This is a genomic window from Trueperella sp. (genome assembly GCF_043424875.1).
GTDB lineage: Bacteria > Actinomycetota > Actinomycetes > Actinomycetales > Actinomycetaceae > Trueperella.
This window is the reverse complement of record NZ_JBHWPL010000041.1, coordinates 1-57,671: the sequence shown is the minus strand read 5'-3', so window position 1 is coordinate 57,671 and position 57,671 is coordinate 1. Positions and strand designations below refer to the sequence as shown.

Annotated in this window: 51 protein-coding genes, 1 tRNA gene and 1 pseudogene (1 of these 53 running past the window's edge); 42 read left to right on the top strand and 11 right to left on the bottom strand. The window is 62.3% G+C overall.

The features are described from left to right. Both ACHFFR_RS03795 and ACHFFR_RS03790 read left to right on the top strand, forming a co-directional pair. Window positions 1–441, top strand: the final stretch of a protein-coding gene (locus ACHFFR_RS03795) for a hypothetical protein (protein ID WP_394262944.1). It extends 804 nt beyond the left edge of the window; 441 of the gene's 1,245 nt are visible here — the last part of the coding sequence; its start codon lies off the left edge, out of view; its stop codon occupies window positions 439–441. A gap of 9 nt (window positions 442–450) precedes the next feature. Beyond that, complete coding sequence (locus ACHFFR_RS03790; protein WP_394262943.1) at window positions 451–1,122, top strand: HAD family hydrolase; 672 nt, start codon at window positions 451–453, stop codon at window positions 1,120–1,122. Here the strand turns inward: ACHFFR_RS03790 and ACHFFR_RS03785 are convergent. Beyond that, entirely contained in the window at window positions 1,094–1,927 is an 834-nt protein-coding gene (locus tag ACHFFR_RS03785; RefSeq protein WP_394262942.1) for a RecB family exonuclease, read from the bottom strand. The genes ACHFFR_RS03790 and ACHFFR_RS03785 overlap by 29 nt on opposite strands. A gap of 50 nt (window positions 1,928–1,977) precedes the next feature. On the opposite strand from ACHFFR_RS03785, the gene ACHFFR_RS03780 reads away from it, so the two are divergent. From ACHFFR_RS03780 to ACHFFR_RS03755, 6 genes are all read left to right on the top strand, one after another. Beyond that, window positions 1,978–3,135 (top strand): tRNA (adenine-N1)-methyltransferase, encoded by a 1,158-nt coding sequence (locus ACHFFR_RS03780; RefSeq protein WP_394262941.1) that lies wholly within the window; start codon window positions 1,978–1,980, stop codon window positions 3,133–3,135. After that, window positions 3,132–4,913: a proteasome ATPase gene (arc, locus tag ACHFFR_RS03775; RefSeq protein WP_394262940.1), complete on the top strand. Its 1,782-nt coding sequence runs from the start codon at window positions 3,132–3,134 to the stop codon at window positions 4,911–4,913. The genes ACHFFR_RS03780 and arc overlap by 4 nt, the downstream gene beginning before the upstream one ends. Further along, window positions 4,914–6,503 carry a depupylase/deamidase Dop gene (dop, locus tag ACHFFR_RS03770; RefSeq protein WP_394262939.1) on the top strand — a complete coding sequence of 530 codons (1,590 nt, stop codon included), beginning with the start codon at window positions 4,914–4,916 and terminating at the stop codon, window positions 6,501–6,503. A gap of 85 nt (window positions 6,504–6,588) precedes the next feature. Beyond that, on the top strand, window positions 6,589–6,771 hold the full coding sequence (locus tag ACHFFR_RS03765) for a ubiquitin-like protein Pup (protein ID WP_394262938.1): 183 nt from the start codon (window positions 6,589–6,591) through the stop codon (window positions 6,769–6,771). Continuing rightward, window positions 6,768–8,150, top strand: coding sequence for a Pup--protein ligase (gene pafA, locus ACHFFR_RS03760; protein WP_394262937.1), 1,383 nt, complete (start codon window positions 6,768–6,770; stop codon window positions 8,148–8,150). Before ACHFFR_RS03765 ends, pafA begins: the two co-directional genes overlap by 4 nt. Further along, on the top strand, window positions 8,143–9,015 hold the full coding sequence (locus tag ACHFFR_RS03755; RefSeq protein WP_394262936.1) for an FKBP-type peptidyl-prolyl cis-trans isomerase: 873 nt from the start codon (window positions 8,143–8,145) through the stop codon (window positions 9,013–9,015). Before pafA ends, ACHFFR_RS03755 begins: the two co-directional genes overlap by 8 nt. Here the strand turns inward: ACHFFR_RS03755 and ACHFFR_RS03750 are convergent. After that, window positions 8,981–9,571 (bottom strand): hypothetical protein, encoded by a 591-nt coding sequence (locus ACHFFR_RS03750; RefSeq protein WP_394262935.1) that lies wholly within the window; start codon window positions 9,569–9,571, stop codon window positions 8,981–8,983. The two genes, ACHFFR_RS03755 and ACHFFR_RS03750, sit on opposite strands and share 35 nt — an antisense overlap. 53 nt (window positions 9,572–9,624) lie before the next feature. Between ACHFFR_RS03750 and hisF the strand changes: the two genes are divergently transcribed. The 10 genes from hisF to ACHFFR_RS03700 all read left to right on the top strand — a co-directional run bounded on the left by hisF (window position 9,625) and on the right by ACHFFR_RS03700 (window position 18,656). Further along, window positions 9,625–10,389 carry an imidazole glycerol phosphate synthase subunit HisF gene (gene hisF, locus ACHFFR_RS03745; protein WP_394262969.1) on the top strand — a complete coding sequence of 255 codons (765 nt, stop codon included), beginning with the start codon at window positions 9,625–9,627 and terminating at the stop codon, window positions 10,387–10,389. Continuing rightward, window positions 10,386–10,769, top strand: a complete 384-nt coding sequence (gene hisI, locus ACHFFR_RS03740) for a phosphoribosyl-AMP cyclohydrolase (protein ID WP_394262934.1) — start codon at window positions 10,386–10,388, stop codon at window positions 10,767–10,769. Before hisF ends, hisI begins: the two co-directional genes overlap by 4 nt. Before the next feature lie 3 nt (window positions 10,770–10,772). Further along, a complete protein-coding gene (locus ACHFFR_RS03735) occupies window positions 10,773–12,320 on the top strand; it encodes a chorismate-binding protein (protein WP_394262933.1) in 1,548 nt (515 codons plus the stop codon). 33 nt (window positions 12,321–12,353) lie between these two features. Next, complete coding sequence (gene trpC / locus ACHFFR_RS03730) at window positions 12,354–13,169, top strand: indole-3-glycerol phosphate synthase TrpC (RefSeq protein WP_394262932.1); 816 nt, start codon at window positions 12,354–12,356, stop codon at window positions 13,167–13,169. 10 nt (window positions 13,170–13,179) lie between these two features. Next, a complete protein-coding gene (trpB, locus tag ACHFFR_RS03725) occupies window positions 13,180–14,406 on the top strand; it encodes a tryptophan synthase subunit beta (RefSeq protein WP_394262931.1) in 1,227 nt (408 codons plus the stop codon). After that, window positions 14,403–15,215 (top strand): tryptophan synthase subunit alpha, encoded by an 813-nt coding sequence (trpA, locus tag ACHFFR_RS03720; RefSeq protein WP_394262930.1) that lies wholly within the window; start codon window positions 14,403–14,405, stop codon window positions 15,213–15,215. Before trpB ends, trpA begins: the two co-directional genes overlap by 4 nt. 2 nt (window positions 15,216–15,217) lie before the next feature. Continuing rightward, window positions 15,218–16,237 carry a prolipoprotein diacylglyceryl transferase gene (gene lgt / locus ACHFFR_RS03715; protein WP_394262929.1) on the top strand — a complete coding sequence of 340 codons (1,020 nt, stop codon included), beginning with the start codon at window positions 15,218–15,220 and terminating at the stop codon, window positions 16,235–16,237. Window positions 16,238–16,286: 49 nt separating this feature from the next. Further along, window positions 16,287–17,714, top strand: a complete 1,428-nt coding sequence (gene pyk / locus ACHFFR_RS03710) for a pyruvate kinase (protein ID WP_394262928.1) — start codon at window positions 16,287–16,289, stop codon at window positions 17,712–17,714. Window positions 17,715–17,805: 91 nt separating this feature from the next. After that, a tRNA-Leu gene (locus ACHFFR_RS03705) sits at window positions 17,806–17,887 on the top strand. Window positions 17,888–18,059: 172 nt separating this feature from the next. After that, on the top strand, window positions 18,060–18,656 hold the full coding sequence (locus tag ACHFFR_RS03700; protein WP_394262968.1) for an ANTAR domain-containing response regulator: 597 nt from the start codon (window positions 18,060–18,062) through the stop codon (window positions 18,654–18,656). 37 nt (window positions 18,657–18,693) lie between these two features. On the opposite strand, the gene ACHFFR_RS03695 is transcribed toward ACHFFR_RS03700, so the two are convergent. Beyond that, window positions 18,694–19,071 carry a PaaI family thioesterase gene (locus ACHFFR_RS03695; RefSeq protein WP_394262927.1) on the bottom strand — a complete coding sequence of 126 codons (378 nt, stop codon included), beginning with the start codon at window positions 19,069–19,071 and terminating at the stop codon, window positions 18,694–18,696. 62 nt (window positions 19,072–19,133) lie between these two features. On the opposite strand from ACHFFR_RS03695, the gene polA reads away from it, so the two are divergent. Next, the gene (gene polA, locus ACHFFR_RS03690) at window positions 19,134–21,842 is read left to right on the top strand and encodes a DNA polymerase I (protein ID WP_394262926.1); all 2,709 of its coding nucleotides are present in this window, start codon (window positions 19,134–19,136) and stop codon (window positions 21,840–21,842) included. 150 nt (window positions 21,843–21,992) lie between these two features. Here the strand turns inward: polA and ACHFFR_RS03685 are convergent, their stop codons facing one another. Next, window positions 21,993–22,787 (bottom strand): methyltransferase domain-containing protein, encoded by a 795-nt coding sequence (locus tag ACHFFR_RS03685; protein WP_394262925.1) that lies wholly within the window; start codon window positions 22,785–22,787, stop codon window positions 21,993–21,995. A 155-nt stretch (window positions 22,788–22,942) separates the two neighbouring features. Between ACHFFR_RS03685 and rpsA the strand changes: the two genes are divergently transcribed. The 5 genes and pseudogenes from rpsA to ACHFFR_RS03660 all read left to right on the top strand — a co-directional run. Continuing rightward, window positions 22,943–24,409: a 30S ribosomal protein S1 gene (rpsA, locus tag ACHFFR_RS03680; RefSeq protein WP_394262924.1), complete on the top strand. Its 1,467-nt coding sequence runs from the start codon at window positions 22,943–22,945 to the stop codon at window positions 24,407–24,409. A 135-nt stretch (window positions 24,410–24,544) separates the two neighbouring features. Then, window positions 24,545–25,087 carry a hypothetical protein gene (locus ACHFFR_RS03675; RefSeq protein ID WP_394262923.1) on the top strand — a complete coding sequence of 181 codons (543 nt, stop codon included), beginning with the start codon at window positions 24,545–24,547 and terminating at the stop codon, window positions 25,085–25,087. Further along, on the top strand, window positions 25,087–25,935 hold the full coding sequence (coaE, locus tag ACHFFR_RS03670; protein WP_394262922.1) for a dephospho-CoA kinase: 849 nt from the start codon (window positions 25,087–25,089) through the stop codon (window positions 25,933–25,935). Before ACHFFR_RS03675 ends, coaE begins: the two co-directional genes overlap by 1 nt. A gap of 58 nt (window positions 25,936–25,993) precedes the next feature. Beyond that, window positions 25,994–28,042, top strand: a complete 2,049-nt coding sequence (uvrB, locus tag ACHFFR_RS03665; RefSeq protein WP_394262921.1) for an excinuclease ABC subunit UvrB — start codon at window positions 25,994–25,996, stop codon at window positions 28,040–28,042. A gap of 238 nt (window positions 28,043–28,280) precedes the next feature. Beyond that, window positions 28,281–29,240 (top strand): annotated as a pseudogene (locus tag ACHFFR_RS03660) (TerC/Alx family metal homeostasis membrane protein); the annotation flags it as partial. Between the two features lie 246 nt (window positions 29,241–29,486). Here ACHFFR_RS03660 and ACHFFR_RS03655 read toward each other — a convergent pair. Then, window positions 29,487–30,476 (bottom strand): bile acid:sodium symporter family protein, encoded by a 990-nt coding sequence (locus tag ACHFFR_RS03655; RefSeq protein WP_394262920.1) that lies wholly within the window; start codon window positions 30,474–30,476, stop codon window positions 29,487–29,489. Continuing rightward, window positions 30,477–30,752 (bottom strand): YciI family protein, encoded by a 276-nt coding sequence (locus tag ACHFFR_RS03650; protein ID WP_394262919.1) that lies wholly within the window; start codon window positions 30,750–30,752, stop codon window positions 30,477–30,479. A gap of 134 nt (window positions 30,753–30,886) precedes the next feature. Between ACHFFR_RS03650 and uvrA the strand changes: the two genes are divergently transcribed. The 9 genes from uvrA to secG all read left to right on the top strand — a co-directional run bounded on the left by uvrA (window position 30,887) and on the right by secG (window position 42,341). Next, window positions 30,887–33,754, top strand: coding sequence for an excinuclease ABC subunit UvrA (uvrA, locus tag ACHFFR_RS03645; RefSeq protein WP_394262918.1), 2,868 nt, complete (start codon window positions 30,887–30,889; stop codon window positions 33,752–33,754). After that, a complete protein-coding gene (gene uvrC, locus ACHFFR_RS03640; protein ID WP_394262917.1) occupies window positions 33,755–35,743 on the top strand; it encodes an excinuclease ABC subunit UvrC in 1,989 nt (662 codons plus the stop codon). Between the two features lie 4 nt (window positions 35,744–35,747). Beyond that, window positions 35,748–36,704 (top strand): RNase adapter RapZ, encoded by a 957-nt coding sequence (gene rapZ / locus ACHFFR_RS03635; RefSeq protein WP_394262916.1) that lies wholly within the window; start codon window positions 35,748–35,750, stop codon window positions 36,702–36,704. After that, on the top strand, window positions 36,704–37,675 hold the full coding sequence (gene yvcK / locus ACHFFR_RS03630) for a uridine diphosphate-N-acetylglucosamine-binding protein YvcK (RefSeq protein WP_394262915.1): 972 nt from the start codon (window positions 36,704–36,706) through the stop codon (window positions 37,673–37,675). The genes rapZ and yvcK overlap by 1 nt, the downstream gene beginning before the upstream one ends. Before the next feature lie 47 nt (window positions 37,676–37,722). Further along, the gene (whiA, locus tag ACHFFR_RS03625; RefSeq protein WP_394262914.1) at window positions 37,723–38,703 is read left to right on the top strand and encodes a DNA-binding protein WhiA; all 981 of its coding nucleotides are present in this window, start codon (window positions 37,723–37,725) and stop codon (window positions 38,701–38,703) included. Window positions 38,704–38,913: 210 nt separating this feature from the next. Further along, a complete protein-coding gene (gap, locus tag ACHFFR_RS03620) occupies window positions 38,914–39,918 on the top strand; it encodes a type I glyceraldehyde-3-phosphate dehydrogenase (RefSeq protein WP_394262913.1) in 1,005 nt (334 codons plus the stop codon). 94 nt (window positions 39,919–40,012) lie between these two features. Beyond that, window positions 40,013–41,206 carry a phosphoglycerate kinase gene (locus ACHFFR_RS03615; protein WP_394262912.1) on the top strand — a complete coding sequence of 398 codons (1,194 nt, stop codon included), beginning with the start codon at window positions 40,013–40,015 and terminating at the stop codon, window positions 41,204–41,206. After that, window positions 41,206–41,982: a triose-phosphate isomerase gene (tpiA, locus tag ACHFFR_RS03610; protein ID WP_394262911.1), complete on the top strand. Its 777-nt coding sequence runs from the start codon at window positions 41,206–41,208 to the stop codon at window positions 41,980–41,982. Before ACHFFR_RS03615 ends, tpiA begins: the two co-directional genes overlap by 1 nt. Window positions 41,983–42,095: 113 nt before the next feature. Next, window positions 42,096–42,341 carry a preprotein translocase subunit SecG gene (secG, locus tag ACHFFR_RS03605; protein ID WP_394262910.1) on the top strand — a complete coding sequence of 82 codons (246 nt, stop codon included), beginning with the start codon at window positions 42,096–42,098 and terminating at the stop codon, window positions 42,339–42,341. A gap of 106 nt (window positions 42,342–42,447) precedes the next feature. On the opposite strand, the gene ACHFFR_RS03600 is transcribed toward secG, so the two are convergent. From ACHFFR_RS03600 to tkt, 4 genes are all read right to left on the bottom strand, one after another. After that, window positions 42,448–43,374: a glucose-6-phosphate dehydrogenase assembly protein OpcA gene (locus ACHFFR_RS03600; protein WP_394262909.1), complete on the bottom strand. Its 927-nt coding sequence runs from the start codon at window positions 43,372–43,374 to the stop codon at window positions 42,448–42,450. A gap of 8 nt (window positions 43,375–43,382) precedes the next feature. Then, window positions 43,383–44,915 carry a glucose-6-phosphate dehydrogenase gene (zwf, locus tag ACHFFR_RS03595; RefSeq protein WP_394262908.1) on the bottom strand — a complete coding sequence of 511 codons (1,533 nt, stop codon included), beginning with the start codon at window positions 44,913–44,915 and terminating at the stop codon, window positions 43,383–43,385. Window positions 44,916–44,996: 81 nt separating this feature from the next. Then, window positions 44,997–46,100, bottom strand: a complete 1,104-nt coding sequence (gene tal, locus ACHFFR_RS03590; RefSeq protein ID WP_394262907.1) for a transaldolase — start codon at window positions 46,098–46,100, stop codon at window positions 44,997–44,999. A 9-nt stretch (window positions 46,101–46,109) separates the two neighbouring features. Continuing rightward, entirely contained in the window at window positions 46,110–48,206 is a 2,097-nt protein-coding gene (gene tkt / locus ACHFFR_RS03585; RefSeq protein ID WP_394262906.1) for a transketolase, read from the bottom strand. Window positions 48,207–48,305: 99 nt separating this feature from the next. Here tkt and xerD point away from each other — a divergent pair, with 99 nt between their 5' ends. The 9 genes from xerD (at window position 48,306) to ACHFFR_RS03540 (ending at window position 57,120) form a co-directional block, all read left to right on the top strand. Beyond that, window positions 48,306–49,256 carry a site-specific tyrosine recombinase XerD gene (gene xerD / locus ACHFFR_RS03580; RefSeq protein ID WP_394262905.1) on the top strand — a complete coding sequence of 317 codons (951 nt, stop codon included), beginning with the start codon at window positions 48,306–48,308 and terminating at the stop codon, window positions 49,254–49,256. Between the two features lie 30 nt (window positions 49,257–49,286). Then, complete coding sequence (locus ACHFFR_RS03575; protein WP_394262904.1) at window positions 49,287–50,144, top strand: ParA family protein; 858 nt, start codon at window positions 49,287–49,289, stop codon at window positions 50,142–50,144. Continuing rightward, complete coding sequence (locus tag ACHFFR_RS03570) at window positions 50,144–50,959, top strand: segregation and condensation protein A (RefSeq protein ID WP_394262903.1); 816 nt, start codon at window positions 50,144–50,146, stop codon at window positions 50,957–50,959. Before ACHFFR_RS03575 ends, ACHFFR_RS03570 begins: the two co-directional genes overlap by 1 nt. Continuing rightward, complete coding sequence (scpB, locus tag ACHFFR_RS03565) at window positions 50,952–51,506, top strand: SMC-Scp complex subunit ScpB (RefSeq protein ID WP_394262902.1); 555 nt, start codon at window positions 50,952–50,954, stop codon at window positions 51,504–51,506. The genes ACHFFR_RS03570 and scpB overlap by 8 nt, the downstream gene beginning before the upstream one ends. After that, window positions 51,503–52,258: a pseudouridine synthase gene (locus tag ACHFFR_RS03560; protein WP_394262901.1), complete on the top strand. Its 756-nt coding sequence runs from the start codon at window positions 51,503–51,505 to the stop codon at window positions 52,256–52,258. The genes scpB and ACHFFR_RS03560 overlap by 4 nt, the downstream gene beginning before the upstream one ends. Next, window positions 52,255–54,039, top strand: coding sequence for a prephenate dehydrogenase (locus tag ACHFFR_RS03555; protein ID WP_394262900.1), 1,785 nt, complete (start codon window positions 52,255–52,257; stop codon window positions 54,037–54,039). The genes ACHFFR_RS03560 and ACHFFR_RS03555 overlap by 4 nt, the downstream gene beginning before the upstream one ends. Window positions 54,040–54,118: 79 nt before the next feature. Continuing rightward, complete coding sequence (gene der / locus ACHFFR_RS03550) at window positions 54,119–55,531, top strand: ribosome biogenesis GTPase Der (RefSeq protein ID WP_394262967.1); 1,413 nt, start codon at window positions 54,119–54,121, stop codon at window positions 55,529–55,531. Between the two features lie 42 nt (window positions 55,532–55,573). Then, entirely contained in the window at window positions 55,574–56,698 is a 1,125-nt protein-coding gene (locus ACHFFR_RS03545; RefSeq protein WP_394262899.1) for a 6-phosphofructokinase, read from the top strand. Further along, window positions 56,698–57,120 (top strand): NUDIX domain-containing protein, encoded by a 423-nt coding sequence (locus ACHFFR_RS03540; RefSeq protein WP_394262898.1) that lies wholly within the window; start codon window positions 56,698–56,700, stop codon window positions 57,118–57,120. The genes ACHFFR_RS03545 and ACHFFR_RS03540 overlap by 1 nt, the downstream gene beginning before the upstream one ends. On the opposite strand, the gene ACHFFR_RS03535 is transcribed toward ACHFFR_RS03540, so the two are convergent. Continuing rightward, on the bottom strand, window positions 57,078–57,392 hold the full coding sequence (locus tag ACHFFR_RS03535) for a hypothetical protein (RefSeq protein ID WP_394262966.1): 315 nt from the start codon (window positions 57,390–57,392) through the stop codon (window positions 57,078–57,080). The two genes, ACHFFR_RS03540 and ACHFFR_RS03535, sit on opposite strands and share 43 nt — an antisense overlap. Between the last annotated feature and the right edge of the window lie 279 nt (window positions 57,393–57,671).

Here is a 57,671-nt window from a genome sequence, read left to right as displayed (position 1 = left end):
AATGGCGATGCGGACGTGGACATCCACGCCCACGCCGCGATGGTCTCCTACGAGGGCGAAAAGATGAGCAAGTCGCTTGGCAACCTCGTCTTCGTCTCGGCCCTGCGCAAGGACGGCATAGATCCGCGCGTCATTCGTCTGGCCATTCTCGGCCACCACTACCGCGTGGACTGGGAGTACGACGACGATGCACTGGTCGCGGAGGCCGAGCGGCTCGCACGCTGGAAGGACGGCATGGACGCTCCCGTCGGCGCAGGTCAGAACGCAGACAGCCACGAGTTCCTTGCGCGGTTACGAGCCGTGCTAGCCGACGATCTGAATACGCCCGCTGCCCGCGATATCGTGGATGACTATCTGGTTGGTCGGGTTGCGTGGCCGACCGACGATGACAAGGCCATCGCGAGGAACGCTATCGACGCGCTCCTTGGCATCGATCTGTGAGGAGGCCATGTGTTGCCGCAGGCGGTCCTGTTGGACATGGACGGTACGCTGACCGACACCGAAAAGCTCTGGTTTCAGGCTGAGATTGAGGTGATCGGTGAGCTTGGCGGTGACTGGAAAGCCGGCGACGAGCTCAACCTCATCGGGTTAAACCTCCACGATTCCTCCAGGCTTCTTGTGGACACGCTCGAGCTCGACATTTCCCCGGACGATCTGGGCCGCGTACTCACCGATCGGGTGGCAGAACTGGGCCGCCGCCACGGGATGCCGTGGCGCCCCGGCGCACTCGAACTGCTGTATCGGTTGCGCGACCTCGAGATCCCATCCGTTCTGGTGACGGCGTCGATGCGCCGATTCGCGCAATTGACGTTGGACCAAGCCCCGGAGGGCACGCTCGAGTTCTCCGTGACGGGGGAGGACGTGACGCGCGGCAAGCCGGATCCTGAAGCGTACGTGCACGCGGCCGAAGGCGTTGGCGCCGCGCCCGAACTGTGCGTGGCATTCGAGGATTCCGTTCCCGGACTACACTCGGCGCTCGGCGCGGGTGCCATCACGTATGGGGTGCCGCTCAAAGTGGACCTCAGCGGTGTGCACGGAGCACAGCTCATCGACTCACTCGAGCAGGTGGACGAAGAGTTCTTGCGCTCCGCGATTAGCTCGCGTTACCAACGTCCGCTGTAAGGAGCTGCTTCGCCCCGTCGTCGTTCATCTGAGGTGGCACGCCGCCAAATGCCGGGCAAATGTCTTGGAAATGGCACCAGTTACACAGCGGGCCCTTCTTCGGCTCGAAATCCCTCGAGTCAATTCGCCCACGAATGCCCGACCACACCGCATCGACCTCCATGCTCAGCGAGTCGATGTCCTGAGGGTGGGGATCGTAGGTGAGGACCCGGCCATCCTTGAGATAGATGAGCTGCGTGCGCGCGGGGAGTGCGCCTTCTGCGTAGTAGAGCGCGGTGGCGTAAAAGCGCATTTGGAAAATGGCCTCGTCTTGGAAGCGCGGCGAGGGTGACTTGCCCGTCTTATAGTCGACGACGCGGACCTGGCCGTTTGGCGCGCGGTCAATCCGATCGATGATGCCTCGAATGGCGAGCCCGGAGGGAAGAACGGCGTTGACGAAGCTCTCGCGCGCATCGGGCTCAAGAAACGACGGGTTCTCCAACTTGAAGTAGTTGGCGATCAACGGCCGCGCAGAGGCCAGCCACTCGTCCATGGCGCGCGCTGATTCAAATAGCTCCTGCGACTCGGGAGCCTTCGCCAGATGTGCCTGCCACGCGGGTTCAAGCAATGCCTGTGCGCGATCGGGAGTGCGATCCATGGCGGGATCGTCAAAGAGGTTCTCCAGCACCGAGTGAACGATCGTTCCGCGGAGTGCCTCAACCGAGGGCGGCTCGGGAAGGCGATCGATCACCCTGAACCGGAACTTGAGCGGGCAATTCTTGAAGTCGTTAGTTCGCGAGGGCGACAGAGCAGCGTGACGTTTCATGCAATCCACCGTAGCGACTTGCTCCGACATTTTTCCGTAAGATGGCACGGATGACTAATTATCCACACCCCATCGGCTCCGATCGGCGCCGCGGCCCGTTCCGTGCCGGCGAACGCGTTCAGCTCACCGATTCCAAGGGGCGCAAGTACACGACGATGCTCACCGACGACGGCTACTTCCAGTCGACGCGCGGCAACTTCCGCCATAAGGTCCTTATCGGCGCGCCCGAGGGCACCGTGTTCGAAACGGAAACCGGGCACATGCTTCAGGCGCTTCGTCCGCTCATCGCCGACTATCTGCTCTCGATGCCCCGCGGCGCTACCCCGATCTATCCGAAGGACTCCGCTCAAATCGTCCAGCACGGTGACGTGTTTCCCGGCGCGAGGGTCTTCGAGGCGGGCGTGGGCTCCGGTGGCTTGACGCTGTCGCTGCTTGCGGCCATCGGCCCCGAGGGGCACCTGACGTCGGTTGAACGCCGCGGCGAGTTCGCGGAGATTGCGCAGGCGAATGTTGAATCGTGGTACGGACCGGCCGTCCCGCCGTGGGATCTTTTCGTCGGTGACGCAAACGACGCGCTCGATGAGATGGCGGAGGAAAGTCTCGACCACGTCATTCTCGACATGCTCGCGCCGTGGGAATCGATCGTGCACGCTGCACGCGCCCTTCGCTCCGGTGGCGTCATCGTTGGGTATGTGACGACGACGACCCAGCTTTCGCGTTTCGTAGAGAAACTGCGGGACTCGGAATTTTTCACCGAGCCCGATGCGTTTGAGACGGTGATGAGATCCTGGCATCTTGATGGGCTTGCCGTGCGCCCGAACCATTCGATGGTGGGGCACACCGGCTTCCTCGTCATCGCACGCAGAATCGCGCGCAATTCGATGCCGCTCATCCCGAAGCGTCGCCCGGCGCCGGCCGCGCACTCGGAACCACCCGAATGGGAAACGTGGAGCGCGCAGGATTTACCCGAACGTGAGATTTCAGAGAAGAAGCTGCGCAAGGTCCGCCGCGATGTGGCACATCGCGCCGACGTGGAGCTTTCGGGAACGTCCGCGCTGGGAGACAATAGTGATCGGATCAGGCGCACACTGGACGAGGAGACTCGCCGGCGTAATGAGCGCCGCTATGGACAACGGCGCGAGGAGCGCGAGAACGCTGACCCCGGCAGCGATCGCGAGATGGCAGAGCGCCACGAGGGAGAACTGTGAACGAGCAAGGTGAAATCTTCGGGCTCCAAGAGGCGCTCGCCTCACTCGAAGAGAAGAACGACAGGCTAGCGGAGGCGCTGCAAAAGTCTCGCCGGCGCATCCAGGACCTGTCACAGCAGGTCGAGAAGCTCTCCGAGCCCCCGGGCTCCACGGCGACCTTCATTTCGGCCAATCACAACCGCCACGAGGTGACGGCACTGGTGAACGGCCGCAAGATGATTCTTTCGGCGTCTACCCTCATTGAACTCGGCAACATTCGCCCCGGTCAGGAACTCCTGCTTAACGAGGCGCTCGTCGTCGTCGGTGTGGAATCCTACGAGCGCACGGGAGAAATCGTCACCGTCAAGCTCGTCATCGATTCGGAGCGCGCGCTGGTTCAGGTTCACGCGGACGATGAACGCATCATGCGAATCTCCGGGCGCCTGCAAGAACAGCAGGTTCGCGTGGGAGACACGGTGCTTGCCGACACGAAGGCGGGCTTCATCCTCGAGCACGTGGAGCGCCCCGACGTCGAGCACCTCCTGCTGGAAGAGATCCCGGACGTGTCATACGAGGACATCGGCGGCCTCGACGCTCAGATTGAGCAGATCAAGGACACCGTGGAGCTTCCGTTCGAGCAGCCCGATCTCTACCGCGAGCACGGGCTGAAGCCACCCAAGGGTGTGCTGCTCTACGGCCCTCCGGGCACCGGAAAGACGCTCATCGCGCGCGCCGTTGCCACCTCGCTTGCTGAAAAGATTTCCTTGCGCGATGGGCACGAGAAGTCGCGCTCCTACTTCCTCAATATCAAAGGCCCGCAGCTGCTCGACAAGTACGTGGGCGAGACCGAGCGTCAGATTCGTGAGATCTTCTCCCGCGCACGAGATCGCGCGGCGTCCGGCATCCCCGTCGTCATCTTCTTTGACGAGATGGAAGCCCTGTTCCGCACCCGCGGCTCAGGCATTTCCTCCGACGTCGAGACGACGGTTGTGCCGCAGCTCCTGGCGGAAATCGACGGTGTGGAACAGCTGGATAACGTCATCGTCATCGGCGCATCGAACCGAGAAGACATGATCGACCCGGCGATTTTACGGCCTGGTCGCCTCGACGTGAAGATCCGAATCGAGCGGCCAACGCGCGCCGGTTCCGTCGACATCCTCCTGAAGTACCTCACCCCGGATCTGCCGATTCACGACGACGAGCTCACCGCCCACGGCAGCGCCGACGCGGCCGTTGTGGCGATGGCGAAGGCGACTGTCGACGAGCTGTTCACCCACACCGAGGACAACGAGTTCATCGAGGTCACGTACGCCGACGGTTCGAAGGAAGTGCTCTACATTTCGGACTTCGTCTCCGGTGCCATGCTTGCGGCGATCGTTGACCGTGCGAAGAAGCGGGCCATCAAGGATCTGCTCGCGACCGGCGAGCGCGGTATCCGCGAGCGCCACCTGCTCGACGCCCTGTCGGAAGAGGCGCGCGAGAACGAGGATCTAACGCAGATGACGAACCCCGACGAGTGGGCGCGCGTCCACGGCCGCGGTTCGGGCAAGCGGGTCACCTACGTCAAGCCACTCGTGAAGCAGAAGGTGTTCGACGACGGCGTTCAGGCGGCAGGCACCGGGTCGGCGGCAGGCACCGCGACGGCGCAGTCTGGCACCGCATCGGCACAGCACACGTCATCAGTTGGCGCCGAGCCTGCCACGAGCGAAGTGGATCCGGCGGCCACCGACGAGTCCGCGGAGCGGGAGAAGCGACCAGTCAACGAATGGGACAACGTTGTGCGAAAGGGACTGATCTAGATGAGCGCGCGCCGAGGAATTGGGCTGGAAACGGAATTCGGCATCATTGACGCCGACGATCCGCAGGCGAATCCAATCGTGCTCTCGACGGAGGTGGTCGATGCCTATGGCGGGCGCGGAAGCGCAGCCGGGGGAGCGGGTGCCATTCGCTGGGATTACCACGGTGAAGATCCGCTCAACGACGCCAGGGGATACCGCCTTGATCGCGCGTCAGCACACCCGTCTCAGCTGACCGACGATCCTGATAACCCGGCTCCGCCAGCGGATGGCACGCAGCTCCAATCCGTTCGCCGGCCATCGAATGAGGAACTGGCACTGCCGCGAGCCTCGAATGCTGTGTTGACCAACGGCGCCCGGCTCTACGTCGATCACGCCCACCCGGAATACTCCTCGCCGGAGGTCTCGAACCCGCGCGAGGCGATCCTGTGGGATCGCGCTGGAGACATGATCGCGGCAGAGGCGATGGACCTCGTCAACGAGACGGGGCGAAATCTCGTCATCTACAAGAACAACGTGGATGGCAAGGGCGCGGCCTACGGCTCGCACGAGAACTACCTCATGGACCGCAACGTCGATTTTTCCGACGTCATCCGCTACCTCACGCCGTTCTTCGTAACGCGCCCGATCCTGTGCGGAACGGGCCGGCTCGGCTTGGGGCAGCAGTCGCAACAACCGGGCTTCCAGATCTCTCAGCGCGCCGATTACGTGGAAAACGACGTCGGCCTCGAAACAACGTTCAATCGTCCAATCATCAACACGCGCGACGAGCCGCACTCGGAGGCCGATCTCTATCGGCGCCTGCACGTCATCGGCGGGGATGCGAACCAGTTCGACGTGTCAAATCTGCTTAAGGTGGGCACCACCTCGCTCGTGCTGTGGCTACTTGAGTCCGGCCGGCTCCCGCTCAGCATGGATTCGGTCATGCTCTTCGAGCCCGTTCGCGCCACGTGGGAGGTCTCCCACGATCCGACCCTGACACGCACGATCGACATGCAGGACGGCTCGCAGCGCACGGCCATCGACATCCAACAGATGTACCTCGATTCCGTCCTTGAAGCACTCGGCGACGACGAGGTGGACTTCGATACCCGCGAAATCCTCGACACGTGGCAGGAAACGCTCGATCTGCTCCGCACCGATCTGTTTGCGGCTGCGGGCAAGGTGGAGTGGGTGGCCAAGTACCAGATGCTCGACTCGCTGCGCCAGCGCACGGGAGGTTCATGGGATAACGATCGGCTCCGCGCCTTCGATCTCCAGTGGCACGATCTGCGTCCGGAGCGCTCGATCGTCAATCGCCTCGATCAGGCTGGCCGGGTGGAGCGGCTGTTCCACCCCGAGCAGGTCGTGTGGGCGACGCGCCACGCGCCAGAATCCACCCGCGCCTATCTGCGTGGCGGCCTCATCCGACGCTTCGCAAAGAACGTCATGGCGGCCGGCTGGGATGGCATCACGCTCGACGTGCCGGGCTATGACAGCCTCGTGCGTATCCCGCTTATGCACCCCGAGCGCGCAACCCGCGATTTGGTGGGCCAGATGCTTGAGCAGGCCGAATCGGTGGAGGACTTCCTCGTTCGCCTCACCAGCGCCTAGGCGACGTAACTCACGGCCGAACGTGCCGTGGCTAATATCGCGGGCAGGACCGCGCGACTACCATGACCACAGACGAAAGGAAGCCATGTCTGAACAGGAATTTCTCCAGCCTCGCCGGCGTACCGAAGAGCAGAGTCAGGAGCTCCCGCAAGCCGCCGCGAGCAACCAGGATTTCAACGTCGATGATCTGCTTGACGATATCGACTCGATCCTCGAGGAAAACGCAACCTCCTTCGTGCAGGGCTTCGTGCAAAAGGGTGGCCAGTGATTCCACGGCGCATCATGGGCGTGGAGACCGAATACGGTCTCTTGTGTGCGTCCACGAAAGGCGGGAATCCGCCAATCGACGCCGAAGAGGCAGCACACAAACTGTTCGACCCGCTCTTGAAGAAGACGCGGTCGACCAACGCGTTCCTGCCAAACGGCGGGCGGCTCTACCTCGACGTCGGCGCACACCCCGAATACGCCACCGCCGAGTGCGATGACCTCGGAGATCTCATCGCGAACGATCGCGCGGGCGACGCTATCTACGTCGACATGGCTAGCCAGACGAACGAGGAGCTGGCCGGGCTCGACGCTCGGTTGCACCTGTTCAAGAACAACCTTGACAGCTACGGCAATTCCTACGGCTGCCACGAAAACTACCTCGTTCGGCGTCGTCGCGACTTCCGTGCGCGCATAGACTCGCTCATCCCATTCTTCGTAACGCGCCAGATCATGGTGGGCGCCGGCTACCTGCAGGTCACCGAGCAGGGGGCACGCTACAAGATTTCCCAGCGCGCCGACATCATGAACGACGCCGTCTCGGCGGCAACCACCCGATCGCGGCCGATGATTAACACGCGCGACGAACCGCACGGCGATGCCGAGCTCTACCGCCGGCTCCACGTGATCGTGGGCGATTCGACGATGTCGGAATCAACCACGGCGCTCAAGATTGGTGTGACGGAAGCACTGCTCCACGTCATTGAGGACGGCAAGCGGCTGCCTCAGCGCGAGCTTGAGGATCCGGTCAAGGCCATTCGCGACGTGTCTGCGGATACCACCGGCCGCGCCCTTGTGACGCTCAAGGACGGCTCGACAATCACCGCTCTCGAGCTCCAACGCGAGATCCACGACCACGTGCACAATCACTTCGTGGCCAACGGCTGGCTCGATCAGCTCGATCCTATCCGCGCCTACGTCTTTGACCTGTGGGGACGAACACTCGACGCGCTCGAACACGACGAGCACGAGAAGCTGACTACGGAGATCGACTGGATCGCCAAGCACCACCTGCTGCAGCGTTACGCTGATCGCCTCGGCGTCGGGCTTGCGGATCCGCGCATCCAGCGGCTGGACCTCGCGTGGCACGACATCACCGGCGCCGGCCTGCGCACCTCTCTCGAAAATAGCGGCGGTCTCAGGACCCTCGTGACACCGGAGCGCATCGACGTCGCGAAGGCTATTCCACCCCAGACCACGCGCGCCAAGCTGCGCGGCGATTTCGTCGCGCTAGCGATGGAGAATCGCCGCGATTACATGGTCGATTGGATGAACATTCGCCTGCTCGAAGACGACGGCGCGCGCCAGATCCTCCTCAAGGATCCGTTCTCAGCCGTTGACGAGCACGTCGATGCGCTGATGGAGCACATGGACAGTGAGTAAGGCGAAGGTTAGCCTCCTCTCCGTCGCCGCCCTGATCATCGGGCTGGTGATGGGCTTCGCCATATCCTCCGTGCAATATCGCATCAACGCGATGGACGTACCAATAACCCTGGAGGTCGAGGGCACCTTCGGCTCGACCGTCGTCGCCACCGCCTCCGGACGCGTCGATTTTCGCAGCGGTGACGGCCTGGTTGAGCCAAGCGTGAGCTGTGATCAGACGGGAAGCGGACGGACGGTCGAGCAGGGCGGTCAGGTGATCGCGCAGGTCACCACATTCCATCTTGACGCCACGGGCCGCGCCACCTCGACGGGGGAGTCCTACATCGTCGGGTCCGCTACAGATGACGTGCTCGGCGCCAACACGCCATACGTCGTCGGCGAGACGGAGGGCAGCCGGATCGTCGTGCTCGAACCAGAATCGGCGCGCGCGGCAATGATTCGCGTCATCGACATCCTGCCGACAGTTCTGCCCGGCGAGCACGGCACCACCGAGGGGGCGAACGGGCTACCGTCGATCGCGATCGGCGACGACGGCGTGCCGACCGTCGTGGACGGGGGCGGGCCCGTCGAGACTCTCGTGCAGTCGGAGATCATTGCGGGCAGCGGAGAGCAAATCGGTGTTGGCGATACCGCAGTCATCAACTACATGCTTATCTCGCCAGACGGCGAGGTTCTCGAAAGCACGTGGACTAACGCAGAGCCCACCGTGCTCGCCGTCGACGACGTGTTCCCCGGCCTAAACACCGGGTTGATCGATTCGCGCATCGGATCGCGCCTCGTGCTCGCCGTGCCGGCAAGTCAAGCCCAAGGGGACTCTGACGTGGCGCTGGTTATTGACGTGCTGGGGCGGTATCCGGCCGAATAATGACGTCCGCCAGCTCGTTTGAGGGACACTCCGCGAGCAGCGCGTCTTCCTGCGCCGCCCATACGTCCCAGAACTCGCTCCAGTCATAGGGATCGCGCGCCTCCACTCGTTGCCTGCGCACCTCATCCTCGACCTCGATCCACACCGTGACGTCCAGATGCGGGCGCACACTGCGCGATGTGGATCCACATCCCACGACGAGCACGACGTCGGCGCGGCCAGACACGTCAATGGGCACGGCCCACTTACCGTTCACCCAATCCCACGGCGTGGCCGTGGCGTGACCGTCTCGCTGAATGCCCTCGGCGATGGCGCCGACCTTGGCGATGTCCCTCGTGAGCGCATGCCATCCGCCGATGAAATCCTCGACCTCAAAACTCGTCACCGTGAGCGGGTGAAGCTCGCGCGCTAGCCACGCCGCGAACGTCGTCTTGCCCGAACCGGACCGGCCGTCGATCCCGACGAGCACCGGACGATCGGCGTCATGGATCAACGCAGCGATGCTCGAGAGACGTGCGCGGTAGGTTTCGCTGTTCACTTCGTGGGCGCTCGTCATGGGCAATACCCTAATTGGTTGTACGATATTGCGGTACTGAGTGAAGGAGCATGATGGGCGTTGCAATCCGAGTAATCCCGTGTCTGGACGTCTCGCACGGCCGTGTGGTCAAGGGCGTGAACTTCGAGAATTTGAGGGACGCCGGCGACCCGGTCGAACTCGCCGCCAAGTACGGCGAGATGGGCGGCGACGAGATCACGCTCCTCGACGTGTCCGCCTCCGTGGAAGATCGCGGCACGCTCCTGGACGTCGTTCGCAATACCGCCGAGGAAGTCTTCGTGCCACTCACGGTGGGAGGCGGTGTGCGCAGCGTCGACGACGTCCGCACGCTCTTGGAGGCGGGCGCCGACAAGGTCGGAATCAACACCGCGGCACTTGCCCGGCCGGAACTCCTCGAGGAGGTCGCGGGCCAGTTCGGTAATCAGGTCATCACGCTTTCGGTGGATGCGCGCCGAGAAGAGGGCATGCCCTCCGGATTCGGTGTGACGACCCACGGCGGGACGAAGTCCGCCGGTGTAGATGCAATCGAATGGGCCGTGCGCGCGGCGGAGCTTGGTGCGGGCGAGATCCTGCTGAACTCGATGGACGCCGATGGCACCACGGATGGCTTCGACATCGAGTTGATCGAGAAGGCGCGCAGCGCGGTCAGCGTGCCGATCATCGCGTCGGGCGGCGCTGGCACGGCGCAGCATTTTGTGGAGGCGGCCAAGGCGGGCGCCGACGCCGTCCTCGCGGCCTCCGTATTCCACTTCGGCACGCTGACGGTGGCCGAGGTCAAGCAAGCTCTGGCGAATGCGGGCTTCGAGGTCCGTCTGTGAGCGACCTTCCTCCCGAGATCCGCGATCGCGTCACGTTCGACGCCAACGGCCTCGTGCCGGCAATCATCCAGGACCGCGACACGCGAGACGTGCTCATGCTCGGCTACATGAACGATGTGGCATTGCACCGCACTCTTACGAGCGGGCGCGTCTGGTTTTGGTCGCGCTCACGTCAAGAGTATTGGCGAAAGGGCGATACCTCCGGTGCGATCCAGCTCGTGCACGGGGTGGAGGTGGACTGCGATGGGGATGCGATCCTCGTGAGCGTCACCCAGAAGATCGCCGCGTGCCACACGGGTAAGTGGCGCTGCTTCGACGAGGGCGGTGCGCTGCCCGTCGTCGCTGACGAATTCGAGAAGAACACAACCGACGAGGGTTAAGTCATGAAGAATTTCGAATGGGGTCAGGTATGGCCCGAGCTTGACGAGTTTGCGGACCTGGGTCGCAACCGCCGGGTGGTTCCCGTGGTGACCAAGATCCTCGTGGACGACGCGGCGCCCGTGTCCCTGTACCGCGCGCTAGCCGATTCGAACGTGGGCACGTTCTTGCTGGAAAGCGCCGAAGCGGACGGCACGTGGTCGCGCTGGTCGTTCATCGGAGTGTCCTCGCGGGCGTGGATGACGAGCGTCGACGGCACGGCGACCTGGCACGGCGACGTTCCCGAGGGTCTGCAGCGCGAGGGAAGCACGATGGACGTGCTGAACTCGGCTCTGGCCGAGCTGACAAGCGAGCCAATTGACGGACTTCCGCCGCTGACCGGCGGGCTCGTTGGAACCCTTGGCTGGGACACTCTCTACGACTGGTGGCCACATCTTCGCACCGACGCCCCCGCAGAAGTTCCGACGCCGGATGCCTCGCTGTGCTTGGCCGACGACCTCGTGGCGGTTGATCATCGCGAGAACTGCGTCTGGATCATCGCCAACGCGATCAACCGCAACAACACGCCCGATGGCATCGAGCGCGCGTGGCAGGACGCGGTGGAGCGCGTCGGTTCCATCCGCGAGCGCCTGAACCGGCCGATCTCGGCGCGTGCGTCGGCGATCGGGGACGCCGAGGTTCCCCAGCCCCAGTGGCGGGTGACCAAAGACGAGTTCGAGGCGGCGATTCAGACAACGATCGATCACATTATCGCCGGCGAGGCTGGCCAGGTGGTCGTGTCGCAACGCGCCGATATCGATTCTCCGGCCGATCCGCTGGACGTCTACCGCGTCCTGCGCTCGATCAACCCGAGCCCCTACATGCTGTATCTGCGCCTGCCCGATGGCACGGAGTCTGGCTTCACTATCGTCGGCTCATCTCCGGAAACGCTCATGCGCGTGAGCGACGGGCAGGTCATGACCTTCCCGATTGGTGGCACGCGCCCGCGGCCGGCTGACCCTCTCGAAGACGCGCGCGTCATCGAAGAGCTCAAGGCCGACCCGAAGGAGGTTGACGAGCATATGATGCTCGTTGGCCTGTCCACGAAGGATCTGGAGAAGGTGTGCGAGCCCGGGTCCGTCGACGTCGTCGACCTCATGGCAATCAAGACGTTCTCGCACGTCATCCACATCACTTCGACCGTGATCGGGCAACTGCGCGAGGACGTCACGAGCGCCGATTGCCTGGCAGCGACGTTCCCTGCAGGCACCCTCGCGGGCGACCCGCGCGAGCGAGCGGTCGAGATTATTAGCGAGCTCGAGCCGGCTCGCCGCGGGATCTTCGGGGGAGTCACGGGCTACTTCGACTTCTCCGGGAATGCGGACCTAGCGATCACCATCCGAACCGCCGTCATCAAGGACGGGAAGGCATCGGTGCAAGCTGGCGCCGGCGTCGTCGCCGAATCCGACCCCGCCTACGAATACGAGGAAACCCAGAACAAGGCGGGCGCCGTGCTCAAGGCAATCCAGATTGCGTCCCAGCTAGCGGAACGTGGTTTTTCGCCCACGCCGTGACCGTGGGTAAGGTGGCGTGAGGGAAGGAATTTTATGACTGTTCTAGACGACATCATTGCCGGCGTCCGAGAGGATCTTGCGCGGCGCGAAGCTGAGGTGAGCCTTGATGAGCTCAAGGAGCGAGCATCGAAGGTCCGCGGCCCACTCAACGCGATCGAGAGGCTCAAACCTGCAGATGCCCATCGATCCGTTCAGGTGATTGCCGAGGTCAAGCGCAAGAGTCCCTCCAAGGGCGCGCTTGCCGACATCCCAGACCCAGCCGACCTCGCTGGCATCTACGAGGAGGGCGGCGCGGCTGCGATCTCCGTGCTGACGGAAGAGCGGCGCTTTGGCGGCACACTCGCCGATCTCGACGCCGTCCGTGCGCGCGTGGACATTCCCGTGCTGCGCAAGGATTTCGTGGTCACGCCCTACCAGATCTGGGAAGCCCGGGCACACGGTGCGGACATCGTGCTCATCATCGTGGCGGCCCTCGAACAGACGGTGTTGACCTCGCTCATTGAGCGTGTTCACTCGCTGGGCATGACGGCCCTCGTTGAGGCGCACAACCGAGAAGAAGCGCTACGCGGACTCGACGCGGGAGCACAGGTCCTCGGCATCAACGCCCGCAACCTCAAGACGCTCGAGGTGGATATGGCGACCTTCGATCAGGTGGTCGATGTCGTGCCAGATTCCGTGGTGCGCGTGGCTGAATCCGGCGTCGCCTCAACGAACGACATGCTCAACTACGCCCGCTCGGGTGCCGACGCGGTGCTCATGGGCGAAGTGCTCGTGACGGACGGCAATCCGCTTCAGGCCGTACGCGACATGGTTGCGGCAGGACAGCACCCCTCACTCACCTCAAATTAAAGAAGGAACCATGCGACTTTCGCAAGCAACCGGCCCATACTTTGACGACTTCGGCGGGCGATTCATCCCCGAAGCCCTCATGCGTGCACTTGGCGATCTCGAGCAGGGCTGGCTCAAACTCAAGGACGATCCGGAGTTCATCGCCGAGCTCGATCACTTGAACCGCACCTATTCCGGCCGGCCCTCGATCATCACCGAAGCACCGCGCTTCGGCGAGCGTTACTGCGGGGGATCGCGCATCATCTTAAAGCGCGAGGACCTCAACCACACGGGCTCGCACAAGATCAACAACGTGCTCGGGCAGGCGCTGCTGACCCGCTCGATTGGCAAGCACCGCGTGATCGCCGAGACCGGCGCCGGCCAGCACGGCGTGGCAACAGCGACGGCGGCCGCACTCCTGGGCCTCGAATGCGTGGTCTACATGGGCGCCAAGGACGTCAAGAGGCAGGCGCTGAACGTCGCCCGCATGGAACTCCTGGGCGCCAAGGTGATCTCGGTGAAGACCGGCTCGAAGACGCTCAAGGACGCGATTAACGAGGCGTTCCGCGACTGGGTGACGAACGTCGAGACCACGAACTACATCTTCGGAACCGCTGCTGGCCCGCATCCCTTCCCGAGCCTCGTCCGCGACCTGCAGCGCATCATTGGCGATGAGGCACGTGCCCAGATTCTCGATCTGACCGGGGAGCTGCCCGACGTCGTCACGGCATGCGTGGGCGGCGGATCCAACGCAATCGGAATGTTCTCCGCGTTCCTCGACGATCCGACCGTGCGCATTGTGGGCGCCGAAGCGGCGGGCGACGGTTTTGAAACCGGCCGCCACGCCGCATCGATCACGCAGGGTGACGTCGGCGTGCTGCACGGCGCGAAGACGTACGTTCTTCAGGACGACGACGGCCAGACGGTCGAGTCCGTCTCGATTTCCGCCGGTCTCGACTACCCGGGCGTTGGCCCCCAGCACGCGGCGCTGGCCAAGTCCGGCCGTGCCGAGTACTGGCCCATCACCGACGCCGAGGCGATGGACGCTTTCGCGAAGCTCTCGCGATCCGAAGGCATTATTCCCGCCATCGAGTCGGCGCACGCGCTCGCCGTCGCCATCAAGCTTGGCGAAGAGGCCGCGAAGAAGGGCGAGACGATCACGATTGCCGTCTCGCTGTCTGGCCGCGGTGACAAGGACATGGAAACGGCCATGGAGTACTTCGACCTGGGCCAAGGCACGCAGGAGGACAATCTGTGACCGTACACGTTTCTGATCAGATCGATAAGGCGCGCGCACACAACCACGCCGCCTTCGTTGCGTACCTGTCCGGCGGGTTCCCCGACGTGCAGGGCTCGATTGATGCCGCGAAGACCGTGGTCGACGCCGGCGCTGACATCGTCGAAATCGGATTCCCGTACTCGGATCCGACGATGGACGGCGTCATCATTCAAGAATCTGGCCAAAAGGCACTCGAGCGCGGCCTCAAGCGCGGCGACATGTTCCGCATCGTCGAGGAGGTCGCCAAGACCGGCGCGGCGGTGGTCATCATGACCTACTACAACCCGATCTTCGTTTACGGCGTGGAGAACTTCGCCCGCGATCTTGCGAACGCCGGGGGAGCGGGCCTCATCACTCCCGATCTCATTCCCGAGGAAGCCGGCGAGTGGATCGACGCCTCCACGGCCTACGACCTCGATCGCATCTTCCTCGTGGCGCCCACGTCCACGGACGAACGCATTAAGAAGACCGTGGATGCGACCCGCGGATTTGTCTATGCCGCGTCGCGCATGGGCGTGACGGGCCTGCAGACCTCGGTCGAGTCCTCGGCCGAAGACCTCGTGCGCCGCACGCGCGAGGCCGGCGCACCCAACGTGTGCGTGGGCATCGGCGTGTCCAACCGCGAACAGGCACAGGAAGTGGGCCGATACGCAGACGGCGTCATCGTCGGCTCCGCTCTCGTCCAGACTCTCGTCAAGAACGACGGCGATACCGCGGCCGGCCTGCGCGAACTGCGTCAGGTCGCTGAAGATATCGCCACAGGAGCCCACACAACCCGCGAAGGCTAACTATGATCACTGCCATTCCGTCTCCGCCGATTTCGTCACTCGAGCTCGGCCCGCTCGACATCCGTTTCTACGCTCTGGCGATCGTGACGGGCATCATCGTTGCTTGGTGGATTGGCGATCGCCGATACACCAAGTGGGGTGGCCCCAAGGACGTCTCGATTGACGTCGCCGTGTGGATGGTGCTGTTCGGCATCGTCGGTGCTCGGATCTACCACGTCATCACGACGCCCGACCCGTACTTCGGCCCGAACGGGGACATGCTCAAGGCCTTGCGCATTTGGGAAGGCGGGCTCGGTATCTGGGGTGGCATCGCTCTGGGCGCCGTGGGCGGATTCATTGCGTTGCGCAGGCAGGGCCTGCGGTTTGCTCCGTTCGCCGACGCCGTGGCGCCCGGCGTTCTCGTAGCGCAGGCGATCGGCCGGCTGGGGAACTACTTCAATCAGGAACTTTTCGGCGGACCAACTGACCTACCGTGGGCGCTTGAAGTCGATGACGCCTACATCCCGGCCGGATACGAGGCGGGCACGACCTTCCATCCGACGTTCCTTTACGAGGCGCTGTGGGTGCTCGCCATGGCGGCGCTGCTCGTGTGGCTGGAAAAGCGCTTCCGGTTCCGTGGCGGCCAGACCGCCATCATGTACGTCATCCTCTACACCGCCGGCCGCGTGTGGATTGAGTCCCTGCGCATCGACGATGCCCAGATCTTCGCCGGCCTTCGCCTGAACGTGTGGACGTCGATCATCGTCTTCCTCATCGCGGCGGTCGTGTTTGTGCTCTTGACCAGGTACCTCAAGACGAACCCTGAGCTGGGTGACATCTATCTCGACGGGCGCGACCCGCACGCCCAAAGCCCCGAGGACGGCGCTTCGGACGACGACGCCGCAGAAGACGCAGACGGCGTCGCAGATGACGCAACTGACGAGCCAGCCACGGCGAAGGATAGCGAAACCGCCGATTCCGGCGTCGTCGATGACAACGACGACCTGCCGGGCGGAGAAACAGAAAGTGAACAGCGTAAATAATCGGGGCTGAGCTTCATCAGGCGTCCCGTTCATCAGGTATGGTGGAATCATGCGTAGAGCCAAGATCGTTTGTACCCTAGGTCCAGCAACAGACACCAAAGAGCGAATTGTCGAACTCGTGGAAGCGGGCATGAATGTTGCCCGTATCAATGCCTCCCACGGCACTCACGAGGAGCATGAGAAGCGCGTCGATTGGGTTCGTGAGGCAGCGGAGGAGACCGGCCAAGCAGTTGCCGTCCTCGTTGATCTCCAGGGGCCCAAGATTCGTCTTGGCACCTTTGAATCTGGTCCGGTTCTGCTCGAGCAGGGCGATATCTTCACGATCACTACGGAGGATGTGCCCGGCGATAAGGAACTCGTCTCCACGACATTTAAGGGACTTCCGGGCGACTGCAACCCCGGCGATCTCATTTTGATCGACGACGGCAAGGTTCAGGTCCGAGTCAAGGAAGTTAATGGGCCGGAGGTCGTCACCGAGGTTCTCATTGGTGGAACGGTCTCGAACAACAAGGGCGTGAACCTGCCGGGCGTGGCCGTGTCGGTTCCGGCGCTGTCGGAGAAGGACAAGGAAGACCTCGAGTGGGCGCTCAACTACGGCGCCGACATCTGCGCGCTCTCGTTCGTGCGATCCGCGGATGACGTCAAGGACGTGCACGAGGTCATGGACATGGTTGGCCACCGCATCCCGGTGATCGCCAAGATTGAGAAGCCGCAGGGTGTCACGGTACTCGACGAGATCGTGCGTGCGTTCGACGGCATCATGGTTGCTCGCGGCGATCTGGGCGTTGAGCTTCCGCTCCAGCAGGTGCCGATCGTGCAAAAGCGTGCGATCAACATTGCGCGCCGCAACGCCAAGCCTGTCATCGTGGCAACGCAGGTGCTCGAGTCGATGATTACGTCACCGACCCCGACCCGCGCCGAGACCTCGGACTGTGCGAATGCGATCCTCGACGGCGCGGACGCCGTCATGCTGTCGGGCGAAACCTCGATCGGAAAGTACCCGGTCATCTGTGTTCAGACGATGGCCTCGATCATCCAGTTCACCGAGGAGCACGGCCTCGAGACCATTCCGAAGATTGGCAACCTGCACCGCACCCGTAACGGCGTGATTACCCGCTCGGCGGTGGACATCGGAGAGGCTCTCGGCGTCAAGTACCTGGCGGTCTTTACGTCGTCGGGTCAGACGGCTCGCCGAATGGCACGCCTGCGTGCGCGTATCCCGCTGCTCGTGTTTACGCCGTCCACGGAGGTGCGCCAGCGGCTGGAGCTCACGTGGGGCGTTCAGTCGATCAACACGCCCGAGGTGGCCAACACCGATGAGATGGTCGAGCAGGTCGATGTGATCCTGCGCGAGCGCGGTCTGGCTGAAGAAGGCGATCGAGTCGTCATCGTCTCCGGTATGCCTCCGGGCAAGGTGGGCTCCACGAACACGATCCGTATTCACAAGATGGGTGAGACCTTCAAGTCCGTGGACTAATCCCGCCCGAGCTGTGCCAACGTGTGAGGAATCTCCGCCTTCGGGCGGAGTGTTTCTTGCCCGGATCCCAGTAAGATCGGTACAGTTCCTCGCTCCGGTGGTGGAATTGGCAGACACACTGCACTCAAAATGCAGCGCTGAAAAGCATGCGGGTTCGAGTCCCGCCCGGAGCACTCACAAGTGCAATACGTGCGAAACGCGCCAACGTCCGAGCACGAATTTGTAGTATTGATGAGAACGTGTCTATGCGGCCGTGCCCATGCGGCGTGGTACCGAGGCACGAAGCAAACAGTGCGATCGGAGGAACGCGTGAAAGACGCAGTGGCGGGTGCCAAGGTTGAACGAATCGAAGACGATACGGACCCCGCAACCGTACGTGTGCTCGTCGTCGAGGATGAGACGCTCATCCGTCTCGACATCGTTGAAACCCTTCAGGACGCCGGCTATACCGTCGTCGCCGAGGGATCGACGGGTGACGAGGCCATTGCCTTGGCCGAGGAGCACGAGCCAGACCTCATCGTCATGGACGTGAAGATGCCCGGCATGGATGGCATCAGCGCAGCCGAGCGCATTCTCGCGGATCACCAGATCGCGATTGTCATGCTCACGGCCTTCTCGCAAAAGGAGCTCGTGGAGCGTGCTCGCGACGCCGGCGCCATGGCCTACGTCGTCAAGCCGTTTACGCCCGAGCATCTGATTCCGGCCGTGGAGATCGCGCTGTCACGCTCGCGCGAGATTGCCTCGCTCGAGAAGGAAGTTGCCTCGCTTGCCGAGAACTTCGAGACGCGCAAGCGCGTGGATCAGGCCAAAGGCCTCCTGCAGGAGAAGATGGGCCTGACCGAGCCGGAGGCGTTCCGCTGGATTCAAAAGACCTCGATGGATCGTCGCCTGACGATGCGCGAGGTTGCCGACGCCGTCGTCGAGCAGGTTGGCGGCAAGTAAAAATTTTCCCGTTCTCGGGCGAATCTGTACGCCCGCTCTAGGGCGCGATAAAAACGCAGGTCAAGCGGCCGGAAGCTGTGAGGTTTCCGGCCGCGTCTGTGACTTCTACCAGCGCGGTCAGCGAGGACCGGCCAGCTTTGAGTACCGTGGCGCGGGCGCGCACGAGCTCGGACGTGTTGGGGGCGAGGTTCGATACGGACAATTCAGTGCCCACTCCGATTCGGCCGTCGGGAGCGTTCGAACGCGCAAGGATCGAGCCGGCATGTTCGACGACGACGCCGTTAATGCCACCGTGCAAGACTCCGTATGGCTGGCGCACATCCCGGGTGGGCATCTCGATGACGCACTCGTCGGCCGTCGTCGTCACAATCTCAATGCCAAGCGTGTCGGCAAGCTGCGTCCAGTTTTCGCTCATGGGTCACAAGTATAGGAGCTAGGCGCTGAAACGTGTCGGCCCCGCGCGATAGGCTAGGGCTCGTGAAAGACAATACTCTTCTTGTGCTCGATGGACACTCGCTCGCGTTCCGGTCATTCTTCGCGCTGCCCGCGGACAATTTCGTGACCGATCAGGGTCAGTACACAAACGCGATCCACGGTTTCCTCTCCACGCTCCTCAAGCTCGTGGCCGATCATTCGCCCACCCATATCGCGGTGGCTTTCGATCTTCCTGGCGGCACGTTCCGTACTCGCGAATACGCGGAGTACAAAGGTGGCCGCGCTGCCACGCCCGAGGAGTTCAAGGGGCAGATCTCGGTGATCCAGGAGGTGCTGGACGTCATTGGCGTTCAGTGGCTGACCTACGAGGACTACGAGGCTGACGACATCGTGGCCACGCTCGCCACTCGCGGCGAGCAGGAGGGCATGAAGGTCTTGATCTCCTCCGGCGATAAGGACACGTATCAGCTGGTTGATGACTCGATCACGCTGCTGTACCCGATGCCGCGTTCGCAGATGGCCGTCTACACGCCCGAGGCCGTGAAGGCGAAGACGGGCGTGGTGCCCGCGCTATATTCCGACGTTGCAGCGCTGGTTGGTGAGAACGCGGACAACATTCCGGGCGTACCACTGTGGGGCGAAAAGACGGCCGCGAAGTGGCTCAATCACTACGGGTCGCTGGAAGCGCTTCTCGAGCATGCCGACGAGATCGGCGGAAAGACCGGCCAGAACCTGCGCGACAACCTCGACATGGTTCGCCGCAACCGCAAGCTCAACGACCTCGTGCGCACCCTCCCAATCGTCGAGGACATGGATGAGCTCAAGCCGCTTGGTGTGGAGCGCGAGAAGATGCACGAGCTCTTTGACACCCTGAACTTCACCACCCTTCGCGAACGGGTGCTCAAGGAGCTCCCGATGCGCGACGGCGAGCCGGGCACAGAGGACGATCACGCCGAAGCCATTGAGGCCACGCTCATTCCTGCTGGATCCATTCCGCTCAGCGAGTTCCTAGAGCAGCACGAGGGTCCGTGGGCACTCGACCTCGAGGGGGATCGGCGCCCGTTGAGAGGCGATGTCGAACGCTTCGCCATCGCCGCCTCGGATCGCGCGGTGTACTACGGCGATAAGCCGGGGCTCGACGTCGTCGACGAGGAAACTCTTGTAGCTTTTCTCGAGGACGCAAGCCAAGAGAAGATCGGCCACGGCACGAAGGGAATTGCCCACGCGTGGGCCGGCGCAGGCATCACGTTGCGCGGCGTTGTGGCGGACACCGAGATCGACGCCTACTTGCTCCATCCCGACCAACGCAAATACGACATCGAGGATCTGGCGCAGCGTTACTTGAACTACGATCTGGCGGCGGCTACGAGTGCCGGAGACACGCTTGGCATTGGCGCCGACGGCACGCTTGTCGAGAGCCCGCTCGCTCCGCGGGCAGCCGCGCTGCATGACCTTCGGGCGGCCTTCGATACTGCACTCGACGCTGCGGATCCGACCGGCGCACTCATTGACCTCGAACTCGCCGTGTCGCAACTGCTCTTTGACATGGAGACCTCGGGCATCGGAGTGGATCAGGAGCGGTTGGCCGCGCTGTACCACGACTTCAACACGCGCGTTGAGGATGCTCAGGATCGCTCCTATGCGGCGATTGGCGACGAGTCCGTGAACTTGTCGAGCCCGAAGCAACTTCAGGAAGTGCTATTCGAGCGGCTCAATCTTCCGAAGACGAAGAAAACGAAGTCGGGATACACCACGAATGCGGATGCGCTTGCCGATCTGCTCGTGAAGATCGCGCTGCGAGAGGACGAGGACGCGCGGGCAGGGCAGGAGTTCCTGTCCGGGCTCATGGATCATCGCGAGGCGATCAAGCTTCGTCAGTCGGTGGAGGGACTCCAGCGGTCGGTTTTGGAAGATGGTCGCATTCACACCACCTTCCAGCAGACGGTGGCGGCCACAGGCCGGCTTTCGTCGACCGACCCAAATCTGCAGAACATCCACACGCGCACTGAAGAGGGGCGGCAGATCCGCGAGATTTTCGTGCCGGGTGAGGGCTACGACTACCTGATGACCGCCGATTACTCGCAGATTGAAATGCGGCTGATGGCACACCTGTCCGAGGACGCCTCGCTCATTCAGGCGTTCAATGACGGCGCCGACCTCCACAACTACGTGGCGGGCCGCGTGTTTGGCATCGACGAGGATGCGGTGACGGGGGAGCAGCGCTCCAAGATCAAGGCGATGAGCTATGGCCTTGCCTACGGCCTATCTGCCTACGGGCTATCTCAGCAGTTGCGCATTTCCGTGGGCGAGGCCGATCGCCTCATGAACGACTACTTCGAGCGCTTCGGCGCAGTTCGCGATTATCTCGATGAGGTGGTGGCGCAGGCGCGCAAGGATGGCTTCACGTCCACGATCATGGGTCGGCGCCGGTACCTGCCCGGGCTGACGAGCCAGAATCGCCAGATGCGCGAGGCTGCCGAGCGGATGGCGTTGAACGCTCCCATTCAGGGGTCGGCGGCCGACATCATCAAGATCGCGATGGTGCTCGTCCAAGATGGCATCGACAAGGCCGGCCTTTCCTCGCGAATGCTGCTTCAGGTCCATGACGAACTGGTCTTCGAGGTCAAGGCAGATGAGGCCGAGAAGCTCGAGCAGATCGTGCGCGAGCAGATGGGCCAGGCCTCCGAGCTCAGCGTGCCGCTGTCCGTTGGCATTGGCGTGGGCCGTAACTGGCGCGACGCCGCCCACTGACCCCAGTGCCCACACGCGCACATTTCCCGCAAACGGTGCAGGTCCTTACCAAATGGGGCAGGAACTTCCTGCCCCGTTTAGATGGAAGTTGCCCCGAATGCAGAGTAGTGGCTGTGGTGAGGTGCGGAGTAGGGGCGCGGCGGAGTGTGGCTAGGCCGCGCGGGCGGAAATGATGATCGTGCCTGGCACGCGCGCTGATCGGGTCGGCCCCCACGCGCCCCACACGACCTCGCGGCCAGCGGGCCACTCCGGCTCCACGCATTCCTCGATCACGAATCCACACTCGCTGAGCGAATTGATGTGATCGGCGAGGGTATGGTGGAAGTTGGCATACTCGAGTTCGCCGTCCTCGAACCGCTCGATGTAGGGCGTGCGATCGAAATAGGAATGCTCGACTCGGAAGGACTCCGGATCGTCGGCAAAGATCCACTTCACCGGATGCGAGCAGGAGAACACCCATCGTCCGCCGAGCCGCACCACCCGCCGGACTTCGCGATGGAGGTCTGCGAGGTCGTCGATGAAGTCGATTGCGCCGAAGCTGGTAAATACGACGTCGAACGCGCCGGTCTCGTAGGGGAGTGCACGAGCATCGGCCACGTCGATCGGGAAGCCTACGCTGTGCTTCGCATTGAGAACCCTCGCCGCTTCAACCATGCCCGGCGCGAGGTCGCACGCCGTGACGTTGAGCCCCTGCGTGGCGAGGTAGCGCGAGCATTGAGCAGCTCCGCACCCGATTTCGAGGATGGACGCACCCCGCAGCGACGAGGGAGAGCCGAGCAGTTCGACGTCGCGCTCTCGCAGACCCTCTGGACCCCAGATGAAATCGGCCTCGCCAAGGACGCCTCCGTACTCGGTCAGGTAATCGTCAGCGTTTTCTGACCACCAGCGGCTGTTTGCTTGCCCGGAGTCGTCGGCTGGGTTAACGGGAATGAAACCGGCACTCAACGGATCCTCCAAGTGTGGTCAAGTCGGCATTCGCGGCGTGCTTCGCGCTTGAATACGGGCGCGTAATAACCGTAAACTAGTCCGTTGGTGCCAGTTTGAAGCTGGAGCCACGAACAATTGTCCATACTAGTAAATTATCCGGAGTCACCAACTCTATGACCACAAACAATCAGACCTCCACGGAGGTCGCCATCAACGACATCGGCACCGAAGAAGAACTCATCGCCGCCGTTGACGAAACAATCAAGTACTTTAACGATGGCGACATCGTTGAAGGCACCGTAGTCAAGGTCGATCGGGACGAAGTCCTCCTCGACATCGGCTACAAGACCGAGGGTGTCATTCCCTCCAAGGAACTTTCCATCAAGCACGACATCGATCCTGATGATGTTGTTGAAGTTGGTGACCAGATCGAGGCTCTCGTTCTCCAGAAGGAGGACAAGGAAGGCCGACTGCTGCTGTCGAAGAAGCGTGCACAGTACGAGCGAGCCTGGGACAAGATCGAAGAAGTCAAGGAAGCGGACGGCGTTGTTACCGGTACCGTCATCGAGGTCGTCAAGGGCGGCCTGATCCTCGACATTGGTCTGCGTGGCTTCCTTCCGGCATCGCTCGTTGAAATGCGTCGCGTCCGCGACCTCCAGCCCTACATCGCCCGTGAGCTTCAGGCCAAGATCATTGAACTGGACAAGAACCGTAACAACGTTGTTCTTTCGCGTCGCGCATGGCTCGAGCAGTCGCAGTCCGAAATCCGCGCTCACTTCCTTGACACCCTCCAGAAGGGTCAGGTTCGTGAGGGCGTCGTCTCCTCGATCGTTAACTTCGGTGCGTTCGTTGACCTCGGCGGGGTCGACGGCCTGGTGCACGTCTCGGAGCTGTCCTGGAAGCACATCGACCACCCCAGCGAGGTCGTCGAGGTCGGCCAGGAAGTCACCGTCGAGGTGCTCGACGTCGACATGGACCGCGAGCGAGTCTCGCTCTCGCTCAAGGCCACGCAGGAAGATCCGTGGCAGACCTTCGCACGTACCCACCGCATTGGTCAGGTCGTGCCGGGCAAGGTCACGAAGCTCGTTCCGTTCGGTGCGTTTGTGCGTGTCGAGGACGGCATCGAGGGCCTCGTCCACATCTCCGAGCTCGCTCAACGCCACATCGACCTGCCGGAGCAGGTTGCCAAGGTTGGCGACGAGGTGTTCGTGAAGGTCATCGACATCGATCTTGATCGTCGCCGCATCTCCCTCTCGCTCAAGCAGGCGAACGAGGGCGTGGACCCGACGTCGGAGGATTTCGATCCGTCGCTCTACGGCATGACCGCCGAGTACGACGACGAGGGCAACTACAAGTACCCGGAGGGCTTCGACCCCGAGGCGAACGAGTGGCTCGAGGGCTACGAGGAGAACCAGGCTGCTTGGGAGGCCGAGTACGCCGAGGCAGAAGCTCGTTGGACCGCCCACAAGGCTCAGGTTGCAGCTCACCAGGAGGCCGACGCTGAGGCGATGGCTTCGGGCGAGTCGGCAGCTCCGGCAGAAGAGGCACCCGCCTCCTACTCGTCGGGCAACGACGCGTCCGGCACGCTCGCCTCTGATGAGGCGCTTGCCGCACTGCGCGAGAAGCTGACCGGCAACTAATCGCCACTGGCTTATGAGGAAAGGGGCACCGCAAGGTGCCCCTTTTCGCGGCCCCTTTTTGTTGCCCGCGTGGTCATTCCAGCTTCGGCACAGCTCGCGCACTCGCAGCCGGCGGATTCACCGTATGCTGAGCTCATGAGAGTTCTGCTAACCGCTTTTGGCCCCTTCGGCTCAAACACGGACAATCCGAGCGAACATATCGTCCGGCGAGTTGCCGAGCGCAGCGACGTCGACGTGCGCATTCTCCCCGTCGAGTTCGAGGCAGCGCGCGAGCAGGTGCGCGATCTGGGTTTCTACGACGTCCACCTGGCCTGCGGCCTTGCCTCCGACCGCACGGTCCCCACGCTCGAGCGGTTCGCCATGAACCGTCAGGACTCCCAGTACGCGGACAACGCCGGCCACCTCGCCGCAGGGGAGGAGATTGACGAATCCGGGCCGCTCGCCGTCGAAACTACGCTGCCATTCAAAGACGTCGTCGATCATGTCCGCGCCCAGGGGATCGCCCTCGACGAGTCGCTCAGCGCCGGCCTATACGTCTGCAACACGGTTATGTACACCGCCATACAGACATCGGGCCGGGCCGGCTTCCTCCACGTGCCTCCGATCGACTACCTTTCTATTGACGACGGCGTGAGGCTCGTCGAACACATTTTGGACGCCGTAGAGAAGGACAACTGATGCTGACACTTGCCCTGACCGGAGGAATTGGTTCTGGAAAGTCTCTCGTTGCATCGATCTGGAAGGAATATGGCGCTCACGTCATCGACGCTGACCAGGTGGCACGCGACGTCGTCGAGCCCGGAACACCCGCCTACGAAAAGATTGCAGACCGTTGGGGAGAGGACGTTATTGGCGACGACGGCCGACTGGATCGCCCGGCCTTGGCGAAGATCGTCTTCGCACACACCCCCGAGCGAGCAATGCTGAACTCAATCACGCACCCAGCTGTCGCGGACGAGGTGAAGCGTCAGCTGACAGAAATCCGCGAGCGCGATCCGAACGCCGTCGTTGTGTATGACGTGCCGCTGCTCGTCGGTCAGCCTGGCCAGTTCGCCATGACAGCAAATGTCACCGTCAATACGGACGAACATATCCGAATCGCGCGTTTGAAGGAGACCCGCGGGATGTCGGACGAGGACGCCCGCGGGCGCATCAATTCCCAACCCACTGACGTGGACCGCACGGCAATTGCGGACGTCGTGATCATTAACGAGGGCGCCGAATCCGACCTCCGCGAAGATCTCGAGGTGATCTGGCAGGCGTGGATCGTCCCGTTCAACGAGCGGCTGTCCGGTGGAGAGTTCTCCGAGGCACACCTCCCAGAGAGCGGCGCCGTGGTCTACCGCGATACGCCAGACCTGCAGATCCAACGGCTCGAGGCGCTCGGCTTTGATGTCTCCGACGACGACGGCACGCTCATTCTCGACGGACCTGCGGATATGCTGGCGCGCGCGGGATGGGTGGAAGCTGATGGGCAATGGCGACTCGCGAACCCCGCCCTCGACATGAGCGCGAGGCTCGCCTAGGTTCCCTGTTGGCAAACTAACTACGGGATTGTCAGCGCGAGGCACTACTGTAAAACTCATGCAACCAGTCAGTGATATCGTCCGCGCTGAGGCTCCGTTTGAGGTCATTTCCGAGTACACGCCCTCGGGTGATCAGCCGCAGGCCATCAAGGAGCTTGTGGAGCGGATCAATAACGGCGAGAGCGATATCGTTCTGCTCGGCGCCACCGGTACAGGTAAGTCGGCAACCACGGCTTGGCTCGTCGAACAGATCCAGCGCCCAACTCTCATCATGGAGCCGAACAAGACTCTGGCTGCGCAGATGGCCGCAGAGTTTCGGGAGTTGTTGCCCAATAACGCGGTTGAATACTTCGTCTCCTACTACGACTACTACCAGCCCGAGGCCTACGTTCCGCAGTCGGATACCTACATCGAAAAGGACTCGTCCATCAATGACGAGGTTGAGCGCCTGCGCCACTCCGCCACGAATTCGTTGCTCACGCGGCGCGACGTCGTGGTGGTCGCGTCCGTTTCGTGCATCTACGGTCTCGGTACTCCGCAAGAGTACGTGGATCGAATGGTGCAACTGGAGGTCGGCCAACAGCTTGATCGAGACGCGCTTCTTAAGCAGTTCGTCTCCATGCAGTACACCCGCAACGACATGGCGTTCACGCGCGGCACGTTCCGCGTGCGTGGCGATACGGTTGAGATTATCCCCGTGTACGAAGAGCTCGCGGTGCGTATCGAATTCTTTGGCGACGAGATCGATGCGATCTCGCTCCTGCACCCGCTCACCGGGAACGTTCTGCGCGATGCGACGCACGCTCACATCTTTCCCGCCTCGCACTACGTGGCGGGTCCCGAACGAATGGAACGCGCCATGGCCTCAATCAAAGAAGAGCTTGACGTGCGCCTCGAGGAGTTCCGCGAACAGGGCAAACTTCTGGAGGCTCAGCGCCTCGAAATGCGCACGACCTTCGATCTCGAAATGATCCGCAACCTCGGAACATGCTCGGGTATCGAGAACTATTCGCGCCACATTGACGGGCGCGGCCCGGGCACCCCGCCGCACACCCTTCTCGATTACTTCCCGGAGGATTTCGTGCTCGTCATCGACGAGTCGCACGTGACAGTTCCGCAGATCGGTGCCATGTTCGAAGGCGACATGTCCCGGAAGCGAACGCTCGTTGAACACGGCTTCCGCCTGCCATCCGCGATGGATAACCGCCCGCTCAAGTGGGATGAGTTCCTCGAGCGCATCGGGCAGACTGTCTATCTCTCGGCGACGCCGGGCAAGTACGAGCTCGAGCAATCCGACGGCGTGGTTGAGCAGATCATTCGCCCCACCGGGCTCGTGGACCCCGAGGTAATCGTCAAACCCACAAAGGGCCAGATCGACGACCTGCTCGAGGAAGTCCGGATCCGCACTGAGCGCGACGAGCGCGTGCTCGTGACGACGCTGACGAAGAAGATGGCAGAAGATCTCACGGACTACCTGGCAGAGCGCGGCGTCCGCGTGGAGTACCTGCACTCCGACGTCGACACGCTGCGCCGCGTCGAGCTCCTGCGCGAGCTTCGCCTCGGGAAGTTCGACGTGCTCGTGGGCATCAACCTGCTGCGCGAGGGTCTTGACCTTCCAGAAGTCTCGCTCGTGGCCATTCTCGACGCCGATAAGCAGGGCTTCCTGCGCTCGACGACCTCGCTCATTCAGACGATCGGCCGTGCGGCACGAAACGTCTCCGGCCAAGTCCACATGTATGCCGACCAGATCACGGCGAACATGAAAGAAGCGATTGACGAGACCAATCGTCGTCGTGACAAGCAACTGGCCTACAACAAGGCGAACGGCATCGATCCGACCCCGCTGCGCAAGAAAATCTCGGATGTGACCGACATGCTCGCGCGCGAGGACATTGATACGGAGATGCTCCTGGACGGGGGATACCGCAGGGAGAGTTCGATCTCCGAACGCCTGCCCCAAGATGGGCGCGAGATTCGCCAGCTCCTCGAAGACCTCACCGAGCAAATGCACGCCGCCGCCGAACAACTTCAGTTCGAGCTCGCCGCGCGATTGCGCGATGAGATTGAGGACGTCAAGAGGGAGCTGCGCCAGATCGACGCCGGGTGATGTCTCGAATCACACGAGCTCACTGGTTACGGCGCGGCGCATTTGGGCTAGGATCGACTCTGGCGGAGGGGAGTATTCCCACCCAACATCGACTCGTCAGTACGGCATTTGCCCGGGTCGAGGCCTTCACAGGCGGGAAGAGACCTCCGGTACCACTATTTGACGTACCGGAAGGAGCCCCATGTCATCTGGGCTATTTCACACAACGCTTGTGACCGCGCAAAACTCAGCAGAAGCCATGGTCGTGCACACGTGGGAGTGGTTCGCGCTATTTGGCGTAATCATTGTGCTCATCGCTTGGGATCTACTCGGACACGTGCGCAAGCCCCACGATCCGACGCTAAAAGAGGCGGCGATTTGGTCGACCTTCTACATCGCGATCGCATTGCTCTTCGGCGTCCTCATGTACTTCCGGCACAGTCCGCAGTTCGCCACCGAGTACTTCGTCGGCTATCTGACGGAGAAATCCCTATCGCTCGATAACATCTTCGTCTTTATCATCATCATCGCAGCCTTCAAGGTGCCCCGGATCTACCAGCAAAAGGTGGTCATGTGGGGCATCGTCATCGCACTCGTCTTGCGCTTCGCGTTCATCATGGTGGCCGCGGCGGTCATCGAGCGCTTTGCCTGGGTGTTCTTCCTCTTCGGCGCGTGGATGCTGTACACGGCCATCGACCAGATTCGCGACGGCATTGAGCAAGAGAGAGATCGGCGCGATCCGAACGCGGCGGATCCGTCGGATGACTACAAGCCGAACGTGTTGACGAAGCAGGCTTCGCGTTTGTTCAACGTGACGGACGGATACGTCGGCCAGCGTATGGTCGTGCGCCGCGGTGGCAAGACGTGGATTACGCCCCTCATGCTGTGCGTGATCTCCATCGGATCGATCGACATCATGTTCGCACTTGACTCCATCCCGGCCATCTACGGCCTCACCCGCGAACCGTTCATCGTGTTCGCCGCCAACGCCTTCTCGCTGCTCGGGTTGCGTCAGCTGTACTTCCTTGTGGACGGTCTGCTGGATCGGCTGATCTATCTCCACTTCGGCTTGGCCTTCATCCTCGGATTCATTGCGTTCAAGCTGCTCGTTCATGCGTTCCACGGCTACGACTTGCTCACGTTCATCCCCGAGCCGACCCCGCTTCAGTCGGCGGCGGTTATCCTCGGAGCGATTACGGTGACTGTGATCGTCTCACTGTGGGGCGCAAAGAAATGGCCGACGATTCATTCGCCTGCCGACATCGCGGCGGACATCGGGCCGCACGCGCGAACGACCCCGTCGATTGGCGAGAGTCCGTTGCACGGGGAGAGCCGGTCCCTTGACGCAAGCCCGAGCGCTTCCGACGACGATCGCAACAAGGACCTAGGTGAGGGGCGCGAGCACCGCACGGATACCTTCATGAGCGATCCCGACGAAGACCGGCCAGGTAGCGCCTGGAAGTAGTTAGCCGGCCTGATCCGGTAGCGGCTCGGGAGCGTCCTCTCGTCCGAGGCGGCGCGCGAGAACCGCGGCAACCATGAGCTGAATCTGGTGGAAGATAATCACTGGAACGGCCACGGCGCCGACGATCGCGGGATCGAAGAGAGCCTTTGCCATGGGCAATCCCGTGGCGAGTGACTTCTTCGAGCCACACATGAGCAGGACGATCTTTTCGTCGCGAGGGAAGCCGAGGATCCTGCCGCCGTACCAGGTGAAGGTCAAAATGATGGCCAGTAGCGCCGATAGGACGATGCACAGGACGATGAATCCGCCGAGGGTAACGGAGGTCCATGCGCCGTCGTTCGTCGCCTTAACGACGGCGGAGAACACCACGAGGATGATCGCCGAATTGTCGGTGATTTTTGTGAGGTTTCGGTGTCCGCGCATCCAATCGCCCACGAACGGCTGAAGGAACTGACCGATCACGAACGGCAGGAGCAACTTGAGCAGAACGGATTGGATGCCGCCCGTCGAGGCGTCGTCCATGTTCATGAATACGAGGACGAGGACTGGCGTGAGGAACATGCCTAGGATGTTCGAGATGGTCGCGGCGCACACCGCACTGGCCACGTCACCGCGGGCGATCGATACAAATGTCACCGAGGACTGGACGGTCGAGGGGAGCAGGCTCAGGTAGAGCAGGCCGGTGGCAAACGCCGTTCCGATGATCGATCCCGTCAGCCAGTAGAACGCGAGGCCGAGCAGCGGAAAGATCACGTAGGTGGCGGCGAGCACGGCCGTTTGAAGCTTGATGTTCTTCAGGCCTTCGATCACTTCGCTCGTGCGCAGGCGCATGCCATAGACGAGGAAGACCATGCCCACGCCTATGTCGGCGATGGTCGAGAAGACGGCGGCGACGTCGTCGGGAACGGGAACGACGAGCCCCAAAATCAGGGCGGTGACGATGCCGGTGAGCAGGAAGTCCGGCTTAAAGCGCCGTAGCAGATCCTTCACCTATGCCCACGGGCCGTAGACCTGAGTCCATTCGAGTGCCTCGCGCTCCACGATCACGCCCACCTCGTTGAAGGGATCGGCGTCGACGAGGCTGAGAGCCTCGGTTGCATCGTCCGCGCGAACGATGAGCAGCGCACCATCGGAGCCGAGTGGTCCGGAGGCGAGCAGTGCGCCCTGGTCGAACAGGCTGCGCAGGTACTCGCGGTGAACTGGGCGCGTGCGCGCAATGAGGTCGGTGTCGGGTGAGTAGTTGTATCGGATCGCGTAGATTGCCATGAGCCCATCCTAAGTCACAGGTGCGCGGTCGTGGTCACGGGCGCACGGTGAGGCTCACTCGCAAAGAATCGCCTGTGGCAAAATCATCAAACAACCGTTCGAAAGTGTCGGTGCCAGCGCCTAGAATTGGACGCGTGCACGAACATATTCATATTCAAGGAGCCCGCGAACATAACCTTCAAAATGTCACGCTTGAGATTCCGCGTGGCAAGATGGTTGCCTTCACGGGGCTTTCCGGATCCGGAAAATCCTCGCTCGCCTTCGATACGATTTTCGCAGAGGGTCAGCGCCGCTACGTTGAGTCGCTCTCGGCCTACGCGCGCCAATTCTTAGGGCAGATGGACAAGCCGGACGTGGATTTCATCGAGGGCCTGTCACCTGCGGTATCGATCGATCAGAAGTCCACGAACCGCAATCCGCGATCGACGGTCGGCACGATCACCGAGGTCTACGATTACCTGCGTTTGCTCTATGCGCGCGCAGGCACGCAGTACTGCCCTGTGTGCGGGGAGAAGATTCAGGCGCAGAGCGCCGAACAAATCGTTAATGCGCTGCTGGAGTACGACGACGGCACTCGCTTCCAAGTCCTCGCTCCGGTCATCCGCGGGCGCAAGGGGGAACACGAAGAGATTTTCCGCACGCTCACGGCGGACGGCTACTCGCGTGCGCGCGTGGATGGCGAGCTCATTCGCTTGGATAGCCCGCCGAAACTTGCCAAGACGAAGAAGCATGACATCGAGGTGGTCGTGGACCGTCTCGCTATCCGCGAGGGCATGCGATCCCGCCTCAACGATTCGGTGGAGACGGCGCTGCGCCTAGCCGACGGTCGCCTGATCATCGAGTTCGTCGATCTCGATACCGACGATCCGCAACGCGAGCGCAAGTTCTCCGAATTCCGATCGTGCCCCAACGGCCACGTGCTCGAGATCGAGGAGATCGAGCCGCGCACGTTTTCCTTTAACGCACCGTACGGCTCGTGCGAGGATTGCGACGGCATTGGCTACAAGGTCCAGGTCTCGCCGGATCTGGTCGTGCCAGATGAAGATCTGTCGATCGACGCGGGCGCGCTCGTGCCGTGGTCTGTGACGGCCTCGCAAAGCGCGCGCGATTACCACATGCGCCAGCTGGAGGGCCTCGGCGACGAGCTCGGCTTTTCGACGGCGACCAAGTGGAAGAACCTGCCAGATGACGCGAAAGACGCGATCCTCAACGGCAAAGATTTCAAGGTCAAGATGCGCTACCGCAACCGCTGGGGGCGCGAGAAGATCTACTCCACGGGATTCGAGGGAGTTCTCCACTTCGTCAAGCGCAAGTACGACGAGACGTCGTCGGACTGGTCGCGCGAGCGCTACAAAGGGTTCATGCGTGACGTAACCTGCAAGACCTGTGGGGGAGCGCGCCTGAAGCCCGAGGTGCTCGCCGTGCGCGTGGGCGAACTGAACATTCACGAACTCACGGAGCTCTCGATCGGCGAAGCACTGGATTACTTGAAGTCCCTCGAGCTCGGCAAGCGCGAGAAGAAGATTGCCGACGCCGTCCTCAAGGAGATCCTCGAACGCCTGTCCTTCCTTGTGACGGTCGGTCTCAATTACCTGACGATGTCGCGCTCGGCCGGCTCACTCTCGGGCGGCGAAGCGCAGCGAATCCGATTGGCCACGCAGATCGGCGCGGGCCTCGTCGGCGTCCTGTACGTCCTTGATGAGCCCTCCATCGGTCTTCATCAGCGCGATAACGAACGCCTGCTCAGCGCGCTTCTTCATCTGCGCGATCTTGGCAACACGCTCATCGTCGTCGAACACGATGAGGAGACGATCCGGCAGTCGGACTGGGTGGTCGATATTGGCCCGCGAGCCGGAGAATTCGGTGGCAACATCGTCTATTCGGGCGAGCCAGCTGGCCTGCTCGAGAGCGAGGATTCTCTGACGGGCGCCTACCTCTCGGGCCACAAGGAGATCGGCGTGCCGGCCACCCGGCGTCGCGTCTATAAGACGAAGCAGATCGAGGTGACAGGTGCCAGGGAGAACAATCTGCGCAACATTGACGTGAAGTTCCCGATCGGTGTGTTCACCGCGGTCACTGGCGTCTCGGGCTCGGGTAAGTCATCGATCGTCAACGAGATCCTCTACAAAGTGCTCGCCAACAAGCTCAACCGTGCGCAGTCGCTGCCCGGCAAGCACACGGCGGTCAAGGGCCTTGACCAACTCGACAAGGTCGTGCACGTGGATCAGTCGCCGATCGGACGCACACCGCGCTCGAATCCTGCCACGTACACGGGGATGTGGGACCCGATCCGTCGGATCTTCTCCGAAACGGAGGAGGCGAAGATTCGCGGGTACGGCCCAGGCCGATTCTCGTTCAACGTCAAGGGCGGGCGGTGCGAATCCTGTTCGGGCGACGGCACGATCAAAATTGAGATGAACTTCCTTCCGGACGTGTATGTGCCGTGCGAAGTCTGTCACGGCACGCGCTACAACCGTGAAACGCTCGAGGTGCGATACAAGGGCAAGAATGTGGCCGAAGTGCTCGACATGACGATTTCGCAGGCGAAGGAGTTTTTCGCCTCCGTCACGCGCATCACGAAGTACCTCGAAGTGCTCGAGTCGGTGGGCCTTGGCTACATCCGGCTCGGCCAACCGGCCACCACGCTGTCGGGCGGCGAGGCTCAGCGCGTCAAGCTCGCCTCCGAGCTTCACAAGCGCTCCAGCGGCAAGACGGTCTACATGCTCGACGAGCCGACCACCGGCCTTCACTTCGAGGATGTGCGCAAGCTGCTGGGCGTGCTTCAGGAGCTCACCGACAAGGGCAATACCGTCATCGTCATCGAGCACAACCTCGACGTCATCAAGAGCGCCGATTGGGTCATTGACCTCGGGCCTGAAGGTGGCAACGCGGGCGGAACGCTCGTGGCCGAAGGAACGCCGGAGCACGTGGCGCTCGTGGAGGAGTCGCACACTGGCCGCTACCTGAAGCCGATCTTGGAGAAGGCAGGTACTCTCAAGTAGATGGCACATCCGGAGAGCTATCGCCCACGAACGGGCGATATTCCCACGGACCCGGGCGTCTACCGATTCATCGATGAGGACGACCGGGTCATCTACGTGGGCAAAGCGAAATCACTTCGCAACCGGTTGCTCAACTATTTCCAAGACCCGGCGCTCCTGCACGCGCGCACGCGCCAAATGGTGTTCACGGCAGCGCGAGTCGAATGGGTCGTCGTCGGCAGTGAAATCGAGGCGCTCACTCTCGAATACGCGTGGATCAAGGAGTTCGCGCCGCGCTTTAACGTCATGTACCGGGACGACAAGTCCTATCCGTACCTCGCGATCACGATGAGCGAGAAATACCCGCGGGTCACCGTCACGCGCAACGCTCACCGCCGGGGCAATCGCTACTACGGCCCGTATACGAAGGTGTGGGCCGTGCGCGAGTCGCTTGACCAGCTCCTGCGCGTCTTCCCGATTCGATCGTGTACGGCGGGCGTGTTCCGCAACGCCGAGCGCGCCGGGCGGCCGTGTTTGCTCGGCTATATCGATAAGTGCTCCGCTCCGTGCGTCGGGCGCGTATCCGAGGACGAGCATCGCGATATCGCCAAGAGAATGGTTCGCTTCCTCGACGGATCGGGAGAGGAGCTCATCCGCGAGAAGAAGCGCGAGATGGCGCAGGCGGCCGCCGAGCAGGACTACGAGCGCGCGGCCAAGCTTCGCGACGACGTCCTCGCGCTCGAGACCGTCGCCGAACGAAACACGGTGGTCTTTGACTCGGATGTGGACGCCGACGTGTTTGGCCTCGTGTTCGACGAGCTCGAGGCGTCTGTCCAGGTGTTCTTCATCCGCGGTGGCCGGATACGCGGTCAGCGCGGCTGGGTTACGACGATCGAGGACGAGGACGCGGCCGGGCTTGTGAACCAACTCCTCCTTCAGGTCTATGGCCACTTCTCACAGACCCCCGGGCAGCGCACAAAGCAGCGGGCCAGGTCAGTCGACGACGTCGACCACACGGCAGCAACCTCAATGCCGCGGGAGATCTGGGTGCCGGAGATTCCCACCGACAAGGCCACGCTCTCGACGTGGCTGACCGAGCTCAGAGGCGGAAAGGTGACGATCCGCCAGCCTAAGCGCGGTCCCAAGGCCACGCTCATGGAGACCGTTCACACGAATGCCGAGCAGGCCTTGCGCCGCCATAAGCTGGCACGCGCCGGTGACATCACCGAACGCTCGCAGGCGCTCGAGGAGCTGCGTGAGGGGCTCGGGCTCGAGCGGGCGCCCCTGCGCATCGAGGGCTACGACATCTCGCACACGCAAGGGACCAATCAGGTCGGCTCGATGGTCGTGTTCGAGGACGGCCTTGCTAAGAAGTCCGACTACCGGCATTTCATCGTGCGCGGCCCCGACGGCGAGGGCGCGCGCGACGATACGGCCGCCATGGACGAGGTGTTACGACGACGGCTCAAGCGGCTCGAGGAAACCGAGAGCGTTGCGGATGCCTCGGAGGATCACGAATCCGGGCCAGTCGAACCTGGCTCTAGGCCGCGCTTTGCCTACCGGCCGGACCTCATCGTCGTCGACGGCGGTCTTCCGCAGGTCAACGCGGCTCAGAAAGTCATTGACGAGCTGGGCGCGGACGTGATGGTGATCGGCCTGGCGAAGCGTCTCGAAGAAATCTGGTTGCCCGGCGAGCAGTTCCCGATCATTCTCTCGCGCTCGTCGCCTGCGTTGCGGCTTCTTCAGCACCTGCGCGATGAGTCGCACCGATTTGCAATCACCTTCCATCGTAAGAAGCGCTCGAAGGCGATGACCAGATCGGCGCTCGATGAGATCGCGGGCCTCGGTCCGGCGAAGCAGACCGCCTTGCTCAAACATTTCAAATCGGTGGCTCGGATCAAGGCGGCAACTGTGGCGGATTTGCAGGACGTTCCCGGTATCGGACCGGCCATGGCCACGACCATTCATGATCACTTCTCAAGAAAGTCAGAGGAAAAACTGGCACCATAGTGCCATGGAGAAGATTCCTCACAGCGACGTCAACGACACCGGCAAGATCCCGCGGATCGTTCCCGATCTCGACAGGGAGACGTCACTTCCAGCCGCTGAGATTCCTGAGATTCTCATCATTACGGGCATGTCCGGAGCGGGCCGCTCACGGGCCGGCGCGACGCTGGAGGATCTCGGCTGGTACGTCGTCGACAACCTGCCGCCGCGGTTGCTCAGCGCACTGGCGGGCATGATGAGCCCCGCGGGGGAGAAGGCCGTGCGCCGCCTGGCGGCGGTCGTGGACGTTCGCTCGCGCGGATACTTCCAAGAACTTGTGGGCGTGCTCGACGAGCTGCAAGAGCGCAAGCTCGACTACCGGATCATGTTCCTCGACGCCCGAAACGACGTGCTCGTGCGCCGGTTCGAATCGGTTCGCAGGCCGCACCCGCTGCAGGGCGATGGTCGCCTGCTTGACGGCATCGAGCGCGAGCGCACCGTCCTGACCGAGCTGCGCAACCGCGCGGACATCTTTATCGACACCTCCGATCTCACCGTCCATGACCTCTCCCGCAAGATCCGCTCCGGTCTGCAGGAAGCGGGCACGGACAACCCGCACGTGACGGTCATGTCCTTCGGCTTCAAGTACGGCTTGCCAATGGATGCGGACCACGTGGCCGACGTGCGCTTCCTGCCTAATCCGTATTGGGTCTCGGAACTGCGGCACCTGACGGGCAGGGATGAGCCGGTGTCGAACTTCGTGCTGAACATCGATGGCGCGGAGGAGTTCATTCAGGGCTACGCGGATCTGCTCGAGCCCATTTTCGAGGGCTATCAGCACGAGCTCAAGCCCTACGTGACCATCGCGATCGGCTGCACCGGCGGTAAGCATCGCTCCGTGGCCATGAGCGAGAAGCTCAGCGAGATCATGCGCTCACGCGGCCACAGCGTTCGCACCCTGCACCGAGATTTGGGGCGCGAATAATGGCTGCACGGTCGAACTTTCGAGACGCCAAGGTCGTCGCCCTCGGCGGCGGACACGGCCTGTACGCCACGTTGAGCGCACTTCGGCTGCTCACCCCGAACATTGAGGCGATCGTGACGGTCGCCGACGACGGTGGCAGCTCCGGCCGGCTACGCGAAGAGTTCGATATTTTACCCCCGGGTGATTTGCGCATGGCACTGTCCGCGCTGTGCGACGACGGCGAGTGGGGACTGACGTGGAGAGACGTCCTGCAATACAGGTTCGATTCCGACGGTCCGCTCAACGGCCATTCGCTGGGAAACCTGCTCATCACCGGCGTGTGGGATCTGCTCGATGACCCGGTTCGCGGCCTCGAGCTCGTCGGCCGGCTCCTCGACATCAAGGGGGCCGTGCTCCCGATGGCGGCCACACCGCTGCGGATCGAGGCGGATATTACCGATAGCGACGGCGATCGCACGATTAGCGGCCAGGTTGCGGTTGCAACGTGCAAAGCCGAGATCAAGCGGGTTCGTATCGTGCCCGAACATCCGCCCGCCGTCCAAGAGGCGATCGACGCCATCCTTGACGCCGACTGGGTGATCTTCGGGCCCGGCTCCTGGTTCACCTCCGTCATTCCGCACCTGCTGGTGCCCGACCTCTACGAGGCGCTTATCTCGACGGCGGCTCGGCGAGCCCTGATCATCAATCTTGTCCCGGACGACGAAACGCGCTCGCTCACGGCGTCGGACCACGTGCGATCTTTTCAAGAACACGCGCCGAGCCTGACTCTCGACGCCGTCCTCATCGACGAAAACACGGACATCGAGTGGGACGACCTTCGCGCCGTTGCCGCAGATACTGGCGCGGACGTCGTCGCCCGCCCGCTGGCCGATCGGCATCATCCGGATCGCCACGATCCACTTTTCCTTGCATCGGCACTGCGAGAGCTTCTTAACAACGACTCGGGTACTACTGACGGTTCTCACCGATAACGTAGACTGACTCAGCTTGATTGAACCTTGTGTTTTTTGGAGGAACGATGTCTGCCTTGACGACGACGGTCAAAGATGAATTGTCGGCGGTTTTTCCGCGAGTTGCGTCGTCGATGACCGCTGAAGTGTCGGTGATGTTCCGGTTTGCCGGCGGCCTGCACATTAATGGCGGGATCGTCACCCTTCAGGCAGAACTCGACCATCCGGGCGCTGCGCGCCACCTGTGCGATCTCATCAAGAAGCTCTTTAGCTTCGACGCCGACCTGCTCGTGGTCAAGAACGCGGGCCGCACCGGCAACACCTACGTCGTGCGCATCGCCCACAACGGCGAGCGTATCGCGCGACGCCTTGGACTTCTTGACCCGCATGGCCGGCCGGTTCGCGGTCTGCCTCCGCAGATTGTTGGCGGAACAAAGGCTGATGCGGCAGCGGCGTGGCGCGGTGCGTTCCTCGTCCGCGGCACGCTGTTGGAGCCGGGCCGCAACGCGGCACTGGAGATTACGTGCCCATCGCTTGAAGCCGCGTACGGCATCGGTGGCCTTGCACGCCGCATGGATATTCCATACCGTGCGCGCGAGGCCAGGGGAGCCTTCCGCGTGGATATCCGCGAGGGCGACGCGATCTCGGACATGCTCACGCGCATGGGATCGAATGACGCCGTGATCAGGTGGGAAGAACTGCGCACCGAGAGGGAAGTGCACGGCCAGGCCAACCGGCTGGCGAACTTCGACGACGCCAACATGCGCCGCTCGGCCGACGCGGCCGTCGTCGCCGTCATCCGCGTCAAGCGAGCCTTCGAGATTCTTGGCGACGACGTGCCGGCCAACTTGCGCGAAGTAGGGGAGTACCGCATCAAGTACCCCGAGGATTCGCTGAACATGCTCGGCGATCGCCTCGACCCGCCGGCCACCAAGGATGCGGTGGCCGGCCGCCTTCGCAGGCTGAACACGATGGCAGATAAGCGAGCCCAGGAGCTCTCGATTCCAGACACGATGGAGGCCGTCGGCGAGGTTCGGCGCTCATCGTAAAGAAATCGTCAGGCATTCGCGCGCGGTCTTGTCAGCCATGCGTGAAAGGTTCGCTTCATTCCCCTTTAGTCCCTATTGATTGGACTGCGATCAGGGTAGAATCCTTACTGAAACGAAAGCGGCCCCGCGAGACGCGAGCCCGGGATCGTTACGGGAATTTCCCGTTCATCCATTAGCAACGTGTGGAATCTCCACACAAGGAGGATAAGAGTGACCATTAAGGTTGGAATCAATGGATTTGGCCGCATCGGCCGTAACTTCGCTCGTGCAGTTCTTGCACAGGGTGCAGACGTCGACATCGTTGCAGTCAACGATCTGACGGACAACAAGACGCTCGCACACCTGCTGAAGTACGACTCGATTCTCGGCAAGCTCGACGAGGAAGTCACGTTCAGCGAGGATTCGATCAAGGTCGGCGACAAGACGCTGAAGGCCTTCGAAGAGCGCGATCCTGCAAACCTTCCGTGGGGCGACCTCGGTGTTGACATCGTCATCGAGTCCACCGGCCGCTTCACCGATGCAGAGGCTGCTAAGGCACACATCGATGCAGGCGCCAAGAAGGTCATCATCTCGGCACCGGGTAAGAACGAAGACATCACCGTTGTGATGGGTGTCAACGATGGCGACTACGACCCCGAGAACCACCACATCATCTCCAACGCATCGTGCACGACCAACTGCCTCGCTCCGATGGCCAAGGTCCTGAACGATGAGTTCGGAATCGTCAAGGGTCTCATGACCACGATCCACGCCTACACGGCTGATCAGAACCTCATGGACGGCCCGCACAAGGATCTGCGCCGTGCGCGTGCGGCTGCTCTGTCGATCATCCCGACGAGCACCGGTGCAGCTAAGGCTGTCGCTCTGGTCATCCCTGAGCTCAAGGGCAAGTTCGACGGCTTCGCCATGCGCGTTCCGGTTCCGACCGGCTCGGTGACCGACCTGACCTTCGAGGCTGACCGCGAGGTCACCGTCGAAGAGGTCAACGCCGCAATCAAGAAGGCTGCTGAGGGCGACCTCAAGGGCATCCTCGAGTACACCGAGGATCCGATCGTGTCGAAGGACATCGAGAGCCACCCGGCTTCCTCGATCTTCGATTCGCAGCTGACCCGCGTGATCGGCAACCAGGTCAAGGTCGTGTCCTGGTACGACAACGAGTGGGGCTACTCGAACCGCCTCGTTGATCTCGCCGTCCTCGTTGGTGAGAAGCTCTAAGACATAACGTGAGCCAAGTGCCCGCACATGAGATGATCATGTGCGGGCACTTTCACAGAGCGACCTGCACGCTGACAACACTAGGAGATAAAACATGAGGACCATTGATTCGCTAGGTGATCTCGCCGGCAAGAAGGTCTTTGTTCGATCGGACTTCAACGTTCCGCTCGATGATGACAAGAATATTACTGACGACGGCCGCATCCGGGCCGCGCTCCCAACCCTGACCCGCCTAGCCGACGCCGGTGCGAAGGTAATCGTGTCCGCACATCTTGGCCGCCCCAAGGGCGAGGTCAAGCCAGAGTTTTCGCTCGCACCCGTTGCTGAGCGCCTGGGCGAGCTGCTTGGCAAGGACGTCAAGCTGGCAGAGGACACCGTCGGTGAATCCGCAAAGGCTCTCACCTCGCAGATGGAGGCCGGCGACGTCGTTCTCCTCGAGAACGTTCGCTTCGATCCGCGCGAGGATTCAAAGGACGATGCCGAGCGGGAGGAACTTGCCAAGGAATACGCAGCTCTTGCTGACGCGTTCGTGTCCGACGGCTTCGGTGTTGTTCACCGCAAGCAGGCCTCGGTTTACGACATCGCCAAGGAACTTCCGTCGGCCGCCGGCGAGCTCGTCTTCAAGGAGATCGCCTCGCTGTCGAAGGCCACGAATGATCCGGATCGTCCCTACACCGTAGTTCTTGGCGGTTCGAAGGTGTCCGACAAGCTCGGCGTCATCGAGAACCTGCTGGAGAAGGCAGACCGTCTCCTCATTGGTGGCGGCATGGCCTACACCTTCATGAAGGCACAGGGCAACGAGGTCGGCACCTCGCTCCTCGAAGAGGACTTCGTGGAGAAGGCAGGGGAGTACCTAAAGAAGGCGAAGGATAACGGCGTCGAGATTCTTCTTCCCTCCGACAACGTGACCGCTCCGCGCTTCGATGCTGACGCACCCGCGTCGATTTACGACACCGGCCTTATGCCCGAGGAAGAGATGGGCCTCGATATTGGCCCCGACACCCGGGCACGCTACGCCGAAGCGATCGCCGATTCGAAGACCGTCGTATGGAACGGCCCGATGGGCGTCTTCGAGTTCCCGGCATTCGCGCAGGGCACGGCAGCCATTGCCGAGGCCATGCAGAACGCTAAGGGCTACACCATCGTCGGCGGCGGCGACTCCGCCGCGGCAGTGCGCACCCTCGGTTTCGACGAAGACAAGTTTGACCACATTTCCACCGGTGGCGGCGCCTCCCTCGAGTACCTCGAGGGCAAGGAACTCCCCGGTATTGCAGTTCTGGAGGACTAATGACACGCACACCACTGATGGCTGGTAACTGGAAGATGAACCTCGATCACCTCGAGGCCATCTCCCTGGTTCAAAAGCTCGCCCTGACGCTCAAGGATCTCAAGCACGATTACGCGACGACGGAGGCGGCCGTGATCGTGCCGTTCACCGACATCCGCTCGGTGCAGACCCTCGTCGACGCCGAAGAGTTCGACCTCGGCTACGGCGCACAGGACGTCTCGATCCATGACTCGGGTGCATACACGGGCGAGGTCTCGACCGACATGCTCTCGAAGCTTGGCTGCTCGTACGTCGTCGTCGGTCACTCCGAGCGCCGTGAGTACCACAACGAGTCGAACGAACTCGTGGGCAAGAAGGCCAAGAAGGTTCTCGACGCCGGCATGACACCGATCATGTGCTGCGGCGAGGCGCTCGAGGTCCGCAAGGAAGGTCAGCAGGTTGACTTCGTGCTCGGCCAAATCGACGAGATGCTTGCCGGTCTGACGGCCGACGAGGTCGCCAAGTCCGTCATCGCCTACGAGCCCATCTGGGCTATTGGCACGGGCGAGGTCGCGACCCCGGAGGACGCCCAGGAAGTCTGTGGCGCGATCCGCGGCAAGGTTGCCGAACTCTACGACGACGCGACGGCCGAAGCCGTGCGCATCCAGTACGGCGGCTCCGTCAAGTCCTCGAACGTCAAGGACATCATGGCTCAGCCGGACGTCGACGGCGCACTCGTTGGAGGCGCATCGCTCGACGCGGATGAGTTCGCAAAGATTGTGACCTTCCAGGCGTAGTCCGAGATAGGCTTCACATTCGTGAGGGGGACCGGGTTTCGATCCGTCCCCCTCACGTGCTATACACTTGGCAGGTATAGTTTTCCGGCTTTTTGAATGGACAGTGACTCAACGTGGACCCGCTTCTCATTATCAGCGTCATCCTGCTCGTGATCTCAAGCCTCCTTCTCGTTGGCTCGATCCTGCTCCACAAGGGCCGCGGCGGCGGTATCTCTGACGTCTTTGGCGGCGGGATCTCCACCTCGATGCGCTCCTCGGGCGTTGCTGAGCGCAACCTCAACCGCATCACGGTGGGCGTGGCGCTCGTGTGGACGCTGTCGGTGGTTTTCATCGGCCTCATCACGAAGGTGTCCTCCTAGAGCCGTAAATCAGGCCCTCGAGGCCTAAGTTTGGCACTGCTCCGACGCATAACAAGAAGGCGCACCCGGACGGGCGCGCCTTCTCTTTTTATTCTGGTTCCCAGCCTCAGTTCACGAGGGGGAGCCCCTTCTGGATGACGTCAGCGAACTCCAGATCGTCGTTCACGGTGCGCAGCTCCTCAATGAGCTGAGCCTGAAGCGTGCGCATCGGCATCGCGACCTGAAGATCGGATCGGCCGGGGCGGGCCAAGATCGCGACGTCCCCATCGCGCGGGCGAGAGATCGAGAGCGGGCCCGATTCACGCTGCATCACCACGGAATCGATCCCCGCGCTGTCGCAATGCTCGAGATGGACGGGCACGTTAAGGCGCAGGGCAAGCCATCCGGCGAGCAGGTTCGCGCCTCCGCGGTTCGTGTTGCCGTACACCTCGGCGGCCGTCACCTCTTCGTGCGGCGACTCGTTAAGAAGCGCAGCGAGCTGCGAGCGCCAGATGGTGATGCCTGCCCACGTCAGATCCGTATCGCCAGACGCCCTGTTCTGGGCGAGCGCGGTCAGACTAGCCACCGGGTTACGGGTGGCGTTCGCGTTCGTGATCCGGCGCGAGGAGACTTTACCCAGACCCGTCTGCGCCGGATTCGTCGGCGCTTCCTGCACCCACCATGTGAACACGCGAGCATCGGGCAGCAAGAGCGGCAGGACTAGGGAGACCTTGTTCTCGCCGGCGCCGTTGTATGGCCGCAAGATGACGACCTCCGCCACGCCCACCTGCTCGCGATGAACGAGTTCGGCATCCAGGCGCGGTGCGCCGTCGTTCTCGTCGGAGGGAGTATCGGGCAAGAGGATGATGATGCGCAACGGGTGTGCCTGCGCGACGTCGACGGCGGCTTCGGACACCGCGCGGACCCCATCATCGTCCTTGACGACGGCGATGAGGTTGAGGACTTTACCCAGTGCGCTTGAGCCGCCTTCACCGCGCATGCGTTCGAGTTCGCGGGCGGCCAGAGCAGATGTTGTATTCGTCAGTATTGTCATGAGATCTCCTAAGGCCGGCGCCAGGCTCGGCCGTCCTGAGCAAGCATCTCATCGCTTGCATGCGGACCCCACGAGCCGGATTCGTAGGTTTCGATGGGTCGGGCGGCGTACTCCCAGTAATCAGTGACCTGATCGATGAGCTTCCAGGACAGTTCGAGTTCCTCCTGCTGAGGGAAGAGCGGGGGATCGCCGAGCAGCACATCGAGGATGAGTCGCTCGTAGGCCTCTGGCGCGTATTCGGTGAACGCGTGGCCGTAACCGAAATCCATCGTCACATCGCGCAGAAGCATTTGTGCTCCCGGCACCTTCGAGCCGAACCGGAAGGTCACGCCCTCATCTGGCTGGATTCGGATGACGAGGGTGTTCGCGCCCATCGCAGCCGTCTGTTCGTCCGTGAACGGCAGGAACGGCGGTCGCCTGAACTCGAGAGCAACCTCCGTCACGCGCCGCCCCAAGCGCTTGCCAGCGCGCAGGTAGAACGGCACGCCCGCCCAGCGGCGAGTGTCGATACCGAGCCGCAACGCGGCGTACGTGTCCGTGCGCGAACCGGGGGCAACGCCGTCCTCGTCCTTGTAAGACGTGACGAAGGTTCCGCCTTGCCAGCCTTCCGTGTACTGGGCGAACACCGATGAATCCGCCGGCGTTCCGAAAAGGTGAGTGGCCTTGAGGACCTTCTCCTTCTCGATGCGAAGCGCCTCCGCGTCGAAGGATGTCGGCTCTTCCATCGCGGTCAGCGCGAGCAACTGAAGCAGGTGATTTTGCAGAACGTCGCGCGCCGCGCCAACGCCGTCGTAATACCCGGCGCGCGAGCCGATGCCAATGTCTTCAGCCATGGTGATCTGGACGTGATCCACGTGTGCGTTGTTCCAGATCGGCTCGAACAGCTCGTTGGCAAAGCGCAGGGCGAGGATGTTCTGGACGGTTTCCTTACCCAGATAGTGGTCGATGCGGAAGATCGATTCGGGTTCAAAGACGTTCGTGACGACGTCGTCGAGCTCGCGTGCCGATTCAAGGTCATGTCCGAACGGCTTTTCGATCACGACGCGGCGCCAGCCCGAATCCTGATTGTCGAGACCGGCGCTTTTTAGTTCCGTGAGCACCTGCGGGTACAGACCAGGCGGGATGGCGAGGTAGAAGGCGTAATTTCCGCCCGTCCCGCGTTCTTGTTCGGCGCGCGTCAATTCGTCGTTGAGCCGCTGGAAGGTCTCGGGGGAGTCGTAATCACCTTGGACTACGCGGAAGCCGGCCATGAGCTGGCGCAGGGTCGTCTCATCGATGCCCGTCTTGGCTCCCTCGCGGATCGCGTCTTCCACCCACACGACGAGGTCCTCGATGCCCTTCTTCGGGCGCGCGACCCCGATGAGGGTGAACGATGCCGGCAGCAGGCCTCGGTGTGCGAGGTCGTATATCGCCGGCAGGATTTTCGTCTTCGACAAGTCGCCCGTGATGCCAAACAGCACGAGTCCGTTCGGACCTGCCACGCGCTGCATGCGCGTGTCCGCGTCCGAGATAAGCGGATTGATCCACTCGTTGGTGTCCATACGTTTCCACCTTGGTGATTGGAGTAAAAAGCAGGGCGGCCCGTTGCCGAGCCGCCCTGCCGTCAACGCAGTTTACAACGTTTAGGAGTTCATTGCGTCCTGCACCGTATTGATGAGATCCTCCCACGAGACCTCGAACTTTTCGACGCCCTCATCTTCAAGCTGATCCGTGACGTCGTCGAAATCGATGCCCAGCAACACGATGTGGTCGATCGTGTTCTTAGCCGACTTCAGGTTCGGGCGAATCGTGTCTCCACCGCTGAGATCAGCATGATCCTTCGTGGCCCACAGCGTGTTCTCCGGCATGGTGTTGACCAGATACTTGGACACGAGCTGGTCCACGTACATCGTGGGGGAGTAATCGGGGTTCTTCACGCCCGTCGACGCCCACAGCGGCCGCTGAAGATTCGCACCCTCGTCAGCTAGATCACGGAATCGCAGCGACTCCTCGAAGTGCTTGATGAACGCGGCATAGGCATTGCGGGCATTGGCCACGCCAGCCTTTCCGCGCATACCAAGGGCGCTCTGGCCGCCGATCTTCTCGAGGCGAGCGTCCACTTCCGAGTCCACGCGCGAGACGAAGAACGACGCCACCGAGTGGATCTGGCTGAGGTCAAGACCCTTCTTCTGAGCTTTCTCCAAGCCCGTCAGATACGCGTCCACGACTTCCTCGTAACGCTTCACGGAAAAGATCAGGGTCACGTTGACCGAAATGCCGTCCGCAATCGCGTCGCGAATCGCTGGAAGACCAGCCTTGGTTGCCGGGATCTTGATCATCGCATTCGGGCGATCGATCTTGGCCCACAGCTCCTTGGCCTGCTCGTAGGTGGGTGCGGTGTTGTTGGCGAGTCGAGGATCAACCTCGATCGACACGCGACCGTCGTAGCCACCCGTGGCCGAGTAGAGATCCGAGAACAGATCGCACGCACGGCGCACGTCATCCGTGGTGATCTCGGTGATGATCTCTTCGGCGCTCAGGCCTTCCTCGGCCAGGCGCCGCACGTCCTCCTGGTAATCGTCGGAGGCGGAGATCGCCGCCTCGAAGATCGAGGGGTTCGTGGTCACGCCCACCACGGCATGGTTGTGGATGAGATCCTCGAGATTGCCCGAGTTCAGGCGCTGGCGAGATAGGTCATCAAGCCAGATAGACACGCCCTGATCGGAGAGTTCGTGAAGTTTGCTCATTGTCGGTTCCTAGTTCTTTGCAGCTTCGATAGATTCCTTGGCGTACTTCACGACGTTCTCGGCGTTCATGCCGTACTTCTTCAGGAGCATCGTGCCCGAGGCCGATTCGCCGTAGTGGTCAATGCCAATGGTGCGGCCGGCGTCGCCGACGATGCCCTTCCAGCCGAACGTCGTGCCAGCCTCGATCGAGACGCGGGCCTTGATGTCGGATGGGATGACGGACTCGCGGTAGTCCTCATCCTGCGCGTTGAACCACTCGAGACACGGCATGGACACGACGCGCGCGCCGATGCCTTCCTTCGCGAGCGCCTCGCGGCCTTCGAGCGCCACGGCAACTTCGGAGCCGGTGGCGATGAGAACGACGTCGATCTGCTCGGCGTCCGCCAGGACGTAGCCGCCCTTCAGCACGCCTTCTGCGCTGGCGAGGGTGTCGCCGCTGGCGTCGCCGTCACCGCGCTCGAAGACGGGCAGGTTCTGACGGCTGAGCACGAGGCCCGCCGCGCGGTCGTAGTGGCCGAGGATTCCTCGCCACGCCTGCGCGGTCTCGTTTGCGTCGGCCGGGCGGACGATATCCAATCCCGGGATCGCGCGGTAGGACCACAGGTGCTCGATCGGCTGATGGGTCGGGCCATCCTCGCCACCGCCCACCGAATCGTGCGTCCACACGAACGTCGAGGGAGCCTTCATCAGGCCAGCGAGACGAACGGCGGGGCGCATGTAGTCGGCGAACACGAAGAAGGTGGCGCCGTATGCGCGGGTCAGGCCGTGCAATGAAATGCCGTTGACGATCGAGCCCATGCCGTGCTCGCGCACACCAAAGTGAAGGTTACGGCCATACTTCTCACCCGGGAACATCTCCGAGGAGCGCTTCTCCGGGAAGAAGGACTTGTAGCCGTCCATGATCGTGTTGTTCGAGCCCGCAAGATCTGCCGAGCCGCCCCACAGTTCGGGGAGAACGTCAGCGATGGCGTTGAGCACCTTGCCCGATGCGGCACGCGTTGCCAGCGAGGAGCCGGCTTCGAAAACGGGGAGGTTCTCTTCCCAGCCCTCGGGCAGTTCGTGAGCCTGAACACGATCCAGAAGCTTCTTGTGTTCGGGATTCGCCTGCGCCCATGCGTCGAACTTCTCGTCCCACTCCGCGCGAACGCGCTTGCCGTTCTCGGCGGCCTGGGTGCGTGCGTGCTCGAGGACCTCGGGATCGATGTGGAAGGTCTTGTCCGGGTCAAGGCCGAGGATCTCCTTCGTCGCCCGAATCTCGTCCTCACCAAGCGCCGAGCCGTGAGCCGCGCCGGTGTCCTGAGCGTTCGGAGCCGGCCACGCGATAATCGTGGACAGGCGGATGAAGGACGGCTTGTCCGTGACCTTCTTAGCCTCTTCGAGCGCGTTGTACAGCGCCTCGACGTCCTCCTTGTAATCGCCACCATTGACCCAGTCCACGTGCTGGGTGTGCCAGCCGTAGGCCTCGTAGCGCTTCGTCACATCCTCGGAGAACGCGATGGACGTATCATCCTCGATGGAAATGCGGTTGTCGTCCCAGATGACGATGAGGTTGCCCAGCTCCTGCGTGCCCGCCAGCGAAGACGCCTCGGAGGTCACGCCCTCCTGCATACAGCCGTCGCCGCCAATGGCGTAGACGTAGTGGTCGAAGGGGCTTTCGCCCTCGGGGGTACCGGGATCGAAAAGCCCATGCGAACGGCGCGAGGCCATCGCCATGCCTACCGCAGTGGCGATTCCCTGGCCGAGCGGGCCGGTGGTGATTTCTACGCCCTTGGTGTGCCGGTACTCGGGATGGCCCGGGGTGGCGGAGCCTTCCGTACGAAGCGCGGCGAGATCGTCCATCTCCAGGCCGTAGCCGGCGAGGAACAGCTGAACGTACTGCGTGAGCGAGGAATGCCCGGCAGAGAGCACGAAACGGTCGCGGCCAAGCCACTGATCATCAGTCGGGTCGTTGCGCAGGACCTTCTGGTAGAGCAAGTACGCGGCGGGAGCAAGCGATATCGCGGTTCCCGGGTGGCCGTTGCCGACCTTTTGGACAGCATCTGCGGCGAGAACACGGGCGGTGTCCACGGCCCGCTGATCTAACTCGGACCATTCAAACGTCGTCATGTAAATTCTCCTTATGGTTGCGAGGACACGCGTTTCTGTCTAGTCACCGTGCCTATATGATCTATCTTACTTGGTAATACAGTGCGGGGATGAGCATCAATGCCTAAGAATTCTGACCAAAATTCTACCTTTGGTGACTTCGCGCGGGATATTCACCAGTACCTTGCTCATTTGAGCGTTGAGCGTTCGCTATCTGCCAACACAATTGCGGCATATCGCAGGGATATCGGGCACTATGTGAGCCATCTCAAGGCTCGCAGGGTGCGCAATTTTGCGGATGTGTCGGAGGAGGACGCGGCCTCATTCGTCGACTACCTTCGCAGCGGTCGCGGCGGGAAAGCGATGGCGACGTCCTCGGTTGCCCGGATGGTGACCTCCATTCGGCGCTTGCACGAGTTCCTCCTGCTCGAGGGGCGCACCGCCTCAGACCCGACGGCCCAGGTTCGACCACCCAAACAGGGGGAGCGGCTACCCAAGGCCATCACCATCGCCCAGATGAACGCACTCATCGACGCGGCCAGCGTGGGCGAGGGCCCGATTCCGCTTCGCGACCTCGCGCTCGTCGAGATTCTGTACGGCACCGGAGCGCGCGTATCCGAGGCAGTGCGGTTGACTCCCGACGACGTCGACCTCGACTCCGCGACCATTAAGCTCTTTGGCAAGGGCCGCAAGGAGCGAATCTTGCCGCTCGGGCGGTACGCGATCGAGGCGATCGAGCAGTACCTCGTGCGGGGTCGGCCGGAGCTGGCGGCCAAGGGCTCTGGCAACCCCTACCTGTTCCTCAACAAGCGTGGTAACCCGCTCTCGCGTCAGTCGGCGTGGACGGCCATTCAGGAGATCGCGCAGCGGGCCAAGATCGACGACGTCTCGCCCCATACGTTCCGCCACTCTTTCGCAACTCACCTGCTTCAGGGTGGCGCGGATGTGCGCATCGTTCAAGAAATGCTCGGCCATTCGTCGGTGACGACCACGCAGATTTACACGAAGGTCACCACGCAGACGATCCGGGAAATGTATGCAAGTTCCCACCCACGGGCGGTTCATCGATGAAACGATTGCCACATCGGGTAGATTAGGAACGTGACTCCTGTACAGACTGATCTTCTAGATGAACTAGATCCGGATGGCGATTTCCCGCTTCCGCCCGATCTGGATTCCCACGGGCCTGCCCGCGTCATTGCGATGTGTAACCAAAAAGGCGGCGTCGGAAAAACGACGACGTCGATCAACCTCGCCGCAGCCCTCGCCGAGTATGGGCGCAAGGTTCTCATCGTCGACTTCGATCCGCAGGGAGCCGCGTCTGCCGGCGTCGGCATCAATGCCATGTCGCTCGAGCGCACGCTGTATGACGAGATGCTCTCGGCAAAGCCGGACGTCACGCGCATCATTCACCACACGTCGACGCCGAATCTCGACATCGTGCCCTCGAACATCGAGCTGTCCGCGGCCGAGATTCAACTCATCAACGAAGTGGCTCGAGAGCAGTCGCTCATGCGTGTACTGCGCCCCGTCGTCGACGCCTACGACGTCATCATCGTGGATTGCCAGCCATCACTTGGTTTGTTGACCGTGAACGCGCTGACGGCGGCACACGGCGTGATGATCCCGCTCGAAGCCGAGTTCTTTGCCATGCGCGGCGTGGCGATGCTCGTCGATCAGATTGAACGCGTCCAGGATCGACTCAACCCGCAGCTCCGGATCGACGGGGTGCTGCTGACGATGGTGGACAAGCGCACCATCCACGCCCGCGAAGTCATCGCGACGATTCGCGAGCAGTTCGGCGAGCGCGTGTTCGACACGGAGATTCCGCGCACGGTGCGCTTCCCCGATGCGACGATCGCCGCCGAGCCGATCACCACGTATGACCCGAAGTCGAAGGGCGCCCAGGCCTATCGCCGCCTGGCCCGCGAGCTCATTTCCCGTGGTGGTTCGCCCTAGTGCGCGCGTCGGCGTCTGAGGACCTGTTCAGCTCCGATGAATTTGCCGTCGAGCTCGACGTCTTCTCGGGGCCATTTGAGGTTCTCCTCAGCCTGATCTCTCGCAAGAAGCTCGACGTCACCGAAATCGCGCTGTCCGAGGTCACTGACGAGTTCCTCGCGTTCGTGCGCAACCAGGACGAGGCCGAGCTTTCGCAGATGTCCGAGTTCGTCGTCGTCGCTGCAACGCTCCTTGATATGAAGGCCGCGCGCCTGTTGCCACGCGAAGAAGTCGACGAGGAGGACCTCGAGATTCTCGGGGCGCGCGACCTCCTGTTTGCCAAGCTGCTCCAGTACAAGGCCTACAAGGACGTGGCAGCAGATTTGGCGGCCACGCTCGGCGTGCAGTCGCTGTCCACACCTCGCGACGTGCCGATGGAAGACCATTTCCGCCAGATGCTTCCGGAGGTCGATCTGCGGATCAACCTCGACGATCTGGCCATGCTGGCAGCTCGCGCGTTCACGCGTACGCCTGAAGAGATGACCTTCGATCATCTCCACGATCCGCTCATCCCGGTCGAAACGCAGGTGGCGTACCTGCGCGAACGGCTCGTCGTGGGGGACAGGGTGTCGTTTACGAATCTGTGCGCGGAGGCGCACTCGGTGACGATGGTTGTCTCTCGATTCTTGGCGGTGCTCGATATGCTCCGGTGGGGCGAGCTGCGCGTGGAGCAAGACGGGCCGCTATCCACACTTTTCGTGGTGCGAGTAACCGATGAGGTGCCTGAACCCACCGACGACGAGTGGGATGAGGAGAGCGAGGAAAGTAATGAGTGACGAATTTCAACGCGGTGCGATCGAGGCGATCCTCATGGTGGCTCCCGATCCGGTGCCGCTTGCCCAGCTCGCCGGCGTCATCGAAATGTCGGAGGCGGACACGGACTCGCTCCTTCGCGAGATGGCTCGCGAATACGCCGATGACCAGCGAGGATTCGACCTTCGCGAGGTCGGCGGCGGGTGGCGTATGTACTCCCATCCGCGATACTCGGAGGTGGTCGGAGAGTTCGTGACGAATGCGCAGTCCTCCAAGCTGTCTGTCCAGGCGCTCGAGACCCTCGCCGTCGTCGCCTATCGCCAGCCTGTTACCCGCGCGCAGATCGCGGCCATTCGAGGCGTTGAGGTAGACTCTGTTGTTCGAACTTTGGTGACCAGAGGCATGATCGAGCAGGTAGGACAGACCGCTGCAACCGGTGCCAGCCTGTATGCGACCACCCAACTCTTCCTTGAGAAGATGGGGATGAACTCGCTCGAGGAACTCGCGCCTCTCGCACCGTACCTTCCCGACGATACTGATCTCGATGATTTGGAAAAGGAGCTCCTATGAGCCGCCGCGCACAAGACCTACACGACCCGAATGGCGAACGCCTGCAAAAGGTACTCGCACACGCGGGCGTTGGCTCGCGCCGTGCGTGCGAGGAGTTGATTGAGCAGGGCCGGGTGAGCGTCGACGGCGTCGTGGTGCGTCAGCTTGGTATCCGCGTTAATCCTGAGACGGCCGTCCTTCACGTCGATGGCAACCGCGTGCAGCTCGATCAGGACAAGGTGACCCTCGCGCTGTACAAGGAGCGCGGCGTGGTCTCGACGATGAGCGACGATCAGGGCCGCCCGACCTTGGCGGACTACGTCGAGGATCGTGTCGAGCGGCTCTACCACGTGGGCCGCCTGGACGTGGAGACCGAAGGCATTATTTTGCTGACCAACGACGGCGAGCTCGCACATCGTCTCACGCACCCGTCGTTCGAGGTACCGAAGACGTACATTGCCCGCGTCGAGGGAACCGTCACGCGCGGTCTGACCAAAGTACTCGAGCAGGGCATCACCCTTGAGGACGGCCCTGTGAAGGTTGACCGCTTCACGCTTCGCGAGGCGGGCCGCAAGCACTCCATCGTGGAGATCGAGTTGCACTCTGGCCGCAACCGAATCGTGCGCCGAATGATGGAAGAGGTCGGATTCCCCGTGATTGACCTCGTGCGCACCCAGTTCGCAAATATTCAGATCGGGCGCCTGCGCCCGGGTCAGGTCCGCACGGTTGGCGGCTCAGAACTCGGCGCGCTCATGAGCATGGTGGACCTGTGAACGACGCGGTTCTGACCGAATCCCCGGTGCTCGTCATTGGCGCGGGGCTCCTCGGTACGTCCATCGCGCTACGCCTTCGCCGCGCGGGCGTTGACGTTTACCTGGAAGACGCATCGCCAGTCGCGGCGTCACTCGCTCGCGACTTGGGGGCGGGCTCGATCGAGCCGGTCGCCGAGCCGAAGATCGTCGTCGTCGCTATTCCTCCGGACGTAACCGCGCCCGTGGTGCGCCAGGCATTGGACCGCTTCCCGAACGCGGTGGTGACAGACGTGGCGTCCGTCAAGGATCGGATCCGCCAGGAACTTATCGACCACCCAAGCGTGGATCGCTGGGTGGGCTCTCATCCGATGGCCGGCAAGGAGCGCTCGGGAGCCATTGCCGCGGACGCGGACCTGTTCGTCGGGCGGCCGTGGGTGATCAGCGCGGACGAGCATACGGCGACGAGCGCCATGCACACGATTCGCACTCTTGCCGTTGACATGGGCGCGACGCCGGTCATGCTGGATGCGGCCGAGCACGACCACGCCGTCGCCCTCGTCTCGCACATGCCCCAACTAATGAGTTCCCTCGTCGCGGCTGCGCTCAAGGAGGCGCCCGCCGAGGCGATGGATCTGGCGGGTCAAGGTCTGCGGGACGTCACGCGCATCGCGGAGTCGGATCCGCTGCTGTGGACGTCGATCATTCACGCCAACCGCGCGCAGATTGTTCGCGTGCTGCGCGGGATGTCGGCCCGGCTGGGCGCGCTCGTGTCGACTCTCGACCGCGAGGACGCCGGGCTGGATCGCATATCGGCACTCATCGCGGACGGCAACGCCGGGGTCGCGCGTATCCCTGGCAAGCACGGCGGCGCACGGGCGAACTACGCCGAAGTGATCGTCTTGATTCCCGATGAGCCCGGCATGCTTGGCAGATTGTTCGCCGAGATCGGTGAGCTCGGGATCAACATTGAAGATTTGGAGATGGAGCACTCGGCCAAACAGCAGGTGGGCCGCGTGATCGTCTCGGTAATGCCGCAGCAGGCCCTCCCGCTTGAACGCGGGCTGGAACAGATGGGATGGAGAGTCGTGAGAACCGAATCGTCGCAGCCGCTCGTGATCGCCATTGATGGACCCTCGGGCTCCGGCAAGTCCACAGCCGCCAAGGCCGTGGCGGCCAAGCTCGGATTGTCCTACCTCGACACCGGCGCCATGTACCGCGCCGCCACGTGGTGGGCGCAGCACGAAGGCGTTGATCTCGATGACCAGCCCGCCGTCGTCGCAGCAACGCAGAACATGCCCCTGTCGATCGATCTCGACCCGCGCAACCCGCGATTCATGGTGGGCAATGACAACGTCACCGCCGCCATTCGCGACCCGCAGCTGGCAAAGGTCGTGTCCAAGGTGGCTGTGAACCTCGACGTGCGCACGGAGCTCGTGCGCATGCAGCAGGCAATCATCGCCGAGGAACAAACCGCCTCGGGACACTCGCAGGGCAGGGGCATCGTGGTGGAAGGACGCGACATCACCACCGTCGTCGCCCCCGACGCGCCCGTGCGCGTTTTGCTCACTGCCTCGGAGGAGGCACGTCTTGCTCGGCGCGCCCTCGAAACTCGCGGTGCGACCGATGAGAAAGCGATCGCCGACACGCGAGACGAAGTGCTGCGCCGCGACCGCGACGATTCGACCGTGTCCAACTTTACGACCGCGGAAGACGGCGTGACAAAGGTCGACTCGTCGAGCATGACGATCGACGAGGTCGTTGACGCCGTCATTTCGCTGATTCCGGAGACCTACCGTGACTAACGACGAACTTGAGCCAACGAACGACGTCGAATTCGACGGTGACCTCAATCCGGAGTACGACGAGCAGCAATACGAGCTCATGCGCGCCTCGCTCGAGGACTACGAGCTTGACGACGACGACCTCTCGCTCATCGACCTCGACCTCGCCGTGCCAGACGCGGAGCCTGCGCCGACAGCCCCCGTGCTGGCAATCGTGGGACGCCCGAACGTTGGCAAGTCGACTCTCGTGAACCGCATCGTCGGAAAGCGTGTGGCAGTTGTGCAGGATACCCCGGGCGTGACGCGTGATCGCGTGTACTACGACGCCGAATGGAACGGCCGCCAGTTCACCGTGGTGGATACCGGCGGCTGGGAGATCGACGTCAAGGGGATTGACCTGTCGGTTGCGAACCAGTCCGAGACGGCGATCAGGGAAGCCGACGCCGTCATGCTCGTCGTGGATGCAACGGTGGGCGTAACGGACGCCGATGAACGAATCGTTGAGCTCATTCGCAGGTCCGGCAAGCCAACCGTGTTGGCGGCCAACAAGGTGGATTCTGAGCAGCAGGAAGCGGATGTCGCTTACCTGTGGGCACTTGGCCTCGGCGAGCCGTTCCCGGTCTCTGCCCTGCACGGGCGCGGATCGGGTGAGTTGCTCGATGAGGCCATGCGAATCCTGCCCAAGGTCTCGGGCGTGCGCAGGGAACGCCCCGGCGAAGGCCCGCGCCGCATCGCACTGGTGGGCAAGCCCAACGTTGGCAAGTCGTCACTTCTTAATCAGCTGGCGGGGGAGAATCGCGTCGTCGTCGATGATACCGCTGGAACGACTCGCGATCCGGTCGACGAACTCATTGAACTCGACGGCGAGCTCTGGACGTTCGTGGACACTGCCGGTATCCGACGCCGAGTGCACCTTCAATCGGGTGCGGACTACTACGCCTCGCTCCGCACTCAGCGCGCGCTCGCAAACGCGGAGCTCGCCCTCGTGCTCATCGATGGCTCGGCGGACCTGAGCGAGCAAGATATTCGCATCATGCAGCAGGTTGTCGATTCCGGCCGGGCAATGGTGCTCGTGGTCAACAAGTGGGACCTTGTCGACGACGAGCGGCGGCTCATCTTGGACAAGGAGCTGGACCGGGAATTGGTTCAACTGCCCTGGGTTGAACGCGTCAACATTTCGGCGGAGACCGGCTGGCATACCAATCGCCTGGTGCGCGCCATGAATCGCGCTCTTGCCTCGTGGGATAAGCGGATTGCGACCGGTAAGCTCAACGCCACGCTGGGTGAACTTGTGGCGGCCAACCCGCATCCGGTGCGGGGCGGCAAGCAGTCGCGCATTCTTTTTGCGACTCAGGTGGATGTACAGCCGCCGCGTTTCGTGCTGTTCACGACCGGATTCCTCGATCACGGCTACCGCCGTTTTATTGAACGGCGATTCCGCGAAACGTTTGATTTTACCGGTTCTCCGGTAGAAATCGCCGTGCGTGAGCGCCAGCGCCGACAGCGTCGGTGATAAAACTCCCATATATCTGGGCAGATGCGCGATAATGGGGTTATGGCAAAGAAACGAATTGGAATACTGACCGCCGGCGGAGACGCACCGGGGCTGAATGCGGCAATCCGGGGTTTTGGCAAGGCAGCGATCGGAAAATACGGCTGGACGCTGCTTGGCTTCCGTGACGGAATGCGCGGGCTGGCTGAGAACCGCTACGTTGAACTTGATCGGTCGATCCTGTCTGGAATTTTGACGACAGGTGGAACGATGCTCGGCACCTCGCGGGATAAGGTCCACAGAATGATGGTGGATGGCGAGCGGCGCGACATGATCCCCACGATCGTCGAGAACTACGAAGAAGCCAAACTCGACGCGCTCGTGTGTCTGGGTGGGGGAGGGACGGCGAAGAACGCCCACCGTCTCGCCGAAGCGGGTCTCAACGTGGTTCATCTGCCCAAGACGATCGATAACGATATCCTTCACACCGATTCGTCGTTCGGGTTTTCAACGGCGCTCGAAATCGCGACTGAGGCCGTCGACCGGTTGCATTCGACCGCCCATTCGCATCATCGCATTATCATCGTGGAACTCATGGGCCATCGCGCCGGATGGCTGGCGCTTGGCGCGGGTATCGCCGGGGGCGCCGACGTCATTCTCATTCCCGAGATTCCCTACCACGTGGAATCTGTGATCGACATGATTAAGAGGCGCCAGGCTCGCGGGTCCACGTTCTCCGTTGTTGCCGTGGCCGAGGGCGCTATGCCGATCGAGGAGGCGCAACAGCTCGAGTATGCGCGTTCGCTTGTCAAGGACGCGTCCTCGCCCGAGGCGAAGGCGATCGCGAAGAAGTCCGTGAAGGAAATTGAGAATGCTCACCGTGGCACCTCACTTGCGTTGGCTGAGAAGCTTGAGGCCGGTACTGGACTTGAAGCTCGCGTGACGATTCTGGGACACGTCCAGCGAGGTGGTACGCCCAATGGTGCGGATCGATTGCTGGCGACTCGGTTGGGCGTTGCGGGTGCCGATGCCATTCATGATGGCCATTTCCACGTGACGGTTGCGGACCGCGGGGAAGGCACCGAGCTCGTCGATCTTGATGAGACGGCGGGGAAGGTCAAGTATGTTCCCACCGATCACGAGTGGATTCGTGCCGCGCGTGACGTGGGCACCGCAATGGGCGACTAGTGGAGGTCGCAGGCGTCATTTTCGACGACGACGGCCGGATTCTCGTCCTGCGTAAGCGCGGCGGAGCCCGGTTTACGCTTCCCGGTGGGAAACTCGAGGAAGGCGAGACCGCCGTGGAGGCCGTGATCCGGGAGGTGGGTGAAGAGCTAGGGCTCAAACTGGATCCCACACAGCTCAGTTTGCTCGGCTCCGTTCAGGGCATGGCCGCGAACGAAGCCGACACTGCGATCCGCTCCACCGTTTTCGTGTGCACTGACGTGGTGCCAACTGGCATCCACGCCGAGATCGACGAAGCTCGCTGGATCGACGCTGACATTGACCCAGCCAGCCACGAGGCACGGAATGTGAGCAAGCTTCTGACCACCGAAATCCTTCCGCTTTACAACGGCGCAGGGCTGCGAAACATCCAGCCAAGTAGGTGACGGTTCGCCGCAACCCAGCGGTATGTCCAGCGCGCGCCAAAAATCAGCGGCGTGTGCATGATGACCGTGGCTATTCGAGCTAGCCAGGTCGGCCCGTGTTGGAGCGCCCCAAGGACCGCGTCGGCGCCTGCGCATACCCGACGATCAGACACCAGCCATGCTTCTCGCTGAGCATCTGCGGCGGTCAATCCCCACGACGCCAAGTTCGCATCGGTGTATGCCAGCGCATCGACGTCGACACCGCGTTGCTTCGCCCACCTCACCCCACGCATGCAAAATTCGCAGTGCGGGTCGTAAAGGAATGTCTCGCGCATACATTCAGTTTACCGGCCGGGTGGAGTGTGTTGTGGTCAATGAAACCCCTTGTGACGACGTGGGGTCACGGACTCACTTCCATAACGCCGCCTTATTACAGGTTATGAAGATCTCGACGAAGCGGTCTCATACGTTAGATCAAACGCCAGTAATTTTACGCAAAAGGAGGCGACTATAGCGCTCAATAACATTTCTACCGTTTGTGAGTCTTTGGTCGACGAAGCTGCAACACCTGA

What these genes read in the sequence shown, in the direction of transcription:
- ACHFFR_RS03785 (WP_394262942.1), bottom strand. Translation starts at nt 1,927, where the DNA reads ATGAAACGTCACGCTGCTCTGTCGCCCTCGCGAACTAACGACTTCAAG.
- ACHFFR_RS03780 (WP_394262941.1), top strand. Translation starts at nt 1,978, where the DNA reads ATGACTAATTATCCACACCCCATCGGCTCCGATCGGCGCCGCGGCCCG.
- dop (WP_394262939.1), top strand. Translation starts at nt 4,914, where the DNA reads ATGAGCGCGCGCCGAGGAATTGGGCTGGAAACGGAATTCGGCATCATT.
- ACHFFR_RS03765 (WP_394262938.1), top strand. Translation starts at nt 6,589, where the DNA reads ATGTCTGAACAGGAATTTCTCCAGCCTCGCCGGCGTACCGAAGAGCAG.
- ACHFFR_RS03750 (WP_394262935.1), bottom strand. Translation starts at nt 9,571, where the DNA reads ATGACGAGCGCCCACGAAGTGAACAGCGAAACCTACCGCGCACGTCTC.
- hisF (WP_394262969.1), top strand. Translation starts at nt 9,625, where the DNA reads ATGGGCGTTGCAATCCGAGTAATCCCGTGTCTGGACGTCTCGCACGGC.
- ACHFFR_RS03735 (WP_394262933.1), top strand. Translation starts at nt 10,773, where the DNA reads ATGAAGAATTTCGAATGGGGTCAGGTATGGCCCGAGCTTGACGAGTTT.
- trpC (WP_394262932.1), top strand. Translation starts at nt 12,354, where the DNA reads ATGACTGTTCTAGACGACATCATTGCCGGCGTCCGAGAGGATCTTGCG.
- trpB (WP_394262931.1), top strand. Translation starts at nt 13,180, where the DNA reads ATGCGACTTTCGCAAGCAACCGGCCCATACTTTGACGACTTCGGCGGG.
- lgt (WP_394262929.1), top strand. Translation starts at nt 15,218, where the DNA reads ATGATCACTGCCATTCCGTCTCCGCCGATTTCGTCACTCGAGCTCGGC.
- pyk (WP_394262928.1), top strand. Translation starts at nt 16,287, where the DNA reads ATGCGTAGAGCCAAGATCGTTTGTACCCTAGGTCCAGCAACAGACACC.
- ACHFFR_RS03695 (WP_394262927.1), bottom strand. Translation starts at nt 19,071, where the DNA reads ATGAGCGAAAACTGGACGCAGCTTGCCGACACGCTTGGCATTGAGATT.
- rpsA (WP_394262924.1), top strand. Translation starts at nt 22,943, where the DNA reads ATGACCACAAACAATCAGACCTCCACGGAGGTCGCCATCAACGACATC.
- ACHFFR_RS03675 (WP_394262923.1), top strand. Translation starts at nt 24,545, where the DNA reads ATGAGAGTTCTGCTAACCGCTTTTGGCCCCTTCGGCTCAAACACGGAC.
- coaE (WP_394262922.1), top strand. Translation starts at nt 25,087, where the DNA reads ATGCTGACACTTGCCCTGACCGGAGGAATTGGTTCTGGAAAGTCTCTC.
- uvrB (WP_394262921.1), top strand. Translation starts at nt 25,994, where the DNA reads ATGCAACCAGTCAGTGATATCGTCCGCGCTGAGGCTCCGTTTGAGGTC.
- ACHFFR_RS03650 (WP_394262919.1), bottom strand. Translation starts at nt 30,752, where the DNA reads ATGGCAATCTACGCGATCCGATACAACTACTCACCCGACACCGACCTC.
- uvrC (WP_394262917.1), top strand. Translation starts at nt 33,755, where the DNA reads ATGGCACATCCGGAGAGCTATCGCCCACGAACGGGCGATATTCCCACG.
- rapZ (WP_394262916.1), top strand. Translation starts at nt 35,748, where the DNA reads ATGGAGAAGATTCCTCACAGCGACGTCAACGACACCGGCAAGATCCCG.
- yvcK (WP_394262915.1), top strand. Translation starts at nt 36,704, where the DNA reads ATGGCTGCACGGTCGAACTTTCGAGACGCCAAGGTCGTCGCCCTCGGC.
- whiA (WP_394262914.1), top strand. Translation starts at nt 37,723, where the DNA reads ATGTCTGCCTTGACGACGACGGTCAAAGATGAATTGTCGGCGGTTTTT.
- ACHFFR_RS03615 (WP_394262912.1), top strand. Translation starts at nt 40,013, where the DNA reads ATGAGGACCATTGATTCGCTAGGTGATCTCGCCGGCAAGAAGGTCTTT.
- tpiA (WP_394262911.1), top strand. Translation starts at nt 41,206, where the DNA reads ATGACACGCACACCACTGATGGCTGGTAACTGGAAGATGAACCTCGAT.
- ACHFFR_RS03600 (WP_394262909.1), bottom strand. Translation starts at nt 43,374, where the DNA reads ATGACAATACTGACGAATACAACATCTGCTCTGGCCGCCCGCGAACTC.
- zwf (WP_394262908.1), bottom strand. Translation starts at nt 44,915, where the DNA reads ATGGACACCAACGAGTGGATCAATCCGCTTATCTCGGACGCGGACACG.
- tal (WP_394262907.1), bottom strand. Translation starts at nt 46,100, where the DNA reads ATGAGCAAACTTCACGAACTCTCCGATCAGGGCGTGTCTATCTGGCTT.
- tkt (WP_394262906.1), bottom strand. Translation starts at nt 48,206, where the DNA reads ATGACGACGTTTGAATGGTCCGAGTTAGATCAGCGGGCCGTGGACACC.
- xerD (WP_394262905.1), top strand. Translation starts at nt 48,306, where the DNA reads ATGCCTAAGAATTCTGACCAAAATTCTACCTTTGGTGACTTCGCGCGG.
- scpB (WP_394262902.1), top strand. Translation starts at nt 50,952, where the DNA reads ATGAGTGACGAATTTCAACGCGGTGCGATCGAGGCGATCCTCATGGTG.
- ACHFFR_RS03560 (WP_394262901.1), top strand. Translation starts at nt 51,503, where the DNA reads ATGAGCCGCCGCGCACAAGACCTACACGACCCGAATGGCGAACGCCTG.
- der (WP_394262967.1), top strand. Translation starts at nt 54,119, where the DNA reads ATGCGCGCCTCGCTCGAGGACTACGAGCTTGACGACGACGACCTCTCG.
- ACHFFR_RS03545 (WP_394262899.1), top strand. Translation starts at nt 55,574, where the DNA reads ATGGCAAAGAAACGAATTGGAATACTGACCGCCGGCGGAGACGCACCG.
- ACHFFR_RS03535 (WP_394262966.1), bottom strand. Translation starts at nt 57,392, where the DNA reads ATGCGTGGGGTGAGGTGGGCGAAGCAACGCGGTGTCGACGTCGATGCG.